Here is a 55,621-nt window from a genome sequence, read left to right as displayed (position 1 = left end):
AGGCGGTGGGGTACCGGCTTGCAGCGTGAAGGTGTACGGCGCGGTGCCGCCGCTGGCGCTGAGCGTCTGCGATACCGCCGTGCCGGCGGTCAGGGTGAGCGCGGCCGGTGCGACCACGATCGTGGAGTTGGCCGGGGTGATGGTGACCGTGACGCGGACGGTGTCGCCATCGGTGTCGGAGAATTCGAAGACATCACTGGTGGCGGTGTCGCCGCCGTGACCATAATCGACGAACCAGTTGCCGCCGGTGATGCGCAGGTTGGCGGTGCCGTGCTGCGGCAACTGCGGACCGTCCACGGGGCCCTCGCCGGCCAGGGCGACCGGATTGGCGCAGGCAGAGACGTTGATCGCCACCGTGCCGCCATTGCCGACGGTCGCCGACTGGGCCGGACAGATCAGCGAGGTGTGCGCGGCCCACGCGGCGGTGGACCACAGCGCGGCGCAGAACAGGACGAACAGGGTCGAGAAAACACGCGCGGTACGCGCGTATCGGGTACGGAATGCCATGACCTTTCCCCCTTGGAAAGAATCCACCTGGATGCAGAACACCATCGAGGTGCGCGTCCCGTGCCGGCTGCCCCGGGAGCATGATGCTCCCGTCGTTCCCTGACGTCGCCAGCGGCAGGCATTCCACGCCTCCCCCCTTTGGCGCCATTGGAACAGAGTCCCCGTGGCGAGGAAAGGGGCGCGGCGGCGGGACTTGTGAACAGCCTGAATGGCGTTCAGAGTAGTTGCGCGCCAGTCCGGCGCCGCGCTCAGCATCCAAGGGGGATCAGATGAGCGAATTCTTCGTCGGCCAGATCATGATGGCCGGGTTCAATTTTGCACCCAGGTATTTCGCGCAATGCAACGGGCAATTGCTGCCCATCAACCAGAACCAGGCCTTGTTTTCGCTGTTGGGCACGCAGTACGGCGGCGATGGCGTCACCAACTTCGCCCTGCCCGACCTGCGCGGGCGCACACCCGTCGCGTATGCGCCCTCGGTCGATGCGACATGGCAGCCACCGACCCTGCAGATCGGCCAGCGGGCCGGGACCGAGAACGTGACCCTGTTGCCCACGCAGTTGCCCGCGCATGGCCACCAGGTGGTGGGCGTTGCCGCCGCGGGCGACAACCGCAACCCCACCGGGCGCACGTTCGCCGGCGGCGGCACGGCCAAGCTGTACGCAGCCCAGGGCGGCGCCCTGGTTGCACAGGCACCGTCGTCGGTCGCCCCGGCAGGCAGCACCCAGGCCCATCCGAACATGCAGCCCTACACCACGCTCAACTTCTGCATCGCGCTGCAGGGAATCTTCCCCTCCCGCGGTTGATCACGGGGCCGGCCGTGGCCGGCCATGCGTTACTCACAAGGAGCATGATCAGATGAGCGTACCTTTCATCGGCGAAATCCGGATGTTCGGATTCAACCGCGTTCCCAGTGGATGGCTTGCCTGCAACGGCGCAGTGGTATCGATCGCAGACTACGACGTGCTCTTCATGTTGCTCGGCACGACCTACGGCGGTGACGGCCAAAGCACCTTCGGCGTGCCGGACCTGCGCGGCCGCGTGCCGCTGCACATGGGCCAGGGCCCGGGGCTGAGCAATCGCCTGCCCGGCATGATGTCCGGGTCCGAGACGGTCACGCTGACCCTGCCACAGATGCCGGCCCACACCCATGCACTGTCGGTCAGCACCGCGGCAGCCACCCTGGAGACGCCTGCCGCCACCGCATTGCCGGGCGCCGTCAGTGGCGAGACCTTCTATGTCACCGACACCAACGGGGCGACCCCACTGGCGATGGAGGCGTTGGCCGTGACCAGCAGTGGTGGCAACCAGGCGCACGAGAACTGCATGCCCACCCTGACGGTGCAGTACTGCATCGCCTGGGCCGGCGTCTTCCCCTCGCAGTCCTGACCCTTCCTTCGTTACGCGCAGAGAACCGACATGACCGAACCTTACATCGGACAGATCCAGCCGTTCGGCTTCAACTTCGCCCCGAACGGGTGGGCGTTCTGCAACGGCGCTACGCTGGCGATCCAGCAGAATACCACCCTGTTTTCGCTGCTCGGCATCCAGTACGGCGGCAACGGTACCAGCACCTTCCAGCTGCCCAATTTCAGCGCCCGCGCTGCCGGAGGGACGGGCACCGGCAACGGCCTGACCCCCCGCTTGATCGGCGGCACGTTCGGCGTCTCCCAGGTGGCGTTGAGCACATTGGAAATGCCCGCCCATCAGCACACGCTGACCGCGTTCGCCCAGACCGACACCAGCAAGCGCAGCGGCGTGCCGGTGGCCGGTGGCGGTCTTTCCCAGCCCGGGTCCAACGCCGTCAAGCCCTTCAGCAATGCGACGCCGGATACGCCGCTGTCCCCGTCCATGCTGCTCCCCAGCAGCGGTGGCAACCAGCCACACGACAACCAGCAGCCCTACCTGGCGGTGAACTTCTGCATTGCCCTGCAGGGCGATTACCCTGCGTTCGACTGATGTTGCCCGCGACGCTGGCGCCGTTCCCTCCGGAGCGGCGCCCGGCGCTGGCCGGGGTCGCCGACGGCACCGGATGGCAATGGCGCGCGCTGCGCGACGATGACCTGCCCTGGCTGGTGCCGCTGTATGCGAGCACGCGCGAGGAGGAACTCCGGTCGGTGCCCTGGCCGGACGCTGCCAAGCGGCAGTTCCTGTCGCAGCAGTTAGTGGCCCAGCACCAGCACTATCTGGCCCACCACCCGCGCGCGCATTACCTGGCGATCCTGCGCGAGGGCCAGCCGGTGGGGCGCTTCTATGTCGATGAAGACGGCGAGGAGGATCTCATCGTGGACATCAGCCTGTTGCCGTCTTCGCGCGGCACCGGTACCGGCACGGCGGTGATCGGTTGCCAGCAACAGGCCTGTGCGGCGCGAGGTCGCGCGCTGCGGCTGCACGTGATGCAGCACAACCACGCTGCGTTGCGCTTGTACCAGCGGATGGGGTTTGTCGCCAGCGCGGCGGCGACGACCGGCGAGCTTTACCTGCCCATGCGCTGGGAGCCCACGCACCGTCCCCTCAGTTGAACACGGCCTGGTAGAGGAACCCGGCACGTTCCTGCGCGATGGGCACCAGGAAGATGCCAACCTCACCCATCCTCGCGTGGCGCATCGGGTAGATCTGCTGCGGGAACACGATCGCCGCGGCATTGCGGAACAACAGCGAGAACGGCGCGCGCGCTGTATTCGCATGCGTCTGCTGCAGCGGCCGCGCCTCGACCAGCACGAACTCCATCTGCATGCCATCGAACTCGGCGGCGAACGTCTCGTTCACGCAGCCGACAAAGTGTTCCAGCGTCAACAACTCCATGTCCCCTTCCCCGGGTGCGCACCGCAGGCATAGCGGCGTGCGTCATCCTCGCCGCATCGCGTGGCGCGCACAAGCGCCACGCGATGCACGGCGCCTGGATCAGGCCGCCAGCGCCGCGTCGATCGCCGCCACCAGCCGCGCGTCGTCCGCCGGCACGTCCGGGGCGAAGCGCGCGATGACCTGGCCGTCGCGGCCGATCAGGAACTTCTCGAAGTTCCACAACACGCCCGGCGCCGGGTTGACCACCAGCTCGGGGTACTTGGCCACCGCGCCCTGCAGCTTTTCGCGCATCGGGCCTTCGCCGGTGGCGGCCGGCTGGGCGGCGGTCAGCTGCTGGTACAGCGGGTGCACGTCATCGCCGGCCACGCTGATCTTGGCAAACAGCGGGAAGCTGACGTTGTATTCCAGCTGGCAGAACTGCTGGATGTCCGCTTCGCTGCCCGGCTCCTGGGCCAGGAAGTTGTTGGCCGGGAAGCCCAATACTTCCAGGCCGGCGTCGTGCTTGTCGGCGTACAGCTTCTGCAGGCCTTCGTACTGCGGGGTCAGGCCGCACTTGGAGGCGACGTTGACCACCAGCAGCACCTTGCCGCGATAGTCGGCCAGCGAGGACGGCTGGCCTTCGATGGTGGTGACGGGGATCTCGTAAACGGTCTGGCTCACTGCAGCTTCCTTGGGTTGGGACGTAGGTGCCACGGGCGGACCCGTGGCTGGAAAGAATCAATCGACGCAGATCGTGCCCAGGGCCACGCCGCCATCGATGCGCTGGCGGCAGCCGAAGTTCTGGCGGATGTCGGCCTGGCAGGTGCCACGCGCCTTGGCACCCGGGGCGATCTCGCCCTGGGCCAGGCACTGGCCGGTGCAGTCGGCCTTGGCGCTGCACGCCTTGCCGGCATCGGCGTAGGGCACCACGCACTGCACGCGCTGCAGGCGGCCCAGCGGCGCGAGTTCACCGCCGGCCTGCCGGCAGGCGGCCGCGTCGGTGGGCGCGGTCACGGCGCCATCGGCAGGCACGGGGGCAACCGGCGGGGTGGTGCTGGCGCAGCCGGCCACGGCCAGCAGCAGGGACAACAACAGGGTCAGGCGCATGCGGTACTTCCTCGAACGATCGACAGGGGCACAGCATGCGCGATCACGTGCATGCGTTGCATGTACGCCAGGTGTCAGTCCTGTGCGGCGCTGCCCTCGTCCATGCCGCCGTCCTCGTCCTCGCCCGTGGCGTCTTCCAGCAGGTCCTGGGTCTGTTCGGCGGTCAGCGACTCCACGCCGCGCAGGCGGCGCTCGATCGTGCGCGTCTTGCGGCTGGCTTCGCCCAGGCTGCGGCCGACCGTGCTGATCTGTTTCTCGGCTTTTTCCAGGATGCCGGCAAACTTGCCGAACTCGCTCTTGACCGCGCCCAGCAGGCTCCACACTTCACTGGAGCGCTGTTCGATGGCCAGCGTGCGGAAGCCCATCTGCAGGCTGTTGAGCAACGCGGTGACGGTGGTCGGCCCGGCCACCACCACGCGATGTTCGCGCTGCAGCAGGTCGACCAGGCCGGGGCGGCGGATCACTTCGGCGTACAGGCCTTCGGTGGGCAGGAACATCACCGCGAAGTCGGTGGTGTGCGGCGGCACGATGTACTTGTCGCAGATCGACTTGGCCTGGATGCGGATCGCGCGTTCCAGCTGCGCGCCCTGCACGCGCACGCCATCGGCGTCGCCCTGCTCCTGGGCATCGAGCAGGCGTTCGTAGTCTTCGCGCGGGAACTTGGAGTCGATCGGCAGCCACACCGGCGTGTCGTCGTGGCCGCGCCCGGGCAGGCGCACGGCGATGTCGACCATCTCCCCGCTGTCCGGGCGCACTTTCACCCCGCGCGCGTACTGTTCCTGAGTGAGGGTCTGCTCGAGGATGTTGTCCAGCTGCACTTCGCCCCAGCTGCCGCGGTTCTTGACGTTGGTCAGCACGCGCTTGAGGTCGCCCACCCCGGTGGCCAGCTGCTGCATCTCGCCGAGCCCGCGCTGCACCTGCTCCAGGCGATCGGAGACCAGTTGGAACGAAGCGCCGAGGCGTGCTTCCAGCGTGGTCTGCAGCTTTTCGTCCACAGTGACCCGCATCTGGTCGAGCTTCTCGGCGTTGTCGGTCTGCAGGCTCTTGAGCTGCTGCTCCAGCGTGGCGCGCATCTCGCCGATGCGGGCCTCGTTGCGCTGGGTCAGCTCCTGCAGGCGCAGGCCGAGCGATTCGGCCAGGCGCTGCTGCGACTGCGCGGTTTCCTCGCGGCCCTTGCGTGCGTCGTCGGCCAGGGCCTGGCGCAGCGCGGCCATATGGCCATCGGTGCGGGTGGTGAGCTCCACCAGCTGCTGGCCAAACGCCTCGATGCGCGCCTGCTGCTGCTGGCCGAACACTTCAAGCTGCGCGCGCATGTCGTGCAGGCGCTGGGCCAGCAGTTCGCCGGTGCGCTGCTGGGCCTGCGCGCTTTCTTCGCGCGCCTTGCGCGCATCATCGCCGAGCGCGTCGCGCAGCAGGTCCAGGCGCTGGTCGGTGCGGGTGGACAGGTCGGTCAGCGCGCGCGCGAAGCTCTCCAAGCGCGCGTCCTGCTGCCGGCCCAGGCCTTCGAGCTGCTCGCGCAGTTCACCGCGCCCCACCCGCGCTTCATCGCGCAGGGCCTGCTCCAGGCCACCTTGCTGGGAACGCCGCAGCAGGACCACCAGCTGCAGGACGAGGACGGCACAGACAAGGCCGCCAAGGATCAGGAATTCGGTTTGCATGTGCACAAGTGTAGGCTGAGCCGGTCTCATTGGCTGCGCCGGACGGGTACATGCTGGAGTTGTACGGAAAGCCCACCTCGATCAACGTGCGCAAGGTTCTGTGGGTGCTTGCCGAGCTGGGGCTGGAGTATCGGCACGACGCGGCCGGGGCATCGGCCGACGCGGCCGCCGATGCCCGCCTGCGCAGGCTCAACCCCAACGCGCAGGTGCCGGTGCTGTGCGATGGCGACTTCGTGCTGTGGGAGTCCAACAGCATCTGCCGCTACCTGGCGGCCCGCGCGGAGCGGGCCGACCTCCTGCCGCAGGCGCCGCGGGAACGCGCGCGGGTGGAACAGTGGATGGACTGGCAGGCCACCGATCTCAACAGCGCCTGGCGCTATGCGTTCATGGCCGGCGTGCGCCGGCACCCGGACTACCAGGATGATGCGGCGGCCGCGGCCAGCCAGGCGCACTGGAACCGCTTGATGGGCGTGCTGGACCGGCAGTTGGCGCAGACCGGCGCCCACGTGGCCGGCGAACGCTTCAGCCTGGCCGACATCGTGCTCGGCCTGTCCACCCAGCGCTGGCGCATGACGCCGGGCGACAAGCCGGTGCTGCCCTGCGTGGATGCGTGGTTCGCGCGCCTGCGTCCCCGTGCGGGCTTCGCCCTGCACGTGGACAACGGCGTGCCCTGAGCGCCTTCAGAGCCGGGTGAACACCTGGTCGCGCGGCAGCCGCGACTTGGGCAGGCCCGCATTGAAATTGGCCGCGCTGCCGTAGCCCAGCGCCACCAGCACCACGCTGGTCAGGCCGCGCTCGCCCAGGCCCAGTTCGGCATCCAGTGCCTGCGCATCGAAGCCTTCCATCGGCGTGGCGTCCACCCCATGCACGCCGGCGGCCAGCAGCAGCGTGCCCAGCGCCAGGTAGGTCTGCTTCTGCATCCAGTGCTGCACATCGCCCAGCGTGTGCCGGTGCAGGTCCACGTAATGGTGCAGCGCGCCGCGCTGGCCTTCGCGGGCCTCCGGGGTGGGGTAGCGGCCATCGGCGCTTTCCTGGTCGATCACCTGGGCCAGGTACGCGTCATCGATGGCGGTGCGGGTGGCGAATACGATCACGTGCGAGGCATCGGTGATCTTGGCGGTGTTGTAGGGCTGGCCGGGCTGGGTGGCGCGGGCGATGCGCGCGCGTGCCTCGGCGCTGCCGGCCACCAGGAAATGCCACGGCTGCGCGTTCACCGACGAGGGCGCGTGGTGCAGCACGTCCAGCAGGTCATCCAGCACCGCCGGCGGCAGCGTGCGGGTGGGGTCGAAGGCCTTGGTGGTATGGCGGCGGCGGGCCACCGGTGCGAGGGTCATGTGCGGGTCGTCCATCGGATGGGGGTCAGAAGCCTTCGAGGACCAGCTTGCCGCGCGCGCGGTGGCTCTCGATCAGGGTGTGCGCCTGGCGCAGGTTGGCGGCGTTGATGCGGCCGTAGTGTTCGCCCAGCGTGGTGCGCAGGACGCCGGCATCGACCAGCGCGGCCACGCGTTCGAGCAGGTCGTGCTGGCGCTGCAGGTCCGGGGTGCTGAAGCTGGAGCGGGTGAACATCGACTCCCAGTGCAGCGACAGGCTCTTGCGCTTGAGCGCCATCACGTCGAGCTGGCCGGGGTCGTCGATCAGCGCCAGCTGTCCCTGCGGGGCCAGCGCGGCCACGATCTGGTCGTAGTGCTGGTCGGTGTGGGTGAGGCTGGCCACGTGGCTGACCTCGGCGATGCCCAGCCGCTGCAGGCCGTCGGTGAGCGGCTGCGAATGGTCGATCACATGGTGCGCACCCAGGCCGTAGACCCAGTCCTGGGTATCCGGGCGCGAGGCGGTGCCGATCACGGTCAGGCGGGTCAGCTGGCGGGCCAGCTGGACCAGGATCGAGCCCACCCCGCCGGCCGCGCCGATCACCAGCAAGGTCTGGCCCTCGCCGCCGCCTTCGGGGATGCGCAGCCGGTCGAACAGCAGCTCCCAGGCGGTGATCGCGGTCAGGGGCAGCGCCGCGGCCGCGGCATCGTCCAGGCTGGCCGGCTTATGCCCGACGATGCGCTCGTCCACCAGCTGGTACTCGGCATTGCTGCCCGGGCGACCGATCGCGCCGGCATAGAAGACCGCATCGCCGGGCTGGAACAGCTGCACCTCGCTGCCGACCGCATCCACGATCCCGACCGCATCCCACCCCAGCACGCGCGGTTCGTCCACGGCCACGCCGTTGCGCACCTTGGTGTCCACCGGATTGACCGAGATCGCCCGTACTTCCACGCGCAGGTCGCGCGGGCCGGGGCTGGGGATCGGCAGGGTGATGTCCTGCAGCGCGCGCGGGTCGCTGATCGGCAGGCCGTGCTGGGTGTAGGCGATGGCTTTCATCGGGGCGGGTCCGTTCGGGAAGAAACACAGCCTGCGCTTCGCCGCCGCCGTCGGAAAGGCGCAGAATCGGTCAGCACTTTCACTGCAGGAATGAAAATGATCCGGATCGACGATCTCGGCCTGTTCGTCCGCACCGCCGCGCTGGGCAGCTTCTCCAACGCCGCGCGCGAGGCCGACCTGCTGCCCGGCCAGGTCGCCGCGGCCGTGGCCCGGCTGGAACGCGAACTGGACCTGCGCCTGTTCGTGCGCTCCACCCGCAGCCTGCGCCTGACCGCCGAAGGCGCGCTCTACCTGCCCTATGCGCAGGAAGTGCTGGCCACCCTCAGCGAGGGCCAGGCCCGGGTCCGCGGCGAAGATGCCGAACTGCGGGGGGTGTTGCAGGTGGCCGCGCCCTCGGACCTGGGTCGCAACGTGCTGCTGCCGTGGCTTACCGAGTTCCGCACTGCCCACCCGAAGCTGCAGCTGCGGTTGCAGTTGTCCGACCAGGTCGCCGATGTGTTCCGCGACCCGGTCGACGTCGCGTTCCGGCTCGGCCGCTTCGACAACGCCAGCTACGTCGCCCTGCCGCTGCTGCCGGGCAACCGCCGGGTGCTGGCGGCCGCGCCGGCGTACCTGGCCCGGCACGGCACGCCGGATACCCTGGAGGCGCTCAAGGACCACCACTGCCTGCTCTACCAGTTGGCCGGGCGCGCCTACGACCGCTGGAACTTCGAGGTTGATGGCCGCCGCGTGGTGGTGCCGGTGCGCGGCAACATGGTCTGCGACGATGCCGACGTGGTGCGCCGCTGGGCCGTGGCCGGCGAAGGCATCGTGTTCAAGTCCTGGCTGGACGTGTGCGGGGACGTGCGTGCCGGCCGCCTGCAGGTGCTGCTGGGCGGTGCCGGCGACAGCCTGCCGTTGAACCTGGTGTGCCCGCACCGCAAGCAGTTCTCGCCGGCCATCCGGCAGTTGCATGCCCTGTTGGCGCAGCGCCTGCAGCCGTTGCTGGCCGACCTGCCGCGCTTGGACGCCTGACGCTATCGGTACGCCGGGCGGTGCCGGACAATGGCGCTCCCCCCGTAGTCGAGTCGCCGCCATGCCGTGGATGGGCATCCAGGACCTGTGGACCTTCATTGCCGCCGTGCTGGTGTTCCTGGCATTGCCGGGCCCGGGCACCTTCACCCTGCTCACCGCCACCGGCCGTGGCGGCGTGCGCGGCGGCTATACCGCCTTGTTCGGGCTGCTGCTCGGCGACCAGATCCTGATGTGGCTGGCGGTGGCCGGCGTGGCCGCGCTGCTCAAGGCCAACCCGCTGGTGTTCCACGCGGTGCAGTACCTCGGCGCCGCCTACCTGGTATGGATCGGCATCGGGCTGCTGCGCGCGCCGCGCAGCAGCGGCGAGGAGGGCGGCATCCGCCTGCAGCCGGGGCATTACTTCCGCCAGGCGGTGCTGATCAACCTGCTCAACCCGAAGGCGATCATCTTCTACATGGCCTTCCTGCCGTTGTTCATCGACCCGGCCCGCCACCAGGGCATGGCCACGTTCGCGACCATGGCGGTGATCATCTTCGTCATGGGCCTGGCGTACTGCTCGGTGCTGATCGGGGTCGGCAACCTGCTCCGCCGCCGGATTCTCCAGCATCCGCGTGTAGGGCTTTTCCTGCGACGGATCGCGGGTGTCTTCCTGATCGGGTTCGGCGTCCGCCTCGGCGTCAGCGGCTGACACCCCTGCCCTGCATGCGTCTGCGGCGATGCAGCCAGGCTCTCGTGCCGCTGCGCGAATAGACCGTGCCATGCAAGCGCGGCACCTCAATCAATAATTTCAGATTCCGCAGCGCGTGTCCGACGTGTCCAATCGGCCCATCGCCGACGGGCGCCCCGCGTCCGCGCGCTACACGGAGATTGGAGCGATGCCCCCTGTGTATTTCGTCCAGCACCTGATCGGCCATGACGAACGACTGCTGTGCATGGCCACCGGCCGCACCGACCTGGCCAGTCCTGCGGTGGGCCGCATCCTCGCCAGCCTGCAGCCACTGGACCGCATCGACCTGAGCACCTGGCGCTTCGACTGCGATGCCAGCCTGGAACGGGCGCTGTGCCGGCACATCGGCGAGGCCGAGCGTGCCGGCCAGGGCTGGCGGGTGTTCGATGCGCACGGCACGCTGCGCTGCAAGCGCTTTCCCGAGGATGCCCACGCGGTGTTCCCGCAGGGCCCCTCGAGCCTGGATGAGCGGCTGCACGCGCTGGTCAGGGGCGCCTCGTGCGCCCACCCGGCCTGAGCACGCGGCTCAGCGGTTGCGCAGGGCTTGGCGCAGGTAGTCGATGAACACCCGCAGCTTCGGTGCCATCTGCTCGCGCGCCGGGTAGTACAGGTGGAAACCGGCGAACGGCGCCTGCCAGTCCTGCAATACGCACTGCAGCCGCCCGGCCGCGATGTCGGCCGCCATCAGCGCCTCGAAACCCTGGGCCATGCCCAGGCCGGCGCGCACGGCGGCGTGGATCAGCCCCGCATCGTTGAACACCAGCCGGCCGGCCACTTCCACGTCGAAGTCGCGGCCGTCGCGGGTGAACTCCCAGGGCATCGGCCTGCCGTTGCTGAGGCGGTGCACGATGCACTCGTGCCCGACCAGCGCGGCCGGGGTGGCAGGCACGCCGTGCCGGGCCAGATAGGCGGGGGTGGCCACCACGACCTGGCGCTCGAGTGGGCCGATCGGCACTGCGATCATGTCGCGGGCGAGGCTCTCGCCCAGCCGGATCCCGGCATCGAAGCCGCCGGCGACCAGGTCGGTCAGCGCCGTCTCCACGAACAGCTCCACCTCCACCTGCGGGTACCGCGCCAGGAAGCCCGGCAGGTGCGGCAACACCAGCAGTTCGGCGGCAATCCGGGGCACGTTGATGCGCAGCTTGCCGGCCGGGACATCGCGCACGCTGTCCAGGTCCTCGAACGCGGCGTCGATCTGGGCCAGGCCCGCGCGCACGCGGTCAAGGAAGCGGGCGCCGTGTTCGGTCAGGCCCACCCGGCGCGTGGTCCGATGCAGCAGGCGCACGCCCATCCCGGCTTCCAGCGCGCGCACCGTCTGCGACAGCGCCGATGGCGATACACCCAGCTCGTCGGCCGCCCGGGTGAAGCTGGCATGGTGGGCCACGCGGGCGAAGGCGACCACGGCGGACAACGGGCGTTGGGCGCTCATTATGAAGACCAGCTTCATGGCAGATGAAGGAACGGGCAGTTTATCCACATAGTCCACGGGAGGATGCTGGACCTCCGCGCCGCCCTGCCCCCGGCATGGCGGCCACCCGCGTCATCCTGTCCCCCGCTTCCCTGGAGATTCCCCCATGCAGACCCGCACCCTCGGCCGCCACGGCCCCACCGTTTCCGCGCTCGGCCTGGGCTGCATGGGCATGAGCGCCTTCTACGGCGGGCGCGGCAGCGATGCCGACGCCACGGCGGTCATCCACCGCGCGCTGGAGCTCGGCGTCACCCTGCTCGACACCGCCGACATGTACGGCCCGCACACCAACGAAGTGCTGGTCGGCAAGGCGATCGCCGGGCGCCGCGACCAGGTCTTCCTGGCCACCAAGTTCGGCATCCGGCTGGAGCCGAGCGACAGCGCCGCACGCAGCGTGGATGGCCGCCCGGACTACGTGATCGCTGCCTGCGAGGCCAGCCTGCAGCGGCTGGGCGTGGATCACATCGACCTGTACTACCAGCACCGGGTGGATGCGAGCGTCCCGATCGAGGACACGATCGGTGCGATGGCGCGCCTGGTCGAACAGGGCAAGGTGCGCTTCCTCGGCATGTCCGAGGCCTCGGCGGCCACCATCCGCCGCGCGCATGCGGTGCACCCGATCACCGCGGTGCAGACCGAGTTCTCCCTGTGGTCGCGCGAGCCACAGGACAACGGCGTGCTGGACACCGTGCGCGAGTTGGGGATCGGCTTCGTGCCTTACTCGCCGCTGGGCCGTGGCTTCCTCACCGGCGCCATCCGCAGCCCGGACGACTTCGACACCGACGACTACCGCCGGCAGTCGCCGCGCTTCCAGGGGGACAACTTCGGCCGCAACCTGGCGCTGGTGGACGCGGTCACCGCGATGGCGCGCGCCAAGGGCATCACCCCCGGCCAACTGGCGCTGGCCTGGGTGCTGGCCCAGGGCGAGGACCTGGTGCCGATCCCGGGCACCAAGCGGATCGCCTACCTGGAAGAGAACCTCGGCGCACTGCAGGTGCAGCTGAGCGCGGACGAACGGGCGAAGATCGACGCGATCTTCCCGGCCAACGCCGCCGCGGGCATGCGCTACGCCCCTGCGGCGATGGCCACGCTGGACCGCTGAGTTCCGGTGGCCCGCGGGCAGCGAGGGGTGATGGGCGACAATGGCGCGCCCATCGCCTGCGAGTAACCGGATGTCCGACCACGATGACCTGCTGAGCCGCGCCTGGAAACAGCGCGAGGAAACCCTCTACCCGTCATTGCTGGGCGCGTTGGGGCCCGGCATCCATCCGCTCGACCCCGCGGTGTTCTCCGCGGTGTTCGGCCAGGACGATATCGACCCGCGCTGGCTGCACATCGGGGTGTTCGAGTGCCCGCCCAGCCCCACGCGTGCGGGCTGGGCGTATGTCAGCTCCGGGCTGTCCAATCCCTGGGAGGCGACCGAAGCCGACCCCGATGACGTCTCCGGGCTGGGCATGGAGTTCCTGCTGCAGACCCGCGAGCGTGCGCCGTGGGCAATGACCCTGGTGCAGCGCTTCTGCGCCTACCAGCTGCTGCTGGCCGCCGGCCGCATGGGCGACCACGCGCCCTTGGACCTGTGGGACCGGATGCGCATCGGCAGCCCGATCGACCACGCCGACAGCGTGCTGCAGGCATTGGTGTTCGCCCCGGCCCATCACCTGGGCGACGTGCAGCGCCTGCACAGCGGTCAGTTCCGGTTCCTGCAGCTCATTCCCCTGACCCTGGACGAACATGCGTTCGGCCAGCAGCACGACTTCGCGTGCGTGGTCGACCAGCTCCAGGCGGCCAACGCGGCGCCGGTCATCGATGCCGGTCGCCGCGGCATCGTGCTGCAGCCGCCCGGTTGATCGGCTACCGTGCCCCCCGCCTGCCCTGCCTGCCGGATACGCCCACATGCGCCTGCCCGCCCTGCTCCCGCTGCTGCTGACCATCGCCCCGGCCCACGCCGATGAAGTCCGCTGCCTGACCGGCGGCGACGGCGACCGCATCCACCTGGCCTGGAAGCTGCCCGAGGCCGGCGCGGGCAACGAACGCGTCAGCTACGTGCGCTACGCCGGCAAGACCCAATGGCTGCGCCTGACCCTGCTGTCGCAGGACAGCACCGAGATGGCCGAGGGCCGCCCCTGGCAGTTCGATTCGGTGTGGCTGGAACACCTGGACGGCACAGTGAACGGCCGTTACCTGATCAGCACCCAGGGCGCGCGGATCTACGGCTTCGACTACGTCCATGCGCGCAGTGGCCGGCAGACCGCGTTCCACGAGGACATCGGCGCCACCACCGACAACGGGTGCCAGTGGCCATGATCGGCGGGTTGTGCCGATTTCGTCACCCCTGCCCCAGTCAGATGCGCCATGCGGCTTGCCGGGACGCTTGGCAGTAGTAATGCTGCACCGCGTTCGGTAAAACTCGCTGACTTGTCTTTAACAGTCATTCCCGCGAGGCCCCATGTCATTGCTCCGGCGCAAGTCCATCGACCAGGTCACCGTCCACGAAGCCGGCAGGCAGCTGGTCCCGACCCTGAGCTGGCCGCATCTGATCGCGTTGGGCATCGGCGCCATCGTCGGCACGGGCATCTACACCCTGATCGGGGTGGGCGCCAACCTGGCCGGCCCGGCCGTGCTGATCTCCTTTGCGATCGCCGGCGCGGTCTGCGCCTGCGCGGCACTGTCCTACGCCGAACTGGCGACCATGATGCCGGCCGCCGGCAGCGCCTACACCTACAGTTACGCCGCGCTCGGTGAGACCGTGGCCTGGGTGGTGGGCTGGAGCCTGATCCTGGAATACTCGCTGGTGGTCAGCACGGTCGCAGTCGGCTGGTCCGGCTACGCGGTCGGCTTCCTGCACGGCTGGGGCATCGACCTGCCGTTGACGTTGACCGCCGGCCCCCATGTCGAGGGCGGCTTCATCAACCTGCCAGCGGTGCTGATCACCTTCGTGGTGGCCGGCATGCTGATGGCCGGCACCAAGGAGAGCGCCACCCTCAACGCGATCCTGGTGGTGGTCAAGATCATCGCGCTGACCGTGTTCGTGGCCATTGCGCTGCCGCACTTCGACACCGGCCACATGGAGCCGTTCATGCCGTTCGGCTTCGCCAAGTCGGTGGGTGCCGATGGCGTCGAGCACGGTGTGATGGCGGCCGCGGCGATCATCTTCTTCGCCTTCTACGGCTTCGATGCGATCTCCACCGCGGCGGAAGAGACCAAGAAGCCCGACCGTGACCTGGCCATCGGCATCATCGGCTCGATGGTCGGCTGCACCATCATCTACGTGCTGGTGGCGCTGGCCGCCGTCGGCGCGATGAGCTACACCATCTTCGGCCAGAGCGCCGAGCCGCTGGCGCTGATCCTGCGCGAGCTGGGCAGCCCGGGCGCGGCCAAGTGGATCGGCGCGGCGGCGGTGATCGCCCTGCCGACGGTGCTGCTGGCCTTCCTGTACGGGCAGAGCCGCATCTTCTTCGTCATGTCGCGCGATGGCCTGCTGCCGCGTGGCCTGTCCAAGGTCAGCGCGCGCACCGGCACGCCGATCGCGACCACGCTGTTCACCGCGGTGCTGGTCGCCGCGCTCGCCGGCGTGGCCCGCCTGGATGAGATCGCCGCACTGGCCAACGCCGGCACGCTGGCCGCGTTCACCGCGGTGGGCCTGTGCCTGGTGGTGCTGCGCAAGCGCGAGCCGAACCGCGTGCGCAAGTTCCGCACCCCGCTGGCCTACGTGGTCGGCCCGCTGGCGGTGATCGGCTGTCTGTACCTGTTCTTCAGCCTGCCGAGCAAGACCCAGCTGTATTTCCTGGCCTGGAATGTCCTGGGCCTGATCGCCTACTTCGCTTACGGGCGTCGCCATGCGGTGCTGGGCAAGGCCTGATCGGTGCGGGTGGCGCCGAGCCACGCGCGGTTGCGCTTCGTCCGGTCGTCATGAAGGGCTGGCCGGCGGCGTCGGCCGCTGTCCACTGGATGTCCCGGCACCGCATGTGCGCGTGCCGGGAGCTTTCACCGCGCGGTTGCGGCGATTGCTGCGGTTGCCGGGCATGGCTCGGCACTGCGCGTGTCAGGGGGTCGCTGCGGTCGCTGCCTTGTCGGCATGCGCCTGCGCCTGCTGCATGACGCGCAGCAGGTTGCCGCCCCAGATGCCGGCGATCTGCTTTTCGCTGTAGCCCTTGCGCAGCAGCCACGCGGTGATCTTCGGCAGCTGGCTCACGTCCTGCAGATCGGCCAGGCCACCGCCGCCATCCCAGTCCAGCCCGATGCCGACATGATCGGGGCCGACCACCTTGAGGATGTGCTCGAGGTGGGCGAAGAAGTCCTCCAGCGTGGCCTTGCGCAGCGGGATGCGCGTGTCGATCTCCTCCAGCCCCTTCTTCAGCGCCACGCCCTGCTGGATGCTCATCCCGTCGTAATCGGTGCCGAGCCGCGCCATCAAGGCCGTCTCGGCCGCCTTGCGCGGCTCGCTCTTGCCGGTGTCGATCAGGTAGCCGCCGTAGGCGTTGACCTGGATCACCCCACCGGCCTGGGCCAGCCGCTTCAGGCGCGTGTCGTCGAGATTGCGCGGGTGGTTGTAGATCGCCTTGGCCGAGCTGTGCGACAGCACGAACGGCACCGGCATGCGCTCGATCAGGTCATCGAACACCGCGTCGGACGCGTGCGACTGGTCGATGACGATGCCCAGCCGCACCGCCTCATCCACCAGCGCCTTGCCGGCCGGGCTCAGGCCCTTCCATTCGGCGCCCTTGGGATCGGTGGCCGAATCGGCGAACTCGTTGTTGGCAAAATGCACCGTGCTGAGCAGGCGCAGGCCGGCCAGGTGGTAGTAACTGAGCAGCGAGGGATCATCGACCAGCGGGCTGGCGTTTTCCATGCTGATGTAGACCACGCGCTTGCCGGCGGCCTTGATCCTGGCCGCATCGGCGGGGGTCAACGCGAGCTGGAAGCTGTCCGGGTGCGCGGCGAGCATCTCGCGGATCTCGGTCAGCCGCAGCAGGCCGGCATCGCGGTCGTGCTGGTGCGCCCGCGCGCTGCGATCGCCCTGGTCGGTGTAGATCGCGAAGAAGCCACCATCCAACGCGCCCTCGACCATGCGCGGGTAATCCACCTGCGACAACGCGTTGCGGTCGTGCCGTTGGCGGATGTCGAAACCGTCGCGGTGGAAGTTGGCCGGTGTATCCAGGTGGCTGTCCAGCGTCAGCAGCCGCTGCTGCAGCGTGGACGCCCTGGCCAGTTCCTGCGGGGTGAACTCGATGGCGTGGGCGGCCAGCGGCGTGCACAACGCCAGCGATACCAGCAACGACAGACTGCGCAGCGTCATGGATGCCTCACCTTGGATGGGAAGCGTAGGACGATAGCGCTGTCGGAAGACACGCGGTAGAGCCGCGCCATGCTCGGCTGCTGCGTGGCGCATTGCCGCGCTGCGCGCGGCCAGCCGAGCATGGCTCGGCTCTACCCGTTCCCAACGCCGTGGACCATCGGCAGGCACACCGCCAGGCGTGCCGAACGCCGTGGACCAATCGGCAGGCACACCGTCAGGCGTGCCGAACGCCGTGGACCATCGGCAGGCACACCGCCAGGCGTGCCGAACGCCGTGGACCGTCGGCAGGCACACCGCCAGGCGTGCCGAACGCCGTGGACCAATCGGCAGGCACACCGCCAGGCGTGCCGAACGCCGTGGACCATCGGCAGGCACACCGTCAGGCGTGGCGAACGCCGTGGACCATCGGCAGGCACACCGTCAGGCGCGCCGAACGCCGTGGACCATCGGCAGGCACACCGTCAGGCGTGCCGGTCGTTGGGTCGGTCGGCCGGCAGACAGGCCGGCGTATGCCGACCGCTGGCCGGCATACGCGGTGCCATCAATCAAGCACGCGGCAGAACACGGCCTTGAGGTAGCGCGATTCCTGCACGTGGGCCATGAACGGATGGTCCGGACCGGCGCCGGCGACCTTCAGGATCTGGATGGTGCGGCCGGAATAGAACGCGGCACGGCGCAGCATGTCCAGGAACTGGTCCTCGGCCACCAGGCCGGTGCAGGAGAACGTGGCGAACAGGCCACCGGGCTTGACCACGCCGAGCGCCAGCTTGTTCATGTCCAGGTATTTCTTCAGCGCCGTGATCACCTGGTCGCGGTCGCGGGTCATCTTGGCCGGGTCCAGGATCACCACGTCGAACTGCTCGCCGCGGTTGGCCGCATCGCGCAGCCACGGGAACACGTCGGACTGGATGAACTTGGGGCGCACGTTGTTGAGGCGCGAATTGCCCTTGGCAATCGCGATCACGTCCTCGTCGATGTCGATGCCGACCACTTCCGAGGCACCACGCGCGGCCGCATACACCGCGAAACCACCGGTGTTGCAGCACAGGTCCAGCACGGTCTTGCCGTCCACCTGCTCGCTCAGCCACTGGCGGTTTTCGCGCTGGTCGGCGAAGAAACCGGTCTTGTGCGCACCGGCCGGATCGGCGCGGAACTTCACGCCGTACTCGGTGATCACCGACGCTTCGGTGGTGGTGTTGCCGTGGAAATCGAAGCTTTCCTGCTTCTGCACGTGTTCGTCGGCGAAGCTGTGGAAACGGCAGCCGGGGAACTGCTCGCGCAGCGCCTCATAGATCCATTCGCGGTGGCGGAACATGCCGGCGGCGAAGAACTCCACCACCACCAGGTCGTTGTAACGGTCCACCACCAGGCCGGACAGGCCATCGCCCTCGCTGTGGACCACGCGCCAGGCGTCGGACACCGCATCCAGCTTCAGCACGTCGCGACGCAGCGAAACGGCCTGGGCGATCTTGCGCGAGAACCAGCCCGCGTCCACCGGAACGGGCTGGTCGGTCTCCAGGATGCGCACGGCAATGCGCGAATGCCCGTTGTAGAAGCCGCGGCCGATCCACTCCCCGTCCACGCCGACGACGTCGACGATGGCACCGGGCTTGGGACGGACGGCGGGCTTTTCGACCAGTTTCTGGAAGATCCACGGGTGGCTGGAGCGCCAGGCGTTCTTGAGGCGGACTACGGGCAGGGGGGTATTCATCCGCCTATTGTATCCGGGAAGCCCACACCCCTCGGCACTGCGGGCGATGCCGCCCGCCCCCAGCGCGGGGCGCGGCCGCGCGCCGGTGTGCCCGCGGGCAGGCGGGCACAGGGCCTTCCCATCCAGTTGACGGCGGCCCGGCCACCCCGCAGAATCGGCCCCAGAAGGGGAGTAGCTCCCAGACGTTGTCGCCGTCAATTCGAGCCCGCAGGCTCCGGTGCAACGGCAGTCCCACCCATCGGGACTGCGAGCGAGACCTTCGCCGTATGGCGAAGCTCTGTCTCCCCGGATCCCCCCGATCCTCCGTTGCAGATCCTCGCCGTCCGGCTTGAGGCATTCATTTTTCCAACGGATAAACCCAATGCAGACGATCGGTAATGTGTGGTTGTGGGGCGGCTTCGGCGCGGTGGTGGTCATCGCGCTGCTGGTCGATCTGGTCTTGATGCGACACGGCGGGCCACACAAGGTCACCTTCAAGGAGGCCCTGTGGTGGTCCATCGGCTGGGTCGTGCTGGCCCTGGCCTTCAACGGTGGCCTCTGGTACTACCTGAACGAGACCGCCGGCCAGGTGGTCGCCAACAAGGTGGGCCTGGAATTCCTGACCGGCTATCTGGTCGAGAAGGCCCTGGCGGTGGACAACATCTTCGTGTTCCTGATGATCATGGGCTACTTCGCGGTGCCCGAGGAACAGCGGCAGAAGGTGCTGATCATCGGCATCCTGGGTGCGATCGTGCTGCGTACGATCATGATCTTCGCCGGTAGCGTGCTGCTCACCAAGTTCCACTGGCTGCTCTACGTGTTCGGCGCGTTCCTGCTCTTCACCGGCTGGAAGATGTGGTTCTCCGCCGGCAGCGAGCCGGACCTGGAGACCAATCCCGCGCTGCGCTGGATGCGCAAGCACCTGCGCTTGCTGCCGGACTACGCCGGCAACGCGATGAGCGTCATGCGCGACGGCAAGCGCTGGTTCACCCCGCTGTTCGTGGTGCTGATCCTGATCGCCGTGACCGACGTGATCTTCGCGGTGGACAGCATCCCGGCGATCTTCGCGATCACCACCGACCCGTTCATCGTGCTCACCTCCAACGTGTTCGCGGTGCTGGGCCTGCGCGCGATGTTCTTCCTGCTGGCCGGCATGGCCGATCGCTTCCACCTGCTGCCGTACGGCCTGGCCCTGGTACTGGCCTTCATCGGCATCAAGATGATGCTGATCGACATCTTCAAGATCCCCACCCCGATCTCGCTGGGCGTGGTGGCCGTGATCATCGCCGCCACCGTGGTGTTGAGCCTGAAGAACCCGCCGAAGGAAGGCGGCCACGCCTGACCGATCGTGCCGCCTGCGGGATTGTCCCGCAGGCGGCACCTCTCTCTCCCACTGCGTTGCCCTTGTGTTCAGCCCGGGCGACGCAATCCCTAAGGCTATGAACGCCAACCTGCCCCTGCCCGCCGGCGACACGCCGGACCCGCCCCGCAACGACCGAGGTCGCGTGATGCGGGCGTTCAACCTGAGCCTGGCCTTCGTGCTGGTGCTGGTGGCGGTGTTCACTGCCCAGGGCCACTTCGACTGGCGCCCATGGTCGGTCGCCCCGCTGGACAAGGCCGGGCTGCTCGGCATCCTCGGCGCGCCCCTGCTGCATGGCTCGGTCCAGCACCTGGGCGCCAATGCCGTCGCCCTGCTCATCCTCGGCACCCTGGCCGGCAGCGTCTATCCCAAGGCGACCCTGCGCGCGCTGCCCTTGTTGTGGGTCGGCTCGGGGCTGGGTGCGTGGTTGCTGGGCGACCTGGGCAGCCACCACCTGGGCGCCAGCGGCATCACCCACGGGCTGATGTTCCTCGTGTTCGTGCTGGGCCTGCTGCGCCGTGATCGCCCGGCCATCGCCGCCGGCCTGATCGCCTTCCTGTTCTACGGCAGCATGCTGATCACCATCCTCCCGCACGAGCCGGGCGTGTCCTGGCAGTCGCACATGGGCGGCGCCCTGGCCGGCATCGTCAGCGCACTGCTGTTCCGCCTGTCCGACCCGATGGCCCCGCGCAAGCGCTACAGCTGGGAGGAAGAAGACGAGGACGAGCTGGACATGCAGCGCGATGGCGACCTGGAGCCGCCCTCGCCGCAGCGCGTACCGGTGCTGTGGCAACCGCGCGAGGGCCAGGACTTCGTGGTGCTGCCGTTCCGGCCGCGCGATCCGGCCGGGCCGCGCGAGTAGCGCTCACCTGGCGGATCCGAGCCGGCCGAACAGCGCCAGGCGCAGGCAGCCGATGGCGAACATGCCGACCAGCCCCACCATCGCCACCCCGAACAGCACGTTGAACGCATAGGCGAGCGGCTGCTCGCTCCAATAGTAGGTGTGCGCGCTGACGCGATAGCCGCCCACCCGGATCCGCGCCGTGGCCAGGGCGGTGAGCAGCGAGAGCAGCTGCGTGAGTTCAAGCACTGCCAGGAACGCCCCCAGCAGGCCGAAAAAAAGGCGGACGCCAGCGCCGGCCTTGTCCGCCGATGCTGGCGCAGGGGCCACCGTGTCCGTGTCCTCTTCCGCCGCCCTCGCCGGCGCGGCGCGCGCTGCCTCCAGCACCGCCACGGGCACGGGCAGCTGCAGGTAATCGGCCAGCACGCCCAGCCAGCGGTCGGTGCGCCGGGTGCCGGGCAGCACGGCGACGTTGCCGGGCGTCAACAGGGTCTCGCTGCCGTCGTGGTGCACGAGCCACAGCTGGGTGGTCCCGCGGTGCAGGGTGCCGTGCCAGCGCAGTTGGAGTCCGGACAGCCCGTGCAGGGCGAAGGCGGCATTCACCGGCGTGCGGCGCCCGGACAGCGTGCGGGTATGGCGCTGGCCAACGCCATCGCGGCGCGACAGGGTCAGCGTTTCGCTGGTCTCGGTGTACACCAGCAGGACCACCGCCAGCGCGACCAGCAGCAGGAACGCCAGCACCACCAGCAGCCAGGACAGCGGGGCCAGGCGGGCCAGCGGTGAGCGATCGTCGACCAGCGCCCCGACCACGAAGGCGCCGGGAACCGCCAACGCGACGATGGCCACGAACAGCACCAGGCCTGCCTGCACGCGATTGTGCGAATGGATGTGCAGGTCGCCGCCTGGCGTGCGTTCGTAGCGATGTCCGATCAGCATGCAGACCTCCTTGTCCAGCGACCACGGTAGCCGCGGCCGTCTGTCGCAACAAGGTCACGCGCGGCGGATCCGCGCAGCGCAGCGCCCTGCGTGGCCGCGGATCACGCGCGATCGCGGCCGGTCAGTTTCCGGCGGTCGCGGCGCCGTCCCCATCCACCGCACGCCGGCCCAGCGCGGGGTCGTCGGTGAAGAACGCATCGATGCCGGTGGCCAGGTAGGCGCGCATTTCGGCCACCGAACCGGCGGCATTGCGTGCGTTGGCCTCGCCCTTGCGGAACTCGGCCGCCTGGAAATAGTTCTCCGGGCGGAAGGTGTACGGGATCACCATCAGGCCGGCGGCGTGCGCGTCGCGGACCAGGGGGGTCGGCGCGCCCAGCTTGCCGGCCGCATCCAGCGGAATGACCTGGCGCAGGCTGGGGCCGATGCCGTCGGCATAGGCCGCCACCTGCTCCAATCCGGCCGGGGTGAGCATGTCGGCATAGCGCTGGCTGCCCTTGGCGGCCAGCACGTCGCCCGGCTGCTGCTTCGGATCGCCCAGCAACTGCAGCAGGCGGATGTTGGACTCACGGCCCAGCGTGCTGCGCAGGTAGCGCAGGTTGCCGACCTCGAACGACTGGATCGTCACCGGTGCCACGCGCGTGTACGCGTTGCCCTGCAGCGCGGCCAGCAGCTTGTCTTCCATCGGCAGGCCGATGCCCTTGAAGTAGGTGCCGTGCTTGATCTCCGGCACCAGCCCGATGCCGCGGTTGGCGCGGCCGGCCTGCTGCACCAGGAAAGCAAGGATCTCCTCCAGCGTGGCGATGCGGAACTGGCCGTCATAGGCGGTGCTGCGCAGCTGCGGCAGGCGCTCGCGGGCGTACAGCGTCTTCAGCTCGGCCAGGGTGAAGTCTTCGGTGAACCAGCCCTCCACGCGCTCGCCGTCGATGGTCTTGACCGTCCTGCGGCTGGCGAACTCGGGGTGCGCGGCCACATCGGTGGTGCCGCCGATCTCGTTCTCGTGGCGCGACACCAGCACGCCGTCCCTGGTCATCACCAGGTCCGGTTCGATGTAGTCGGCGCCGTCGGCGATGGCCTGCGCGTAGCTGGCCAGGGTGTGCTCGGGCAGCAGCGCACTGGCGCCACGGTGGCCGTAGACGGCCGCCTTGCGCGATGGGGAGGTGGATTCGGCACTCATGGCCACCGATGGTGCCACGGCCAGCGACAACAGCAACGCACAACTCCACAACGACTTCGACACTGCAAACCCCTGTTTGATGCGGCCCGCGCCGACGCGGCGGGGGCGTGGAAAGGACCGGCGCATTGTGGTGGTGCGGTGTGACAGCGGGAAGTAACGCCCCCTACTTCCCGATGCAGAAGCTGGAGAATATCCGCCCCAGCAGGTCATCGGCGCTCATCCGCCCGGTGATCTCGCCCAGCGCCTCATGGGCCAGGCGCAGTTCCTCGGCGGCCAGCTCCAGGTGTTCGTGGACCAGCTCGGCATCGGCACGCTCGACGTGGCCGATGGCCAGCACGATCGCCTCCACGTGGCGGGCACGCGCGGAGAACTCGCCCTCCACGCTGTCGCCGGCGCTGCCGCTGGCCAGTTCACGCAGGCGGGCATGCAGGTGCTCCAGACCCTGGCCGGTGGCGGCGGAGACGTGGACGACGTTCGCATCGCTATCGGCGGGACACTGCGCCAGCAGGTCGCTTTTGTTGTGGATCCACAGCTGCTGCGGCACGCCGGCCAGGGCGTCGGCCACCGCGGCACGCCCGGCCTGCGGGTCGCGCGCGTCCAGCACGATGATGGCCAGGTCGGTGCGCTGCATCTCCAGGTGGGCCCGGCGCATGCCCTCGCGTTCGATCGCATCGCCGCCGTCGCGCAGCCCGGCGGTGTCCACCAGGGTCAGCTCCAGCCCGTCGATGCGGATGGTCTCGCGCAGGGTGTCGCGGGTGGTGCCGGCGATGTCGGTGACGATGGCACGCTCGCTGCCGGCCAGCGCATTGAGCAGCGAACTCTTGCCCGCGTTGGGGGGCCCCACCAGCACCGCGTGCAGGCCATCGCGCAGGCGCCGACCGCGCTCGGCATCGTCGCGCAGCTGCACCAGCGCGCGCAGCGCCCGGCCCAGGCCGGCGCGGACCTGGTCACCGCCGAGGGTGTCCAACGGTTCGTCGGCGAAGTCGATCGCCGCCTCGACGTGGATGCGCAGCAGCACCAGCTGTTCGCCGGTTGCCTCCACCCGCTGCGAGAACACCCCGTCCAGCGAGCGCCGGGCCGCGCGCGCCGCGCGGGTGTCGCTGGCCGCGATCAGGTCGGCGATGGCCTCGGCCTGGGCCAGGTCGAGCTTGCCGTTGAGGAAGGCACGCTCGCTGAATTCACCGGGCCGCGCCTGGCGCGCGCCGAGCGCGATGCAGCGCGCGACCAGCTGCTGCAACACCACCGGGCTGCCATGCCCCTGCAGCTCCACCACCTCCTCGCCGGTGAAGCTGTTGGGCGCCGGGAACCACAGGGCGATGCCGTCATCGATCACTTCGCCATCCGCATCGCGGAAGCGCGCGTAGTGCGCGTGCCGCGGGCGCATCGTGCGCACCCCGATCCGCTGGGCGATGTCGCGCGCACGCGGACCGGACAGGCGCAGCAGACCGACGCCGCCGGCGCCGGGCGCGCTGGCGATGGCCACGATGGTGTCGATGTTGGCGGAGGCGTGCATGGCTTACAGCTTCTCCAGCTGGGCGCGCGCCTGGGCGGCACCGCTGCCCTGCGGCTGCAGGGCCAGGTAGGTGGTGTAGGCCTGCTTGGCCTTGGCCGTGTCGCCCACATGCAGGTAGGCATCGCCCAGGTTGAGGTGGGCCACCGCGCGCGAGGGGTCGATCTTCAAGGTGTTCTCCAGCCAACGCGCCGCTTCGACGTAGCGCTGCTGGCGGTAATAGACGAAGCCCAGGTTGTTGGCGGCCTGGGCGAAGTCCGGGCGCAGCTTGAGCGCCTCGGTGAACTGCGCGGCCGCCGCGTCGTAGCGCTTCTCGCGGTACAGCTGCAGGCCGCGGTCGTTGGCCTGTTGCGCGCGCTGGCGGTCGGAGGTGGGCTGCGCGGACGGCACGACGAGCGTGCTCTTGCCGCCCTGCAGATCGGCCACGGTCACCGGCGCCTCGCCTTCGGCCTTGCCCCCCTGGGCTGCATCGACCCGGGTATTGAGCGCGATGGCGTCGGCCGACAGCTGGCGGGTATCGGCGGTCAGGTATTCCTGGCTGTCCGGCACCTGGAACACGAACTCGCCGCCCTGCGACCCGGGCAGGCTGCCGAACGCCGGCGTCTGCCGCGACACCGCCGACACCGCCGGGGCCACGTAGGCGGCCAGCTCGGTGCCGGTGATCAGCCCGTCGCCGTTGAGATCACCCTTGCCGGCCAGCGCCTGCAGCAGCACCCAGGTGAACACCGAATGGCCATTCGGGCCGCTGTCGGCCACCTGCTGGTCGGCGCCACCGGCGGTGAGCATCTGGCGCGCGCTGCGGCGCGCGTTTTCGCGCAGGAACGCCGACGACGATCCACCGCCGCGGGTCAGTCCGAGGCCGCTGTAGCAGGCATCCATCACGAACATCACGTGCTTGGCCTGCAGGCTCTCGGCGATGTTCTGGATGTCGGTCATGGCGATGGCATCACTGGCGAACTCGTTGGGGTCCGAATCCACCGGGATGATGTAGCCCAGGTCTCGCCCCGAGGCCAGCCGCCGGGTGGCGCCGTGCCCGGCGAAGAACACGAACACGCGGTCGTTCTTGCCGGTGCGCTCGTCGGCCAAGCGGTCGTGGAAGGCGGCCAGGATGTTGTTGCGGGTGGCCTGCTGGTTCTTCAGCGTCATCACCTGCGATGCCGGGAAGCCGAATTGTCCGGTCAGGGTGTCGGCGATCGCCTGGGCGTCATGGCTGGCGTATTCCAGCTTGGGCCACTTGGCGTAGTCGTCGATGCCGATCACGATCGCCCACGACTTCTCGTAGCCGCTGGTGACGGTGGCATCGGTGGCGGCGCCCTTGCGCGGCCGCGCCACGCTGAAGTCGCGCCCGTTCCAGCCGGCGAACTGGTACCCGTCGGCGATCAACCGGTCCAGGATCTGCGGCAGCGCCTTCACCGCGCGGTCGTGGATATCGTGGAACAGGATGATGCCGCGCTGTTCCTTCTGCACCTGGTCCACCACGCGCTGCACGATCGACTCGGGTACCGGGTCGGCCCAGTCCATCGAATCGATGTTCCACATGATCGACTTCAGCCCGGCTTCGTTGAGCAGCTGCAGGCCTTCGGCGTTGCGGGCGCCATACGGGAAGCGGAACAGCGGCGCGCGTTTGTCGTCCACGTCCTTGAGCAGCGTATCGGTGGAGAGCACCTGTTCGCGGAGTGCATCGCCGGTGGTGCGCGAAAGCTGGGCGTGGGTGAGGCTGTGGTTGCCCACCGCGTAGCCCTGCTCCATCAGGTTGCGGCTGATCCCCGCCATCGGGCCCAGCTTCACCGTGCCATCGGCCTGCACCTCGCCGAGGTTGCGGCCCACTTCGAAGAACACCCCGGGCACGTCGTAGCGCTTGAGGATGGCCACCACTTCATCGGTATAGGCCTTGTGCGGGCCGTCGTCGAAGGTGAGCACCACGGTCTTGGGCGGCAGGTCGCGGCCGAAGATCTCGCGCTCGCTATCCTGCATCGACATCGGGTACGGCTCGATCACGCCGTAGTCGCGCAGGATCGCCTCGCGGCGGTACTGCGCATGCAGGTGGGCCAGGTAGTCGTCCCACTTTTCGCGCTTGAGCGCGATCGCGCGGGTGCGGTCGAAGCGGCTGAAGATGCGGGTGATTTCCTGGTTGTAGTTGCGCTCGATCTCGTCCAGCGCCTCCAGGTCCTCGCCGATGCGCTGGTGCAGCTTCACCGCTGGCAGCGACGAATCCTTGCCCACCCGCTCCTGCAGGTCGCGCAGCACCTCGCGGAAGGCCAGGCGGTCGGCATCGAACAGCTCCGGCGCCGATTCGATGTAGTCCAGCACCGTGCCCAGGCTGGCGAAGCGCTGCGGACGGGTGTCGCGCAGCAGCGTGTCGAACTGCGCGGCGATCGCGCGGCGTTGTTCCAGGCCATCGTGGAACAGCTGCTGGCCGATGCGGCTGGAGGTGGCGCGGTCGGCCGGCGACTGCCCGGCCTCGTCCGCCAGCAGCACGATGATGCGGCGGTGGCCGTCGAGCTGTTTCTGCAGCGCGGCCAGCAGTGGCGCGGCGGCCGGGTCTGCCGCGGCGGCGGCCTGCGCGCTGGGCTGGGTCATCGCGCCGCTGTCGGTCGCCTCCTTGTCGCCACAGCCGGCCAACGCCAGGGTGAGCAGCAGCAGGGGCACGGGCAGGCGGAGCAGCGACGACGCAGGGGGCATGGGGTGGCTCGGGGCAACGGGGCAACGGTGGCGGCGATTGTATCGCCGCCAAAGAAAAACCCGCCGGATGGCGGGTTTTTCAGGGCGGCCGACCAACGGTCGGCGCTACGTCCTGGTGCAGCCGACCAACGGTCGGCTCTACGTCCTGGTGCAGCCGACCAACGGTCGGCTCTACGTCTTGGTGCAGCCGACCAACGGTCGGCTCTACTTCTTTTTGATGGGGGCGGTGGTGGCCGGCACCGGGTCGCTGCCGTGGCGCTTGGTCATCCACCACTGCTGCAGCAGGCCCAGGCCACCGTTGACCACCCAGTACAGCACCAGGCCGGACGGCATGAAGGCCATCATGACGCCGAACACCAGCGGCATCATCTGCATCATCTTGGCCTGCATCGGGTCCATGCCCGGGGCCGGGGTCAGCTTCTGCGTGGCCCACATCACCGCCACGTTGATCACCGGCAGGATGAAGTACGGGTCACGCGCGGTCAGGTCCTGGATCCAGCCCAGCCACGGCGCTTGGCGCAGTTCCACCGACTCCACCAGCACCCAGTACAGCGCGAAGAAGATCGGCATCTGGATGAGGATCGGCAGGCAGCCGCCCATTGGATTGATCTTTTCCTTCTTGTACAGCTCCATCATCGCGGTCTGGAACTTCTGGCGGTCATCGCCGTAGCGTTCCTTCAACTGCGCGATGCGCGGCTGGAAGCGACGCATCTTGGCGCCGCTCTTGTACTGCACCGCCGACAGCGGATACAGCACCAGCTTCAGCAGCACCACCAGGCCGACGATCGCCCAGCCCCAGTTGTTGACCACCTTGTGGACCTGGTTCAACACCCAGAACAGGCCCTGGCCGATCACCGCCATCAGCGAGAAGCGGCTGTAGTCGACCACGCGGTCCAGGCCCTTCACGTCTTCCTTGGCAATCAGGTTGACCAGCTTCGGGCCCACCCACAGGCGGGCCTCGGTGCTGGCCTGCTGGCCCGGCGCGACGGTGAAGGCCGGGCCGGTGGCCTGGATCTGGTCGCGACCGTCATGCTGGGACAGCGCGTAGTTCGCGGCCTGGTCGGCCTGCGGGATCCACGCGGTGAAGAAGTGGTGCTGCAGCATCGCCAGCCAGCCGCCGGTGATGGTGCGGTTGAGGTTGCCGTCGTCCAGGTAATCCTTGAACGCACGACGCTCGTAGCCGTCCTGCGGGCTGAACCAGGTCGCGCCGTTGAAGCTGAACGAGTCCGGGTTGGTCATGCTGCGCGACAGGATGGTCGGGGTGCGGTCGAGGGTGCGGAACACATAGCCGTTCCACGGCGCGGTGCTGCCGTTGATGACCTCATCCTTCACCTTGATCGCGTATTCGTTGCGACCCAGCGTATAGGTGCGACGGATGCTGATGCCGTTCGGGCCATTCCACACGAACGGGATCTGCAGTTCCTTCTGGCCCTTGGCGAGCACGAAGTCGCGGCTGTCGCCCACCAGCGTGAAGCCATTGGCTTCCGGCACCGGCATGCTCTTGTCCTGGCTGGTCCAGCCGCTCACCGCGCGATACGGGTGGGTGGCCTCTTCAGTGAGCAGGCGCACCGGCGGGCTGCCGTCGTCCTTGGTCTGCGGGAACTGCAGCAGCTCGGCATCCAGCACCGTGCCGCCATCCAGCACCAGGCGCAGCACGTCGGTGGTGACGGTCACACGGGCGGCACCGGCCTGGTCCTGGGCGGCCGGCTGGGTCGCCGGCGTGCTGCCCGGGGCCTGCGGCACGGTCGCGCCCGGGATCGCGCCCGCCGCGCCCGGCACGGTTGCCTGGGTCTGCGCGGCAACCGGCGGCGGGGTCGGTGCGGCCTTGTCGCGGCCCCACTCCATCCACAGCAACACGGCCACCATCAGCCAGGCAAAAATCAGGAAAACGCGGGTCTGGTTCATCAGCGGGCAGGCTCGACGGGGCCGGCAGGTGATGCCGGCTCGGACTGGGAAAGGGATGCAACGCCCAGGGGCGGCGGCATTGTGCCGTCCGCGCCCGGCATGGGCAATGCGCCAAGGCGGCGCAGCAGGCGTTCGAAGGCCTGGCGGATCTCGACATTGCTGGCGGTACGGGCTGCGCTACGGGCCACGACGACAAAATCGCCGGCACTCATCCACGGCCGTAGGTGGCGTGTGGCATCGCGCAGCACACGCTTCACTCGGTTGCGACCCACGGCTCGGGGATCGACTTTGCGCGACACCGCAAGACCCAACCTGGCTGGCGTATCGCTCTTCAGCCAGTGCAGGGTCATCAGCGGATCGGACACACGGCGGGCGCCGTTGAAGACCGTTGTATATTCGGCACGCGTACGAACCCGCGCAGAGCGAGGAAATCGCTTGCGCGGGTCGGAACTGCTCACAGTCAGGATTGCGTCTGCCGCAGGAAGCGGCATTGCAATCAAGCGCTCAGGACTTTACGGCCCTTGGCGCGGCGACGCGACAGGATCTTGCGGCCGTCAGCGGTCTTCATACGGGCACGGAAGCCATGGTCGCGCTTACGCTTGAGGTTGCTGGGTTGGAAAGTGCGCTTGGTGGCCATGCGGGCCTCTATATGAAGGGGACGGAAAGAACCGGAAATTCTATAGACCCTCCCGAGGTGCCGTCAAGTGCTTGGCACTACGGGAATTCATCGGGCTGTGCAATAGCTGTGGATCATTTTGTGAATAACTTCGGGACAACCATTCCCGGCCCCTCTCGTCGGTGGTAGTCTGCGCCATCCATTCTTCCCCCTTCCGGCCTGCGGTGCGGCGGTTTTTGACGCCTGCGCACTGGCCCCAGACGATTATTGCCGATGGATGCCTGGTCCCGTTGTCTCGAACGCCTTGAAGCGGAGTTCCCGCCCGAGGATGTTCACACCTGGTTGAAGCCGCTGCAGGCCGATCTGCGCGTGGACAGCCTGGTGCTTTATGCGCCGAATGCCTTCATCGTCGACCAGGTGCGCGAGCTGTACCTGCCGCGCATCAAGGAACTGCTGGCGCACTTCGCCGGCTTCGGCGACGTTTTTCTTGAAATCGGCTCGCGTCCGCGGGCCGTCGAGGCGCAGATTGCGCCGAATCCGGGCGTTGCTGCGCCGGTGGTGGCGGCCGAGCCGCTGGTGCCGTTCGCCGGCAACCTCGATTCGCACTACACCTTCGCCAACTTCGTGGAAGGCCGCAGCAACCAGCTGGGCCTGGCCGCGGCGTTCCAGGCGGCGCAGAAACCGGGCGACCGGGCGCACAACCCGTTGCTGCTGTACGGCGGCACCGGCCTGGGCAAGACCCACCTGATGTTCGCGGCCGGCAATGCGATGCGCCAGGCCAACCCGGGCGCCAAGGTGCTGTACCTGCGCTCGGAACAGTTCTTCAGCGCGATGATCCGTGCGTTGCAGGAAAAAACCATGGATCAGTTCAAGCGCCAGTTCCAGCAGGTGGACGCGCTGCTGATCGATGACATCCAGTTCTTCGCCGGCAAGGACCGTACCCAGGAAGAATTCTTCCATACGTTCAATGCCCTGTTCGACGGCAAGCAGCAGATCATCCTGACCTGCGACCGGTACCCGCGCGAAGTCGAAGGCCTGGAAGCACGGCTGAAGTCGCGCCTGGCCTGGGGCCTGTCGGTGGCCATCGAGCCGCCGGACTTCGAGACCCGCGCAGCGATCGTCCTGGCCAAGGCGCGCGAGCGTGGCACCGAGATCCCCGACGATGTGGCGTTTCTGATTGCCAAGAAAATGCGCTCCAATGTCCGCGACCTCGAGGGTGCGCTGAATACCCTGGCCGCACGCGCCAACTTCACCGGCCGTGCGATCACCACTGATTTTGCGCAGGAAACCCTGCGCGACCTGCTGCGCGCCCAGCAGCAGGCGATCAGCATTCCCAACATCCAGAAAACCGTGGCCGACTACTACGGGCTGCAGATCAAGGATCTGTTGTCCAAGCGCCGGACCCGGTCGTTGGCCCGTCCGCGCCAGGTCGCCATGGCGCTGACCAAGGAACTGACCGAGCACAGCCTGCCGGAAATCGGCGACGCCTTTGCCGGCCGGGACCACACCACGGTGCTGCACGCCTGCCGGCAGATCCGGACGTTGATGGAAGCGGACGGCAAGTTGCGGGAAGACTGGGACAAGCTGATCCGGAAGTTGAGCGAATGATGCATGTACGCCGCTAAGGCGTCATCGCATAAAACGGTGCAGAATCCGGTAGCAAGCAGGGGACAGGGTGTGGATAAAAACGCTGTTCGATTCGAACGCAGATTTATCCACAGGTTTGCCCTCCCCCTTGGGGCTAGTAATGCAGAGGGTTTCGAGGTCTGAAACCTGTTTGTTTACAAAGACTTAGCTGTGTTTTCCCGCGATTCTGGCGCTACCAGCACCACCAAGCTTTTGATTTATTCCACATTTTTTTAAAGCATAGGGGCACGGAACCACATGCGTTTCACACTGCAGCGCGAAGCCTTTCTCAAGCCGTTGGCACAAGTCGTCAACGTGGTCGAACGCCGCCAGACCCTGCCGGTTCTGGCTAATTTCCTGGTCCAGGTGCAGAACGGGCAGCTGTCGCTGACCGGTACGGACCTGGAAGTGGAAATGGTGTCGCGGATCGCGGTGGAAGATGCCCAGGACGGCGAGACCACCATCCCCGCCCGCAAGCTGTTCGAGATCATCCGCGCCCTGCCCGATGGCAGCCGGATCACCGTCTCGCAGACCGGTGACAAGATCACCGTGCAGGCCGGCCGTAGCCGCTTCACCCTGGCAACCCTGCCGGCCAACGACTTCCCGTCGGTGGACGAAGTGGAAGCCACCGAGCGTGTCGCCATCGGCGAAGCCACCCTGAAGGAACTGATCGAACGCACCGCGTTCGCGATGGCCCAGCAGGACGTGCGCTACTACCTCAACGGCCTGCTGTTCGACCTGCGTGGCGATGCCCTGCGCACCGTCGCAACCGACGGCCACCGCCTGGCGCTGTGCGAGACCGAGCTGGAAAAGGCCAGCGGCGCCAAGCGTCAGATCATCGTGCCGCGCAAGGGCGTGACCGAACTGCAGCGCCTGCTGGAAAGCGGCGATCGTGAGATCGAGCTGGAAGTCGGTCGCAGCCACGTGCGGGTCAAGCGCGACGATGTGACTTTCACCTCCAAGCTGATCGATGGTCGCTTCCCGGATTACGAAGCCGTCATCCCGATCGGTGCCGATCGCGAAGTGAAGGTGGACCGCGAAGCCCTGCGTGCCTCGCTGCAGCGCGCCGCGATCCTGTCCAACGAGAAGTACCGCGGCATCCGCGTGGAAGTTTCGCCGGGCAACCTCAAGATCAGCGCGCACAACCCGGAGCAGGAAGAAGCCCAGGAAGAGATCGAGGCCGACACCACGGTCAGCGACCTGGCCATCGGCTTCAACGTGAACTACCTGCTGGATGCGCTGTCTGCCCTGCGCGATGAGCACGTGGTCATCCAACTGCGCGATTCGAACTCGTCCGCCCTGGTTCGCGAGGCCAGCAGCGAGAAGTCGCGTCACGTGGTGATGCCGCTGCGTCTGTGACCTGAAAGACTTGGTTCCACGTGGAACCGACGTCTGAAGAAACCCGGTCCTGCGCCGGGTTTCTTTTTGCCTGGTGATCTGCGGTGTTCCACGTGGAGCATGTCGGGAAAACTCGGTGCGTATCCCGCAGATGGGTTCGTTCGCGAGTTCCGATGCTTCGTCGCCGGTACCCGCATGGATGTGCGTTTCTGAAGTCTGTCCAGTACACCGGCCATCGCCTTCCAGATCGACGCGGCTGCACGCTATCGAGCCATCGTGTGTCTGGATTTCTTCGCCGCCGGTTGGTTCGTCGGGGACCACGTCTTCGAGTGCCTTCGTTGCCCGCTGGATCACAGCTCTATGCTTTAAAAACTGTATATAAATCTAAAGCTAGGTGGTGGTGGTAGGGCCAGATTTGGTTGAAAAGTACCTTATCTCGTTGAATATAAAGGGTTATTTGACCTCGAAACCCCCTGTAAAACAGGCCCTGGGGCTGGGGGTTAGCCTGTGGATATCTTTCAGGCGTGTGCGAGGGGCTGTTTTTATCCACAGGTCGTACATGGGTTGTGCATACGTCATACATGCCCTGTGTGGACAGTCACTTCCACGCCCGCTCGTGGCTTGAGATCTGAATACGAGTGGCTTGCCAGGGCATGCAGATTTCAAGGAAAGCACGCGGCCATCCGCAACGCGGGTCCGCTCGGCCATTGAGAGTGGCGGGAATTTCTTGAAATCTGCACGGCTCCAGCCCTGCCCGCTGTACAGATTTCAAGGAATTCACGGGTCGAAATGGGGTGACCGGCAGCACCGGAAGGTGGCCGTCCGCAGATCCAGTGCGGTAGCGTCGCTTCCGGCATGGCGGTATCGAGTCCACGTGGAACCAGTGCAATGCAGTAAGCTGATCGATTCCCCCTACCCGACTGCCGCCTCGCGCGGCCTTGATCGACCGCATGCATATCCGTCGCTTGTCCCTGCACCAGGTTCGCCGTTTCGACAGCGTGGAAATGGCGCCCCAGCCGGGCATCAACCTGATCACCGGCGACAACGGGGCTGGCAAGACCAGCGTGCTGGAGGCATTGCACGTCATGGCCTATGGGCGCAGCTTCCGGGGCCGGGTGCGGGATGGCCTGGTACGGCAAGGACGCGAGGCGCTGGAAGTGTTCGTGGAATGGGATGAACAACGCGAAGGCGCGGCGAGTTCCACGCGGCGCAAGGCCGGGCTCCGTCATAGCGGCCAGGAGTGGAAGGGCCGGCTGGACGGCGAAGACGTCGCCCAGCTTGGGAATCTCTGCGCGGCCTTGGCCGTGGTGACCTTCGAGCCGGGCAGCCATGCCTTGGTGAGTGGTGGCGGCGAGCCGCGTCGGCGCTTCCTCGATTGGGGCTTGTTCCACGTGGAACCAGATTTCCTGGCCTTGTGGCGCCGCTACTCGCGGGCGCTGAAGCAGCGCAATGCGCTGCTCAAACAGGGGGGCCATCCGCATGCCCTGGATGCCTGGGACCACGAGCTGGCGGAAGCCGGTGAGCCGCTGACCACCCGCCGCCAGCACTACCTGGAGCGGCTGCAGACGCGGACCATCGCGTTGGCCCAGGTACTCGCGCCGAATCTGGACATCCAGTCACTGACCCTCAGTCCCGGTTGGCGCAAGCAGGAGGTGTCCCTGTCCGATGCGCTGCTGCTGGCGCGGGAGCGCGACCGCCTGGCCGGGTATACCTCGGTCGGACCGCACCGGGCGGACTGGAGCGTGGGTTACGCCAGCATCCCGGGCCGGGATGCGCTTTCGCGTGGCCAGGCCAAGCTCACCGCCCTCACCTGCCTGCTGGCACAGGCGGAAGACTATGCCGAGCAGCGCGGGGAATGGCCGGTCATCGCACTGGACGACCTCGCCTCGGAGCTGGACCGCAATCACCAGGCACGCGTGCTGGAGCGGTTGAAGGCTGGCCCGGCACAGGTCTTCATCACCGCTACTGAACCACCTGCCGCGTTGCAGGGCGTTGCCGATGTCACTCGGTTCCACGTGGAACATGGGCAGGTCCTGCCTGTGCCATAGTGGGGTCCCAAGGGCCGGCAGCGCCCGGCTGGTATAATTTCTGTTGCAACCCCTTATCCCTCGGCGCCCTGCCCCACGGCGGTGGCCCGACCTGCGGAGCCTATGGCAAGCGCAATGACTGAAGAACAGAACACCCCGGCAAACAACGGCAACTACGACGCCAACAGCATCACCGCCCTGGAAGGCCTGGAGGCGGTGCGCAAGCGTCCTGGTATGTACATCGGTGACGTCCATGACGGCACCGGTCTGCACCACATGGTGTTCGAGGTCGTCGACAACTCCATCGACGAAGCCTTGGCCGGCCATGCCGACCATGTGTCCGTCACCATCCACGCCGATGGTTCGGTGTCTGTGTCCGACAACGGGCGTGGTATTCCCACCGGCAAGCACGAGCAGATGAGCAAGAAGCTCGATCGCGAGGTCTCCGCTGCCGAAGTGGTGATGACCGTTCTGCACGCCGGCGGCAAGTTCGACGACAACAGCTACAAGGTCTCTGGTGGCCTGCATGGCGTAGGCGTCAGCGTGGTCAATGCGCTGTCGCAGAAGCTGCTGCTGGATATCTTCCAGGGCGGCTTCCACTACCAGCAGGAATTTGCCGATGGCGCGGCGGTCAATCCGTTGAAGCAGCTGGAAGCCAGCACCAAGCGCGGCACCACGCTGCGCTTCTGGCCGTCGGTGAAGGCGTTCCACGACAACGTCGAGTTCCACTACGACATCCTGGCCCGTCGCCTGCGCGAGCTGTCCTTCCTCAATTCCGGCGTCAAGATCGTCCTGGCCGATGAGCGCGGTGACGGGCGTCGCGACGACTTCCACTACGAAGGCGGCATCCGCAGCTTCGTGGAGCATCTGGCGCAGCTGAAGACCCCGCTGCACCCCAACGTGATCTCGGTGACCGGCGAGTCCAACGGCATCACCGTGGACGTGGCGCTGCAGTGGACCGATTCCTACCAGGAAACGATGTACTGCTTCACCAACAACATTCCGCAGAAGGACGGTGGTACCCACCTGGCCGGCTTCCGCGGCGCGCTGACCCGTGTGCTCAACAACTACATCGAGCAGAACGGTATCGCCAAGCAGGCCAAGATCAACCTGACCGGCGATGACATGCGCGAAGGCATGATCGCCGTGTTGTCGGTGAAGGTGCCCGATCCCAGCTTCTCCAGCCAGACCAAGGAAAAGCTGGTCAGCTCGGATGTGCGCCCGGCCGTGGAAAGCGCATTCGGCCAGCGTCTGGAAGAGTTCCTGCAGGAGAACCCGAACGAAGCCAAGGCGATCGCCGGCAAGATCGTGGACGCCGCGCGCGCGCGCGAAGCCGCGCGCAAGGCCCGCGACCTGACGCGTCGCAAGGGCGCGCTGGACATCGCCGGCCTGCCCGGCAAGCTGGCCGACTGCCAGGAAAAGGATCCGGCGCTGTCCGAGCTGTTCATCGTCGAGGGTGACTCGGCGGGTGGCTCGGCCAAGCAGGGCCGCAACCGCAAGAACCAGGCGGTGCTGCCGCTGCGCGGCAAGATCCTCAACGTGGAACGTGCACGCTTCGACCGCATGCTCGCCTCCGACCAGGTCGGTACGCTGATCACCGCACTGGGCACCGGCATCGGCCGCGACGAGTACAACCCGGACAAGCTGCGCTACCACCGCATCATCATCATGACCGACGCCGACGTCGACGGCGCGCACATCCGGACGCTGCTGTTGACCTTCTTCTACCGGCAGATGCCGGAGCTGATCGAGCGTGGCCACGTCTATATCGGCCTGCCGCCGCTGTACAAGATCAAGCAGGGCAAGCAGGAGCTGTACCTGAAGGATGACCCGGCGCTGGACGCCTACCTGGCCAGCAGCGCGGTCGAAAACGCCTCGCTGATCCCGGCGGAAAGCGAACCGGGCATCGAAGGCGTGGCGTTGGAAAAGCTGCTGCTCGCCTTCGCCTCCGCGCAGGAAGCGATCAGTCGCAACACGCACCGCTACGATCGCCAGGTGCTTGAGGCGTTGATCGATTTCACCCCGATGGACTTGGAGCACCTGCGCAAGGCCGGCGCGGATGAAGGGCTGGCCGCACTGGCCGCGCGCCTCAACCGCAGCAGCCTGGGCTCGCCGCGCTTCACCCTGGAACTGCAGGAACCGACCGACGAACGTCCGGCCGCCCTGCTGGTGACGCGTCGCCACATGGGCGAACAGTTGATCCAGGTCCTGCCGCTGGCCGCGTTCGAAACCGGCGAGCTGCGTGCGCTGCACCAGTCCTCGCTGTTGCTGCACGGCCTGGTCCGGCCCGGTGCGAAGATCAGTCGCGGCGCCAAGTCGGCCGAGATCGAAAGCTTCGCCGAGGCACGCAACTGGCTGCTGGACGAAGCCAAGAAGGGTCGCCAGATCCAGCGCTTCAAGGGCCTGGGTGAAATGAACCCGGAACAGCTGTGGGATACCACGGTCAATCCGGACACCCGCCGCCTGCTGCAGGTGCGCATCGAGGACGCGGTCGCCGCCGACCAGATCTTCAGCACGCTGATGGGTGACGTGGTCGAACCGCGGCGCGACTTCATCGAAGACAACGCGTTGAAGGTCGCCAACCTGGATATCTGACACAATCGGGGCAAGGCCGGCCCGTTGCGACCTGCAACCGGGCCGGCCATCGCCTTTCGATGCCAGGAATCCGATGTCCGTTACGTCCCCGGCGTCCAGCACGCCCCCTGTTTCCCCCACCGCCTCGGGCGGCACGTCCGGCCGGCCGGTTGCCGGGTTCTTCCTCGACCTGATCATCGCCATCGTGGCGCTGCTCGGCCTGAGCATGCTTGGTGGGCTGGCCTGGGGCCTGTATCGCGGCGCCGTGGTCGGGGCCGAAGCCACCCGCCAGGGCGGCACGCTCGACGCGGGTGCGCTGGCGCAGCAACTGGGTCAACCCGGCCCACTCGCGCAGATCCTGATGGCCCTGTTCGCCACCGGCGGCGCGGCCCTGTTGTTGTATGTCCTGCGCCGTCGCGCCGATGCGGCCGAACGGCGTGCCTCGTGGGCGGCCGCGCGGCGCCCGTCCACCTGGGGCTGGACGCTGCTGATCGCCACCGGCGTCGTGGTCATCAGCAACCTCATCGCCTACCTCAGCAAACAGGCCGGCATCGAACCGGTCCCGACCAACCTGCTGCTCATGGAGCAGTCGCTGGCGCAGTTCCCGTGGTTCCTGGCGGTGTTCGCGATCCTGCTCGCACCGGCCTATGAAGAGTTGCTGTTCCGCCGCGTCCTGTTCGGCCGCCTCTGGCAGGCCGGCCGGATCGGCCTGGGCATGCTGCTGAGCAGCCTGGCGTTCGCGTTGATCCATGAAGTCCCGGGTGCCAGCGGCAATGGCCCATGGGAGATCGCGCAGCTGTGGCTGGTCTACGGCGGCATGGGCGCGGCCTTCGCCTGGTTGTACCAGCGGACCGGCACCCTGTGGGCCCCGATCGCCGCGCACGCGCTGAACAATGCCATCGCATTGGCTGCGCTGGTGTTCCTGGGCCTTCACTGACCCGTGCGCCCGCTTGACGAAAATTTACGTCGGCGCGATACACACTGGGCACATGAACACGGGGGACCTGCGATGAAACCAGTACTGTTCGGCGTCGCGCTTGCGCTGTTGGTCAGTGCCTGCGCCACCACCACCTCGCCCACCGGGCGGCGGCAGATGGTGGGCGGCGTCTCCCAGGCCGAGCTGGATCAGCTTGGCGCGCAGGCCTTCAACGAGACCAAGCAGAAAGAAAAGATCAGCAGCGATGGTCGCCAGAACGGCTATGTGCAGTGCGTGGTCAATGCGCTGGTCGCGCAGCTGCCGCCACAGTACCGTGGCGTACGGTGGGAAACGGCGGTGTTTGTCGACAACGAACCCAATGCGTTTGCCCTGCCCGGCGGCAAGGTCGGGGTCAACACCGGCATCTTCACCGTGGCCAGGAACCAGGACCAGCTGGCGGCGGTGATCGGCCATGAGATCGGCCACGTCATCTCGCGCCACCATGATGAGCGCATGACCCGCCAGATCAACGCGCAGACCGGGCTGGCCGTGGCGGGCCTGCTGGCCGGCGCGGCCGGCGGCGAAGGCGCGGCCAACACGGTCAACCAGTTCGGCGGCGCCACCGCGCAGGCGGTATTCCTGTTGCCGGGCTCGCGCGTCCAGGAAAACGAGGCCGACGTGGTCGGCCAACGGCTGATGGCCGAGGCCGGGTTCGACCCCGGCCAGGCGGTCAACCTGTGGCAGAACATGATGGCCGCCAGCGGCGGTCGCTCACCGCAATGGTTGTCCACGCACCCCGATCCCGCCAACCGTATCCGTGAACTGCAGCGCGACGCCCCGGCCCTGGCCGGCGTGTACCAGCAGGCGCAGGCGGCCGGTCGGCGACCGAAGTGCGGCTGATTCGACGAAAGGATGCTGTATTGCAGCATCGGAAACGATTTCTCACGCCATCAGTTTCTGATACGTTTGGCGGCTCAGATTTTTCTGACAGTCCGTTTTGATGCCGCTGCGGCGGTTCGATCGAGGTGAAAGATGATTTTCAGCAATCACAAGCAAGCCGTGCTTTCCGTCCTCATCGCGACCGCCATTGGTGGCGCCGTGGTCACCGATGCTTTTGCCCAGTCCTCGCGCTCGTCCGAGCGCGGTGCCCGCAGTGGCAAGCAGGCCAAGGCCGAGGTGCTGTTCCCGAACGCTACCCGTCAGGAGCCGAACGCCAAGGCGTCGGCCAAGCTCGGCAGCAAGCTGCAGAAGCTGATTGACACCTACAACGACCAGAAGTTCCCGGAGACCCGGACGCTGGCCGACGAGATCCTGGCCAACAGCGCCGCCAACGACTACGACAAGTCGCTGGCCGCCCAGCTGGCCTCGCAGGCGGCCTACAACCTGGACGACTCGGCTGCAGCGAAGAAGTACCTGCAGCAGGTGCTCCAGCTCAACAGCCTGGAAAACAACGGGTACTTCCAGTCCATGCTGATGCTGGCCCAGCTGCAGCTGCAGGACAACGAGACCGTGCCCGGCCTGGCCACCCTCGACAAGTACTTCGCCGAGAGCAAGTCGGCCAAGCCGGAAGAGCTGGTCATCAAGGGCCAGGCGCTGTACCAGGCCGAACGCTACGCCGAGGCCATCCCGGTGCTGCAGCAGGCCATCGCCGGCGCCACCGAGCCCAAGGACAACTGGAACCAGCTGCTGATGGCCGCCATGGCCGAAGCCGGCCAGACCGGTGAAGCCGTGAAGCAGGCCGAAGCGCTGGCCGCCAAGAACCCGAACGACAAGAAGGCCCAGATCAACCTGGCCAGCATGTACATGCAGGCTGACCAGATGGACAAGGCCGGCGCGGTGATCGGCAAGCTGTACGCCGCCGGTCAGCTGACCGACGAACGCGAGTACAAGCAGCTGTATTCGATCTATGCCAACACCGAGGGCAAAGAAAAGGACGTTATTGCCGTTATCAATGATGGGTTGCAGAAGGGCATCCTGAAGCCGGACTACCAGGTTTACCTGGCCCTGGCCCAGGCGTACTACTACTCCGACCCCCAGCAGACGGACAAGGCGATCGAAGCGTGGCAGAACGCCGCCCCGCTTTCCAAGGACGGTGAAACCTACCTGAACCTGGCCAAGGTGCTGTACCAGGAAGGGCGTGTCCCGCAGGCCAAGGAAGCGGCGCGCCAGGCGAAAGCCAAGGGCGTGAAGAACCCCAAGGATGCTGACAAAATCATCAACCTGAAGTAAGTAGGAATAACGCCTGAACGCCTGCCACATTGATGCGCAGGCGCTCAGGATTGGTATAAGCTTGGAGGTTCCTGCGGTGTCATGCACCGCTGATCATGGGCTACCTGTCCCCGGGTATCCCGGCCCCACTAATGAGCTCTTGGCGCATGACGGAACAACTAGTCGTTCACAGGTACGAACAACGCGATGACACCGGCTTCAGCTGGCCGCGTATCGTGGGTATCGCTTTTGTAATCGCACTGCATCTCGCCGCCTTCATGATGCTTCTGATCCCGGCCGTGGCTCCCAAGGCCGCTGCGGAGAAGGAACGCAACATCATGGTGACCCTGGTCGACGCTCCGCCGCCGCCCCCACCGCCGCCGCCGCCGCCGCCGCCGACTGAAACGCCGCCGCCGCCGGTCAAGAACCTATCGCCGCCGAAGCCGTCGCCCGTTCCGCCGCCGCCGCAAGCGCCGGTGATCGACGTGCCGGAGCCGCGTCCGAACGACATCGTTACGCCGCCGAGCCCGCCGTCGCCGCCCGCGCCGCCGAGCCAGATCGAGGCAAGCGTCGATATCTCCTCGAAGAACATGAACCCCCCGCGTTACCCGCCGGCCGCATTCCGTGCAGGTATCCAGGGTGAAGTCATCCTGATCATTGATGTCGATGCCAATGGCAACGTCACCAATGTGTCGGTCGAACGGTCCAGCCGTAACCGTGACCTCGACCGCGCCGCGATGGAAGCCGCTCGCAAGTGGAGCTTCCGTTCTGCGGAGTCGGGCGGGAAGAAGGTCGCAGGTCGCGTTCGCGTCCCGGTCAACTTTGCGCTGAACTGATGGTTGCAGGTGGCCCGCCGGCCACCGCCTCCATCGGTTATTTGTAGCTACACCATTCATCACCACACACAACAAAGGTAAGCGTCATGCTGCAGGAACTCTTCATCGCCGCTGCTGCCGGGGGCAACTCCAACGCCCTGTCGCAGATGGGCTTCGAGCACTTGATCCACGAAATGACCACCCAGCCGGGTGACTTCGCCGTCTCCTGGGTCGTGCTGCTGACCCTGATCATCATGTCGGCCATGTCCTGGTACTGGACCGTCATCAACATCTTCCGTGCTACCCGCCTGAAGAGCGCTGCCGACAAGGTCGTGAGCCTGTTCTGGGATACCCCGAACGCCCAGGACGCCATCCGCGCGATGGAAGAACAGCCGGCTTCGGAACCCTTCTCGAAGATCGCCCTGGACGCTGCCCAGGCAGCTGCCCACCACCAGCGTGCCGAAGGTGGCGCCACCGGTGGCCTGGGTGAGAACCTGAGCCGTTCGGAATTCGTCGATCGCGCCCTGCGTCAGGCCGTGACCCGCGAAAGCAACAACCTGCAGTCGGGCATGACCCTGCTGGCCACCGTCGGTGCAACCGCTCCGTTCGTCGGTCTGCTCGGTACCGTGTGGGGCATCTACGGCGCGCTGATCAAGATCGGTGCCACCGGTTCCGCCTCGATCGACGCCGTTGCCGGCCCGGTGGGTGAAGCGCTGATCATGACCGCCATCGGTCTGTTCGTCGCTATCCCGGCCGTGTTCGCCTTCAACTTCTTCAGCAAGATCAACAGCGCCACGATCAGCAAGTTCGATACGTTCGCTCACGACCTGCACGACTTCTTCGCCACCGGTTCGCGCGTTCGCTAATTGCGACGCGCTTCACCTGGCGAGAACGTAGTCAACACGATCTAGACGGAGCCCGTTATGGCTTTCAGTAGTGGTAACAGCGGCGGCCCCATGGCCGACATCAACGTTACGCCCCTCGTGGACGTGATGCTGGTGCTGCTGATCATCTTCATCATCACGGCGCCCCTGATGTCCCACAAGGTCAAGGTGGATCTGCCGGAGGCCAACCTGGTGCAGAACCCGGAAGACGCTGAAAAGCGTTCGGGCCCGATCACCCTGGCAGTCAAGGAAGACGGCTCGATCTACTGGAACGACGAGGAAATCAACAAGCAGACTCTCGAGTCGCGCTTGGCGACCGCCGCCCAGCAGACCCCGCAGCCGCCGCTCAACCTGCGTGGTGACCGCACCACCAAGATGCGCGTCATCAATGAGATGACGAAGATCGCGCAGGAACAGGGCATGCTCGACGTTGGCTTCGTTGCCACCAAAGAGAAGGGGCAGTAAGCCATGGCGTTCAGTACTGGTGGTAACAAGGGCCCTATGGCCGACATCAACGTCACGCCCCTCGTGGACGTGATGCTGGTGCTGCTGATCATCTTCATCGTCACCGCGCCGATCATGACCTATCCGATCGCCGTGGACCTGCCGCAGCGCGTGCTCAACCCACCGCCGCAGCTGGTCGAGCCGCCGCCGCCGATCGAACTCAAGATCGACGCAAGCAACCAGGTCTCGTGGAACAACAGCCCGGTCGCTACCGGTGAGTTGCAGCAGCGGATGGAACAGGAGGTCCAGAAGGACCCGACGAACCAGCCGGAACTGCGCATCGACGCCAGCCCGGACTCGGAGTACGACGTGATGGCCAAGGTGTTGGCTGCCGCGAAGAATGCTCAGATGAAAAAGATCGGCTTCGTACAGCAGTAAATCGCACGACGCAGTCATGACGCGACTGGAAAGCGCCCCTGGAAACGGGGGCGCTTTTTTTTTGTGTGGGCCCATGCGCTTCGCGCACGCGCCGGATGCCCGCGGCCCGCTATCATCCGCCCATGCTCGCCACCTACCCTGCCCTTGCGGCCTGGCTCGACGCCGTCCCGCATCTCCGTCCCCTGCTCGTGGCGGCCTACATCCTCTACCTGCTGTGGCTGACCGGCTGGATCATGCTGCAGAAGCGCGAACCGGTCGCCACGCTGAGCTGGATCCTGTCGCTGGCCGCCCTGCCCTACCTCGGGCTCTTCATCTACTACCTGCTGGGCCCGCAGAAGGTGAAGCGCCAGCGCCTGCGCCGCGGCCGCGCGCGGTCCGGCATGGAGCACTACAGCAGCGTCTGCCCGCCGGATGCCGATTGCACGGAGTTGGCCAAGATCGCCCAGGCCACGACCGGGCTGGCGCCCACCTCGGCCACCGAGGTGGAGTGGCTGGTCGATGGCGCCGCTACCTACCGGGCCCTGCTCGCTGCCGTGGCCACCGCGCAGGACCACCTGCACGTGGAGTACTACATCTTCAACCCCGACCACGCCGGCACCGCCCTGCGCGATGCGCTGGTCGAGCGCGCCCGCGCCGGCGTGCGCGTGCGCCTGTTGCTGGATGCGGTGGGCTCGTCGGCGATCCGCAAACGCTTCCTGCAGCCGCTGCTCGAGGCCGGCGGTGAAGTGGCCTGGTTCCACCCGCGCCAGCTGCTCAAGCCGTTCAAGCGCCCGTGGATGAACATGCGCACCCACCGCAAGCTGGTGGTCATCGATGGCCGCGTCGCGTTCACCGGCGGCATCAACATCACCGACGAGGAAGACGAGAGCCGCCGCGCCGATGCCTATCGCGACCTGCACATGCGCCTGGCCGGACACGTGGTGCGCAGCCTGCAGCTGGTCTTCATCGAGGACTGGATCTATGCGACCGGCCAGCCGCCGGAGCGCTTCGCCATCGCGCAGCTGTGGCCGCACGACATGCCCAGCCGCAAGGACGGCCGCATCGACGCACAGGTGCTGGTGTCCGGCCCGGACTCGGCCTGGGAAACCATCCACCGCCTGCAGGTGGCCGCCATCCACGAAGCCCGTGAACGGGTCTGGCTGGTGACGCCCTACTTCGTCCCGGGCGAGGCGGCGCGCATGGCACTGACCTCGGCCGCGCTCGGCGGCCTGGACGTGCGCCTGCTGGTACCGAAGATGAGCGACTCGTGGTTCGTCACCCAGGCCGCCCGTTCGTACTTCGACGAGCTGCTGCTGGCCGGGGTGCAGATCTACGAGTACGGCCCGCGCATGCTGCATACCAAGGCGTTCATCGCCGACCGCGACGTGTGCATCGTCGGCAGTGCGAATTTCGACCACCGCAGTTTCCGGCTCAACTTCGAGTTGTCGATGATGCTGGTGGACGCCGACCGCGTGGCCGCGCTGGAGGCGATCCTCGCCGCCGAGTTCGATGCCGCCGTCCAGGTCCGCAATGACCGCAAACGGTCGCTGTGGCTGCACCGGGTCCCGGAGGCGTTCGCGCGGCTGGCCTCGCCGCTGTTGTGACCGGCCACGTGGAACCCCGCGTGCCGGCGGCGCTACACTTGCCGGCACCACGGGGAGAACGATGATGCATTGGCTGTTCCTGCTGCTGGCGCTGGGCTGCTTCGGCCTCGCGCTCAAAACGCCCCAATGGGGGCTGATGCTGCTGGCGTTGCTGGGCGCGCTGGTGTTCCTGCTGATCTGGGTGCGCGGCATGTACGTGGCCCGCTTCGGCACCCTGCAACGCGACATCTCCAGCGTCATCGACCCCGCCGAACTGCGCCGGCTGCGCGAGCAGGCCCAGGCCCGCCGCCAGACCGGCGCCGACGATACCGATACCCCGTAGTGCCATGACCCAGCTCAGCGTCAACGTCAACAAGATCGCCGTGCTGCGCAACTCGCGCGGCGGCACCGACCCGGATGTGCTGCAGGCTGCGACGGCCTGCCTGGACGCGGGCGCGCATGGCATCACCGTGCATCCGCGTCCGGACCGCCGCCATATCCATGCCGAGGACGTGCTGGCACTGTCGGCGCTGACGGCGCAGCGCGGGGTGGAGTTCAACATCGAGGGCAACCCGTTCGCGCCCCCGCGGGAGGGCTACCCTGGCCTGCTGCCGCTGTGCGCGCAGACCCGCCCTGCCCAGGCCACCCTGGTGCCCGATGACGATGGCCAGCTCACCTCCGACCACGGGTTCGACTTCAGCCGTGACGGCGAGCGCCTGCGCCCGCTGATCGCCGCGCTCAAGTCGCATGGCTGCCGGGTGAGCCTGTTCGTCGACGCCGGCAACCCCGACATCGCCCAGGCCGCGGCGATCGGCGCCGACCGCGTCGAGCTCTACACCGGCCCGTATGCCGAAGCACATGCGGGTGGCGATGCCAGCGCGATGCTGGCCCTGTTCGCCGATGCCGCCCGGCGCGCCCAGGCCGCCGGGCTCGGGGTGAACGCCGGCCATGACCTGTCGCAGGACAACCTGCGCGACTTCCTGCAGGCCGTGCCGGACGTGCTGGAAGTCTCGATCGGCCATGCGCTGATCAGCGAGGCCCTGTACGCCGGGCTGGACGCGACGGTGAAGGGATACCTGGCGCTGCTGTAGGGCGTCCACCGACCGTTGACTGGCGCCATGACCCACGATGTCCTGTCCGCCTGGCCTGTGGACAAGTTTGGGGACGAAATCGCGCCTGTACCGCCAGAGGCCTGCCGCAGCAGGACTTTCGGGATATAGTGGGGCTGTGGTTAGTAATACTGCTAACCAAAGATTAACCTCTGCAGCCGCCTGCCATGAACACCCGCCTCCGCGCGCTCCAAACCGGCTATTCCCGAAGCACCGACCGTACGTCTCAGTCCCTGAGATGCCGCGGCGATAGGCTTTGACCATGGGTATCGCGATCAAAGGCCGAGGTTCCACCACGCATCTGGCGGGCCGTTTCGAGGCTACCGTCAGCGAAGTCGTGCATGACGGCTGGGACGCCGACGAGGGCGAGGAATTCGCCGCGCCACGGCTGCGCACCGAAGTGCGCGCCGAAACCGCGCGCAGCATCATCAGCCGCAACAAGTCGCCGGACGTGGGCTTCAGCCAATCGGTCAATCCGTACCGCGGCTGCGAACATGGGTGCTCCTACTGCTTCGCCCGCCCCTCGCACGCCTACCTCAACCTGTCGCCCGGCCTGGACTTCGAGACCAAGCTGTTTGCCAAGACCAATGCGCCGCAGCTGCTGCGCAAGGAGTTCTCGCGGCCGGGCTACGTGCCGCAACCGATCGCGCTGGGCATCAACACCGATGCCTACCAGCCGATCGAGCGCAAGCTCAAACTGACCCGGCAGTTGATCGAGGTGATGCTGGAAACGCGGCATCCGTTCTCGCTGATCACCAAGAACGCGCTGGTCGAGCGTGACATCGACCTGCTCGCGCCCCTGGCCGAGCAGAACCTGGTCAGCGTGCACTTCTCGGTGACTTCGCTGGACCCGCACCTGTCGGCCAAGCTGGAGCCGCGCGCCTCGGCACCGCACGCACGCCTGCGCGCGATGCGTCGCCTGCATGAGGCTGGCATCCCGGTCGGGGTGATGGTGGCGCCGGTGATCCCGTGGATCAACGATGCCGAACTCGAGGCGGTGCTCGAAGCCGCGCGTGATGCCGGTGCCTCCACCGCCGGCTACGTGCTGCTGCGCCTGCCGCTGGAAGTGGCGCCGCTGTTCCGGGATTGGCTGGACACCCACCATCCGGACCGCGCCACGCACGTGATGAGCACGATCAACCAGCTGCGTGGTGGCAAGGACTACAACAGCGAATTCGGCAGCCGCATGCGCGGCGAAGGCGTCTACGCCGACCTGCTGTCGAGCCGGTTCAAGCTGGCGCGCAAGCGGCTCGGATTCGATGCCCAGCACAGTCACTGGCCGAAGCTGGACTGCGCGCGGTTTGTAAAGCCGTTGCCGCCGCGGGCAGACTCACCGCAGGGCAGTTTGTTCTGATGTCGAGCAGTGGGCCGCGGGATTGACGGGGCCAATCACTTCATCCCGATCTTGAGGCTGCGCGTGGGAAGCCCGGCCTGAGCCCACAGATCGCGGCGATTCCCTTGTCCGTGCATTCAAGCATCATCAGCGGCAGACAGTAGTCACAGATGGCAGCAATGTGTTGTGGGGCCGCTGTCATGCGATGCGACTTGGAAACAGATGCGCCACTCCGGCAAGCTCAGCCTGTCCGGGCAGTGGCTGCGTCTGCTGTCGCCGCAGGGACCGCTGTTCTGAGGCCAGGCGGCGGCAATTCTCTGGTGCTCGCCATCGCCATGAACCGCTGCGGCTGAGGTTGGATGGAGCTTCCGTTGCAGGCGGTGACGCGTGCGCTCCACCGCGAAGCGGGCGGGATCCTTGTTGCCTTGGTGCAGACACGCTGGAACTCAGCGCTTGCTGATCGATATGTAGCTCAAGCGCCTCTGATCCGGGCCGAGCCCGAGAATCACGGCGGCGCCCTGGATCTCGAACGACCAGTAGGCATTGGCGTCGGGTGCGTCAGGATGAGGCGGATACAGGACCGCAGCAGGCCATGGCGCACCTTCCATCAACAGATCGGGTGCTCCCAGCTTGAGCAACAACCTTGCGTGCTCGGGATTGTCCCCGGCGCTATGAAGCTCAACCTCCTGCAGAGCCACCCCTGCAATGGCTCCGCCGTGCGCCTTGCGCACATTCGCCCGGCCGTCGGAACCGGGTGGGCCCAGTTGCGTGCCAAGTTGCTGCTCCAGGGCGTCAATGTCATCGAACCGGATGCTGATCAGTCGATCCACATCGCGCTTGAGGCGCTGCACCGAATGCCCACCGTCGGCGGGTACAGGCGGATCGGACTGCGCAGGCGTTGATCCACGCTGGGATGACGTGCCCGCGCAGGACGTCAGGATTGAAACGGCGATGACAACGATGAGCCACCGCTGCAGCCTGGTGCCGCCCCTACGGCAATGATGAGCATCCAGAGACTCCGCTCGCTCTCTAACCGTCCTGGTCATGATGCTCTCCGGATCGCTTTGGTGCGAATTTAACATGCGTCGAACAGCCGGATGTTCCGGGGGGCGATGGACAGGGTCGCGGTCAACGGCCAACAAGCGAACCCGCTCACCCGGGTAGTCCAGGAGAAAGTGCATGAATGTTGGAGCGGTCACCACGGCAGTCAATGCGACGATCGTGGCGGTGATGCAGGAGCAGCGCCGCAAGGTGCTGGCCCACTTCACCGCGCACGGCGCGACTTCGCCGGTGAGCGCGATCGCGCGTGACGGGCTGGAGCCGGCGGCGCAGTCCACGCTTGATCAACTGCGCGCGCAGGGCATCATCAAGGACAGCGGCGGTGAGCTCAGCTATCTGGATGCCGCCGCGCTGGCCATCCACGAGAAAAAGATGGCCAGGAGCGCCCGCGTCGCCTTGGCGGTGTTCGTGCCGGTAATGGTGGCAGTGGCGGGCGCCGTGGTGGTGGCGATCGCCTTCTCGCGCTGAGCGCGTTTGGTGGTGCAGCAGGCGTCGGCTGGTGGCCGGCTCCCTCTGGTGGCGCCGGGCTCAGTTCCCGCCGAACAGCTTCTGCGCGTTCTGGAACAGCACCCAGCTGGTGGCGATGAACTTGTCGCCGCCGTGCGGTCGATTGCCCCGATGGGTGTGGGTGAACGCGGTCGGTGCGATCAGCAGGCTGCCGGTGCGCGGAGCGATCTTGCGATCCTGGAACAGGAACTCGGTTTCGCCCTGTTCGAAATCATCGTTGAGGTAGAGCGTCCATAGCAGGTGGCGATGCAGGGTCTCGCCGGCCGGATCGCGCGGGTACAGCTCGCAATGCCAATAGGGATAGCCCCCCTCGCCTGCGGCATACCATTGCAGATTGATGGCACCGGGGCGCAGGCACGTGCGCGCCAGATCGGACAGCGTGGCATCGTCCATGCCGGGGAAATCCTCGGCGGCCAATCGACGCGGCTTACCGTCGCTGTCCTGGATCTGCAACATCAACGGCGAGATCAGTGCCTGTGGATAACGTCGTAGATAACTCAATACGCCGCGGAAAACCGCCTGTTGCAGCTGGATGTCGACATCGCGCCACGCGGCATCGCCACTGATGCGCAGATCCTTGCTGTGCTTGAGTTCCGGGAACACACCACTGCCTACTTCCCCCGGTCGCAACTGTGCACTGGATCGCATCCGTGCCTGGATGGCTGCGCACATCTCGACGGGGATGGCGTTGTGGATTACTTCGATGAAGTCGTGTTCCGTGTCGGCCGTCATGGTGTCATCCCTGGGCATCTGGGGCGATGGTGACCGCTGTGCTCGCCGATGTCACGCCGTTGCCATGTGCGGGGCGCGGAGGCATCGACGGGGCCGATATCGCATCGGCCCCGTCGATGGCGATCAGGCCTGCGCGCTGTCGTGCTCGCGGTGATAGCGGGTGGCTTCGGCCACTTCATGCCGCGAACCGAGGAACACCGGCACGCGCTGGTGCAACTGGTCGGGCTGGATATCCAGGATGCGCTCGCGCCCGGTGGTGGCGGCGCCGCCGGCCTGCTCCACCAGCAGGCCCATCGGGTTGGCTTCGTACATCAGGCGCAGCTTGCCGGCCTTGGACGGATCCTTTTTGTCCCACGGGTAGATGAAGATGCCGCCGCGGGTCAGGATGCGATGCACGTCGGCGACCATGCTGGCGATCCAGCGCATGTTGAAGTTCTTGCCGCGCGCGCCTTCCTTGCCGGCCAGCAGGTCCTGCACGTAGCCCTGCATCGGGGCTTCCCAATGGCGCTGATTGGACATGTTGATGGCGAATTCCTGGGTGTCCGCCGGGATCTGCATGTCCGGGGTGGTCAGCACGAACTCGCCCTTCTCGCGGTCCAGGGTGAAGGCGTGCGTACCGTGGCCGACGGTGAGCACCATCTGCGTGCTCGGGCCGTAGATGCAGTAGCCGGCCGCGACCTGCGCGGTGCCTGGCTGCAGGAAGCTGGCATCGTTGGGCTGCTCGGTGCCCGGCGGGCAGCGCAGCACGGAGAAGATGGTGCCGACCGAGACGTTGACGTCGATGTTGGAGCTGCCGTCGAGGGGATCGAACAGGAGCAGGAAGTCGCCGCGCGGGTAAGTGTCCGGGACGGGCTGGCAGTGGTCCATTTCTTCCGACGCGCAGGCGGCGAGGTGGCCGCCCCAGGCATTGGCCTCGAGCAGGATCTCGTTGCTGATCACGTCGAGCTTCTTCTGCGCTTCGCCCTGTACGTTGCCGGTGCCGGCCTCGCCAAGCACGCCGCCCAGGGCGCCCTTGCTGACCGCGATGGAGATGCTGGTGCAGGCGCGGGCGACGACGGCGATCAGCTGGCGCAGGTCGGCGTTGATGCGGCCGGCATGCTGCTCTTCGATCAGGTACCGGGTAAGCGACGTACGGGACATGGACTGTGGCTGCCAAAGACGTTTGGGGGCCATATTGTCGCCGGTCGTCCGCGGCATTACGAGGCAGGCGGAGATACAGCACAACGCCAGGTAGAGCCGAGCCATGCTCGGCTGCCTTTCGCGCGGAGCAGGAGCAGCCGAGCATGGCTCGGCTCTACCTGGGATGCGCGCCGCCGCGACCGGACCCGATCCGCCGCATCGCGCCGCGACCCGACCCGCCGCGAACAAGAGAACGGCCGCACGCGGCGGTCGGTCTTCATTATTGGCGCCGGCCATACACGACATTACGAGGCAGGCGGGGATACGGCAAAAAGCCAGGTAGAGCCGAGCCATGCTCGGCTGCCTTTCGCGCGGAGCAAGAGCAGCCGAGCATGGCTCGGCTCTACCTGGGCCGCGCGCCGCCGCGACCGGACCCGATCCGCCGCATCGCGCCGCGACCCGATCCGCCGCGAACAAGAGAATGGCCGCACGAGGCGGCCGCTCTTCATTACTGGCGCCGGCCATCCACGGCATTACGAGGCAGGCGGAGATACGGCACAACGCCAGGTAGAGCCGAGCCATGCTCGGCTGCCTTTCGCGCGGAGCAAGAGCAGCCGAGCATGGCTCGGCTCTACCAGGGATGCGCCCCGTCCAGTCCAGTCCCGCCGCGCCGCGCCGCGCCGCGTCCTGTCCCATCCCGTCCCGTCCCTCCCCGTCCCTCCGCGCGTCGAACAGCAGAACGGCCGCACAAGGCGGCCGTTCTTCATTGCACTACCGAACGCATCAGCCCCTGGCGACGGTCGCCACGGCCTGGGCCACGTACGCCAGGTTGCCCTGGTTGAGCGCGGCTACGCAGATGCGGCCGGTGCCGACGGCGTAGATGCCGAACTCGTCGCGCAGGCGGTCCACCTGCGGGCGGGTCAGGCCCGAGTACGAGAACATGCCGGCCTGGTCGTTGATGAAGGCGAACTGCGGTGCACCGGCGGCGACGAGGTTCTCCACCAGGCCGTGGCGCAGGGCGTGGATACGCTCGCGCATCTCGGTCAGTTCCGCTTCCCACACCTGGCGCAGCTCGGTGCTGTTGAGCACGCCGGCCACCAGCGCCGCGCCGTGGTTGGACGGGCTGGAGTAGATGGTGCGGATGATGCGCTTGACCTGCGACTGCACGGCCTTGGCCGCGGTCGCGTCCGGGGCCACCACCGACAGCGCGCCAATGCGTTCGCCGTACAGCGAGAACGACTTGGAGTACGAGTTGGCGACCACGAAGCTGTCGATACCGGCTTCGGCGATGATGCGCACCGCGGCGCCGTCTTCGCTGATGCCCTTGTCGAAGCCCTGGTAGGCCATGTCGATGAACGGGAACAGCTGGCGGTCCTTCACCAGCTCGGCCACCTGCTTCCACTGGGCCAGGGTGAGGTCGGCACCGGTGGGGTTGTGGCAGCAGGCGTGCAGCAGCACTACCGTGCCCGGCTGCAGCTTGCCGAGGTCGGCCAGCATGGCGTCGAAGTCCACGCCGTGGGTGGCCGGATCGAAGTAGCTGTATTCGACGACCTCGAAGCCGGCGGCGCCGAACACGGCGCGGTGGTTTTCCCAGCTCGGGTTGCTGATGGCGATGGTGGCGTGCGGCAGCAGCTTGTGCAGCAGGTCCGCGCCGACGCGCAGCGCACCGCTGCCGCCGATGGTCTGCGAGGTGGCCACGCGGCCGGCGGCCAGCAGCGGCGAATCCTTGCCGAAGACCAGTTCGCGGGTGGCCTGGTTGTAGGCCGGCAGGCCGTCGATCGGCAGGTAGCCGCGCGGTTTGGCGTCATTGGCCAGCTGCTGCTCGATCTGCTTGACGGCGCGAAGCAGCGGAATGCGGCCGCTCTCGTCGTAGTAGATGCCCACACCCAGGTTGACCTTGGTCGGGCGGCTGTCGGCGTTGTATGCCTCGGTCAGGCCCAGGATCGGGTCGCCTGGGACCAGTTCCACATTTGCAAAGAAGGACACGGCGGTACTCATTCGGATGACGGAAGGGGGAGGATGTCGCGACGCAGGTTGCGGCAGAATCAGCCAAAACCGACCCATCGTAACAAAGCCACGCCGAGGGCGCGGCGGCCGCCGTCACAACCGCTTCCCGTACCATGGCGTGCGGCCCCCACCCCGCCGAGGACCTCGTACCGTATGCGCCGTTTGCCCCCGTTCGTTCCCTCCTGCGCGCTGCTTTCGGCGGTGTTTCTGCCGAACCTGGCACAGGCCGCACCGCCCGCCGACGGTGCCCCGCCCGTGGAGCGACTGCCCACCGTTCAGGTGCAGGCCGCGCGGGTACAGCAGGTGGAGGATGTGGACCTGCCGGCGTCGCTCACCACGGTGTGGCTGGATGACGAGGCCAACGGCAGGCTGGCCCAGCTGTCCGAGGCGCTGGGAGGCATTCCCGGGGTGGTCGCGCGTGATCGCCAGAACTATGCGCAGGACACCCAGCTGTCGATCCGCGGCTTCGGTGCGCGCTCCACCTTCGGCGTGCGCGGCGTGCGCGTGCTGGTCGACGGGGTGCCGGCGACCATGCCCGATGGCCAGGGCCAGCTCTCCCACGCCAGCCTGCTCTCGGCGCAGCGGGTGGAGGTGCTGCGGGGCCCGTTCTCCGCGCTGTATGGCAACTCCTCCGGCGGCGTGGTGCAGGTCTGGAGCGCCGAGGGCGCGGCGGATGACCCGTGGCGGTTGCGCCTGGACACCGGCAGCGACAACACCGTCAGCGCCGGCGCGCAGCTGCGCGGCCAGCAGGGGCCGATCCGCTACAACGTGGCGGCCAACCATTTCCGCACCGATGGCTGGCGCGAGCACAGCGCCGCGCGGCGCGAATCGCTCAATGCACGGCTGGGGGCCGACGTGGGCGGCGGCCAGTTGGACCTGGTCCTGAACTACTTCGATTCGCCCGACGCGCAGGACCCGCTGGGGCTGAGCCGGGCCCAGGTCAACGCCGACCCGCGCCAGGCCACGTCGGTGGCCACGCAGTACAACACCCGCAAATCGGTGCGCCAGGCCCAGGCCGGGCTGGTCTTCACCCGTACCGACGGCGCCCACACCTGGCGCGCGATGGGCTACGCCGGGCAGCGCAGCGTCGAGCAGTTCCTGGCGATCCCGCCGGCGCCGCAGGCCAACCCGCTGCATGCCGGCGGGGTGATCGACCTGGACGGGGACTACGGCGGCGTGGATGCGCGCTGGAGCTGGCATGGCGACTGGGCCGGGCGGCCGTTGGATCTGGTGATCGGCGCCAATGCCGACCGACAGGCGCAGGATCGCCGGGGTTACGAGAACTTCGTCGGGGATCAGGTGGGCATCAAGGGACGCCTGCGCCGCGACCAGGCCGACCGCGTCGAGAACGTCGACCAGTTCGCCCAGGCCTGGTGGCAGTGGGCGCCGCGCTGGTCGCTGCTGCTCGGCGTGCGGCATAGCACGGTGCGGTTCCGCTCCAACGATCACTACGTCACCGCCGGCAACCCCGACGACAGCGGTTCGCGGCGTTACGACGCCACCACCCCGGTCGCCGGGGTGGTGTTCCGTGCAAGCGACGCCTGGCGGCTGTACGCCTCGGCCGGGCGGGGCTTCGAGACGCCGACCTTCAACGAGCTGGGCTATCGCGCCGACGGCCAGGCCGGGCTGGCGCTGGACCTGTCCGCCGCGCGCAGCCGCAACCTGGAGGTGGGCAGCAAGTGGCATGCGCAGAGCGGCGCGCAGGTCGAGGCGGCGCTGTTCCGCGCCGATACCGATGACGAGCTGGCGGTGGCCAGCAACAGCGGCGGCCGCAGCACCTACCGCAACATCGGCCGCACCCGCCGTGAGGGTGCCGAGGCCCGCTATGCGCAACCGCTGGGCACGCAGGCCGACCTGTCGCTGGCCTACACCTGGATCGAGGCCACGGTGCGTGATCCGTATCCGCTGTGCGGCAGCTCCGGCTGCACGACCGTCGCCGCCGGCGCGCGCCTGCCCGGGGTACCCCAGCAGCAGTGGAACGCGCGCCTGCAGTATCGGCCCGGGCCCTGGCAGTGGGCCGCCGAGGTGGTGGCCTCCAGCGACACCGTGGTCAACGACCTGGCCACCGAGAAAGCCGCCGGATACGCGTTGCTGAACCTGGAAGTGGCGCGCCGCTGGAGCACCGCCCAAGGCACGTTGCGCGCCTTCGCCGGGATCGACAACGTGCTGGACCAGCGCTATATCGGCTCGGTCATCGTCAACGATGGCAACCAGCGCTATTTCGAGCCGGGCCCGGACCGCCGTTACAGCGTCGGCCTGCAGTGGCAGTGGGCGCCGTAACCGGCGCCTGAGCCGGCGCCGGCGGGTGGGTCAGCGCGGCACCTTGGCCGGCACGAACGGCGAGGTGGGGTCGCTCGCCGGGAAGGTCTCGTCCAGTGCCTCGTCCTGGTTGTCGCTGGCGTGGTCCTTGCGGGCCTGGCGCTGCTCGGGGTGTTCGCGGCCGCCGGGGTGCGGGGTGCCGGTGGGGTCCTTGCGGTCGCGATAGCCATGGCTGGGGCCGGCGACCACCGGCAGGTGGTCCGGGTCGGCAGGCGCGGGCATGCCGGCGCCGCGGTCCTCGGCGTCCTGGTTGTCGTGCTTGGCGCGCTGTTCGCCTGGAACGGGCGTGGTGGCTTCGCGCAGTGGATCGCGTTGCATGGGGGTATCTCCAGGACGGGGGCAACCACTACAGCGCTTGCCAGGTGAAGTCCCTGCGAATCGCCCGCTTTGAACGGATCTGTCACGGCTGGCTAACGGCGGCGGGGCTATTCCTGCCTGCCCCACGCACTGCCGGAGTCGTGCCATGCCCCGCCTCGACCGCCGCGCCGCCCCCGCGCTGTTCCACGCCTACCTGGAGCCGGCCCGGAGCGCGCGTCGCGTGCGCCGCGACCGCACCGAGGAAGCCCAGGCGGTGGCCCAGGACTACCTGCAGTACATGCGCAACGATTACGAGCAGCGGCGCGGCCACGGCCACCGCAGTTGGCGCGACCTCTACCCCGCGTATGCCTTCGCGCTTACCACCCATTACGCGGACTGGCCGCGCGGCAGCGATGACACCGATGGGGAGCTGGCCGAGCACTGGGAACAGATGCGCGGGCAGTCGCGGCTGGGCTGGGCGCAGGCGCGCGGCATCGTCGAGGACGCCTGGCTGGCGCTGGACCACATGCCGGCCACGGCGGTGCATGGCCTGCTGCAGTAGCGCGTAAAGGGCACCTGCACGGTGCGGACACGGGCGTTTCACGTGGGCCGGGGTACAGCTGCGTTCTCTACCACGCTGGAGTAGCACCGCCATGGCCCGACCGATC

55 protein-coding genes (2 of these 55 running past the window's edge) are annotated in these 55,621 nt (G+C 67.5%); 33 read left to right on the top strand and 22 right to left on the bottom strand.

What is annotated here, in order from left to right; translation table 11 throughout:
• Positions 1-507 carry the 5' end (the start) of a putative Ig domain-containing protein gene (locus M2421_RS14970; RefSeq protein ID WP_259208112.1) on the bottom strand. 4,773 nt of this gene lie to the left of the window's left edge, so 507 of the gene's 5,280 nt are visible here — the first part of the coding sequence; the start codon lies at positions 505-507; its stop codon lies beyond the left edge, outside the window.
• A 269-nt stretch (positions 508-776) separates the two neighbouring features.
• On the opposite strand from M2421_RS14970, the gene M2421_RS14965 reads away from it, so the two are divergent.
• From M2421_RS14965 to M2421_RS14950, 4 genes are read left to right on the top strand one after another with little or no spacing between them, the layout of a single operon-like run.
• Positions 777-1,310, top strand: coding sequence for a tail fiber protein (locus tag M2421_RS14965; protein ID WP_259208110.1), 534 nt, complete (start codon positions 777-779; stop codon positions 1,308-1,310).
• Between the two features lie 52 nt (positions 1,311-1,362).
• Complete coding sequence (locus M2421_RS14960) at positions 1,363-1,893, top strand: tail fiber protein (protein WP_259208108.1); 531 nt, start codon at positions 1,363-1,365, stop codon at positions 1,891-1,893.
• 30 nt (positions 1,894-1,923) lie between these two features.
• Entirely contained in the window at positions 1,924-2,463 is a 540-nt protein-coding gene (locus M2421_RS14955; protein WP_259208107.1) for a tail fiber protein, read from the top strand.
• Entirely contained in the window at positions 2,463-3,026 is a 564-nt protein-coding gene (locus M2421_RS14950; protein ID WP_259208105.1) for a GNAT family N-acetyltransferase, read from the top strand. The genes M2421_RS14955 and M2421_RS14950 overlap by 1 nt, the downstream gene beginning before the upstream one ends.
• Here M2421_RS14950 and M2421_RS14945 read toward each other — a convergent pair.
• From M2421_RS14945 to rmuC, 4 genes are all read right to left on the bottom strand, one after another.
• A complete protein-coding gene (locus M2421_RS14945; protein ID WP_259208104.1) occupies positions 3,019-3,309 on the bottom strand; it encodes a hypothetical protein in 291 nt (96 codons plus the stop codon). The two genes, M2421_RS14950 and M2421_RS14945, sit on opposite strands and share 8 nt — an antisense overlap.
• A gap of 99 nt (positions 3,310-3,408) precedes the next feature.
• The gene (locus tag M2421_RS14940) at positions 3,409-3,969 is read right to left on the bottom strand and encodes a glutathione peroxidase (RefSeq protein ID WP_259208102.1); all 561 of its coding nucleotides are present in this window, start codon (positions 3,967-3,969) and stop codon (positions 3,409-3,411) included.
• A 57-nt stretch (positions 3,970-4,026) separates the two neighbouring features.
• Positions 4,027-4,395, bottom strand: coding sequence for a hypothetical protein (locus tag M2421_RS14935; protein ID WP_259208100.1), 369 nt, complete (start codon positions 4,393-4,395; stop codon positions 4,027-4,029).
• A 74-nt stretch (positions 4,396-4,469) separates the two neighbouring features.
• The gene (gene rmuC / locus M2421_RS14930; RefSeq protein WP_259208098.1) at positions 4,470-6,053 is read right to left on the bottom strand and encodes a DNA recombination protein RmuC; all 1,584 of its coding nucleotides are present in this window, start codon (positions 6,051-6,053) and stop codon (positions 4,470-4,472) included.
• A 50-nt stretch (positions 6,054-6,103) separates the two neighbouring features.
• Between rmuC and M2421_RS14925 the strand changes: the two genes are divergently transcribed.
• Positions 6,104-6,727, top strand: coding sequence for a glutathione S-transferase N-terminal domain-containing protein (locus M2421_RS14925; RefSeq protein ID WP_259208097.1), 624 nt, complete (start codon positions 6,104-6,106; stop codon positions 6,725-6,727).
• A gap of 6 nt (positions 6,728-6,733) precedes the next feature.
• Here the strand turns inward: M2421_RS14925 and nfsB are convergent, their stop codons facing one another.
• Together nfsB and M2421_RS14915 are read right to left on the bottom strand one after the other, a co-directional pair.
• On the bottom strand, positions 6,734-7,387 hold the full coding sequence (gene nfsB, locus M2421_RS14920; RefSeq protein ID WP_259208095.1) for an oxygen-insensitive NAD(P)H nitroreductase: 654 nt from the start codon (positions 7,385-7,387) through the stop codon (positions 6,734-6,736).
• Positions 7,388-7,412: 25 nt separating this feature from the next.
• Entirely contained in the window at positions 7,413-8,420 is a 1,008-nt protein-coding gene (locus M2421_RS14915) for a zinc-binding alcohol dehydrogenase family protein (RefSeq protein WP_259208093.1), read from the bottom strand.
• 90 nt (positions 8,421-8,510) lie between these two features.
• On the opposite strand from M2421_RS14915, the gene M2421_RS14910 reads away from it, so the two are divergent.
• From M2421_RS14910 to M2421_RS14900, 3 genes are all read left to right on the top strand, one after another.
• Entirely contained in the window at positions 8,511-9,434 is a 924-nt protein-coding gene (locus tag M2421_RS14910) for a LysR family transcriptional regulator (protein ID WP_259208091.1), read from the top strand.
• A 61-nt stretch (positions 9,435-9,495) separates the two neighbouring features.
• Positions 9,496-10,122, top strand: a complete 627-nt coding sequence (leuE, locus tag M2421_RS14905) for a leucine efflux protein LeuE (protein ID WP_259208089.1) — start codon at positions 9,496-9,498, stop codon at positions 10,120-10,122.
• A 187-nt stretch (positions 10,123-10,309) separates the two neighbouring features.
• On the top strand, positions 10,310-10,678 hold the full coding sequence (locus M2421_RS14900) for a hypothetical protein (protein WP_259208087.1): 369 nt from the start codon (positions 10,310-10,312) through the stop codon (positions 10,676-10,678).
• 9 nt (positions 10,679-10,687) lie between these two features.
• Here M2421_RS14900 and M2421_RS14895 read toward each other — a convergent pair whose 3' ends face one another.
• Entirely contained in the window at positions 10,688-11,590 is a 903-nt protein-coding gene (locus tag M2421_RS14895; protein ID WP_259208085.1) for a LysR family transcriptional regulator, read from the bottom strand.
• Between the two features lie 145 nt (positions 11,591-11,735).
• Between M2421_RS14895 and M2421_RS14890 the strand changes: the two genes are divergently transcribed.
• The 4 genes from M2421_RS14890 to M2421_RS14875 all read left to right on the top strand — a co-directional run bounded on the left by M2421_RS14890 (position 11,736) and on the right by M2421_RS14875 (position 15,488).
• Complete coding sequence (locus M2421_RS14890) at positions 11,736-12,731, top strand: aldo/keto reductase (protein WP_259208084.1); 996 nt, start codon at positions 11,736-11,738, stop codon at positions 12,729-12,731.
• 70 nt (positions 12,732-12,801) lie between these two features.
• Positions 12,802-13,476 carry a suppressor of fused domain protein gene (locus M2421_RS14885; RefSeq protein ID WP_259208082.1) on the top strand — a complete coding sequence of 225 codons (675 nt, stop codon included), beginning with the start codon at positions 12,802-12,804 and terminating at the stop codon, positions 13,474-13,476.
• 46 nt (positions 13,477-13,522) lie between these two features.
• The gene (locus M2421_RS14880; protein WP_259208080.1) at positions 13,523-13,933 is read left to right on the top strand and encodes a hypothetical protein; all 411 of its coding nucleotides are present in this window, start codon (positions 13,523-13,525) and stop codon (positions 13,931-13,933) included.
• A 142-nt stretch (positions 13,934-14,075) separates the two neighbouring features.
• Positions 14,076-15,488 carry an amino acid permease gene (locus M2421_RS14875; RefSeq protein ID WP_259208078.1) on the top strand — a complete coding sequence of 471 codons (1,413 nt, stop codon included), beginning with the start codon at positions 14,076-14,078 and terminating at the stop codon, positions 15,486-15,488.
• Between the two features lie 183 nt (positions 15,489-15,671).
• On the opposite strand, the gene M2421_RS14870 is transcribed toward M2421_RS14875, so the two are convergent.
• Positions 15,672-16,925, bottom strand: coding sequence for a dipeptidase (locus M2421_RS14870; protein ID WP_259208077.1), 1,254 nt, complete (start codon positions 16,923-16,925; stop codon positions 15,672-15,674).
• 541 nt (positions 16,926-17,466) lie between these two features.
• Positions 17,467-18,636: a class I SAM-dependent rRNA methyltransferase gene (locus M2421_RS14865; RefSeq protein ID WP_259208075.1), complete on the bottom strand. Its 1,170-nt coding sequence runs from the start codon at positions 18,634-18,636 to the stop codon at positions 17,467-17,469.
• A gap of 361 nt (positions 18,637-18,997) precedes the next feature.
• On the opposite strand from M2421_RS14865, the gene M2421_RS14860 reads away from it, so the two are divergent.
• A complete protein-coding gene (locus M2421_RS14860; RefSeq protein ID WP_259208073.1) occupies positions 18,998-19,957 on the top strand; it encodes a TerC family protein in 960 nt (319 codons plus the stop codon).
• A 97-nt stretch (positions 19,958-20,054) separates the two neighbouring features.
• Positions 20,055-20,837, top strand: a complete 783-nt coding sequence (locus M2421_RS14855) for a rhomboid family intramembrane serine protease (protein WP_259208071.1) — start codon at positions 20,055-20,057, stop codon at positions 20,835-20,837.
• A 3-nt stretch (positions 20,838-20,840) separates the two neighbouring features.
• Here M2421_RS14855 and M2421_RS14850 read toward each other — a convergent pair whose 3' ends face one another.
• From M2421_RS14850 to rpmH, 7 genes are all read right to left on the bottom strand, one after another.
• Positions 20,841-21,752, bottom strand: coding sequence for a hypothetical protein (locus M2421_RS14850; RefSeq protein ID WP_259208065.1), 912 nt, complete (start codon positions 21,750-21,752; stop codon positions 20,841-20,843).
• 121 nt (positions 21,753-21,873) lie between these two features.
• Positions 21,874-22,926: a glycerophosphodiester phosphodiesterase gene (locus tag M2421_RS14845; protein ID WP_259208242.1), complete on the bottom strand. Its 1,053-nt coding sequence runs from the start codon at positions 22,924-22,926 to the stop codon at positions 21,874-21,876.
• A 163-nt stretch (positions 22,927-23,089) separates the two neighbouring features.
• Entirely contained in the window at positions 23,090-24,439 is a 1,350-nt protein-coding gene (gene mnmE, locus M2421_RS14840; protein WP_259208063.1) for a tRNA uridine-5-carboxymethylaminomethyl(34) synthesis GTPase MnmE, read from the bottom strand.
• Between the two features lie 3 nt (positions 24,440-24,442).
• Positions 24,443-27,118, bottom strand: a complete 2,676-nt coding sequence (locus M2421_RS14835; protein WP_259208060.1) for a polysaccharide deacetylase family protein — start codon at positions 27,116-27,118, stop codon at positions 24,443-24,445.
• 204 nt (positions 27,119-27,322) lie between these two features.
• Positions 27,323-29,023: a membrane protein insertase YidC gene (gene yidC / locus M2421_RS14830; protein ID WP_259208058.1), complete on the bottom strand. Its 1,701-nt coding sequence runs from the start codon at positions 29,021-29,023 to the stop codon at positions 27,323-27,325.
• The gene (gene rnpA, locus M2421_RS14825; RefSeq protein ID WP_259208055.1) at positions 29,023-29,514 is read right to left on the bottom strand and encodes a ribonuclease P protein component; all 492 of its coding nucleotides are present in this window, start codon (positions 29,512-29,514) and stop codon (positions 29,023-29,025) included. Before rnpA ends, yidC begins: the two co-directional genes overlap by 1 nt.
• 5 nt (positions 29,515-29,519) lie before the next feature.
• On the bottom strand, positions 29,520-29,660 hold the full coding sequence (rpmH, locus tag M2421_RS14820) for a 50S ribosomal protein L34 (protein ID WP_006404565.1): 141 nt from the start codon (positions 29,658-29,660) through the stop codon (positions 29,520-29,522).
• 252 nt (positions 29,661-29,912) lie between these two features.
• On the opposite strand from rpmH, the gene dnaA reads away from it, so the two are divergent.
• The 15 genes from dnaA to M2421_RS14745 all read left to right on the top strand — a co-directional run bounded on the left by dnaA (position 29,913) and on the right by M2421_RS14745 (position 46,934).
• On the top strand, positions 29,913-31,247 hold the full coding sequence (gene dnaA / locus M2421_RS14815) for a chromosomal replication initiator protein DnaA (protein WP_259208052.1): 1,335 nt from the start codon (positions 29,913-29,915) through the stop codon (positions 31,245-31,247).
• Between the two features lie 276 nt (positions 31,248-31,523).
• Complete coding sequence (dnaN, locus tag M2421_RS14810) at positions 31,524-32,624, top strand: DNA polymerase III subunit beta (RefSeq protein ID WP_019184048.1); 1,101 nt, start codon at positions 31,524-31,526, stop codon at positions 32,622-32,624.
• A 929-nt stretch (positions 32,625-33,553) separates the two neighbouring features.
• Complete coding sequence (recF, locus tag M2421_RS14805; protein ID WP_259208041.1) at positions 33,554-34,651, top strand: DNA replication/repair protein RecF; 1,098 nt, start codon at positions 33,554-33,556, stop codon at positions 34,649-34,651.
• A 114-nt stretch (positions 34,652-34,765) separates the two neighbouring features.
• On the top strand, positions 34,766-37,225 hold the full coding sequence (gene gyrB / locus M2421_RS14800) for a DNA topoisomerase (ATP-hydrolyzing) subunit B (RefSeq protein WP_259208039.1): 2,460 nt from the start codon (positions 34,766-34,768) through the stop codon (positions 37,223-37,225).
• A gap of 73 nt (positions 37,226-37,298) precedes the next feature.
• The gene (locus M2421_RS14795) at positions 37,299-38,141 is read left to right on the top strand and encodes a type II CAAX endopeptidase family protein (protein ID WP_259208037.1); all 843 of its coding nucleotides are present in this window, start codon (positions 37,299-37,301) and stop codon (positions 38,139-38,141) included.
• A 72-nt stretch (positions 38,142-38,213) separates the two neighbouring features.
• A complete protein-coding gene (locus M2421_RS14790) occupies positions 38,214-39,020 on the top strand; it encodes a M48 family metallopeptidase (protein ID WP_259208035.1) in 807 nt (268 codons plus the stop codon).
• Between the two features lie 132 nt (positions 39,021-39,152).
• On the top strand, positions 39,153-40,349 hold the full coding sequence (locus M2421_RS14785; RefSeq protein WP_259208033.1) for a tetratricopeptide repeat protein: 1,197 nt from the start codon (positions 39,153-39,155) through the stop codon (positions 40,347-40,349).
• 257 nt (positions 40,350-40,606) lie between these two features.
• The gene (locus M2421_RS14780) at positions 40,607-41,164 is read left to right on the top strand and encodes an energy transducer TonB (RefSeq protein ID WP_259208240.1); all 558 of its coding nucleotides are present in this window, start codon (positions 40,607-40,609) and stop codon (positions 41,162-41,164) included.
• An 86-nt stretch (positions 41,165-41,250) separates the two neighbouring features.
• On the top strand, positions 41,251-42,009 hold the full coding sequence (exbB, locus tag M2421_RS14775) for a TonB-system energizer ExbB (RefSeq protein ID WP_259208031.1): 759 nt from the start codon (positions 41,251-41,253) through the stop codon (positions 42,007-42,009).
• Between the two features lie 57 nt (positions 42,010-42,066).
• Positions 42,067-42,492 (top strand): biopolymer transporter ExbD, encoded by a 426-nt coding sequence (locus tag M2421_RS14770; protein WP_259208030.1) that lies wholly within the window; start codon positions 42,067-42,069, stop codon positions 42,490-42,492.
• 3 nt (positions 42,493-42,495) lie between these two features.
• Positions 42,496-42,909, top strand: a complete 414-nt coding sequence (locus M2421_RS14765) for a biopolymer transporter ExbD (protein WP_038691524.1) — start codon at positions 42,496-42,498, stop codon at positions 42,907-42,909.
• A 122-nt stretch (positions 42,910-43,031) separates the two neighbouring features.
• Positions 43,032-44,492 (top strand): cardiolipin synthase, encoded by a 1,461-nt coding sequence (gene cls, locus M2421_RS14760; RefSeq protein ID WP_259208025.1) that lies wholly within the window; start codon positions 43,032-43,034, stop codon positions 44,490-44,492.
• A 64-nt stretch (positions 44,493-44,556) separates the two neighbouring features.
• Positions 44,557-44,814 carry a hypothetical protein gene (locus M2421_RS14755; RefSeq protein WP_259208023.1) on the top strand — a complete coding sequence of 86 codons (258 nt, stop codon included), beginning with the start codon at positions 44,557-44,559 and terminating at the stop codon, positions 44,812-44,814.
• Positions 44,815-44,818: 4 nt separating this feature from the next.
• On the top strand, positions 44,819-45,562 hold the full coding sequence (locus tag M2421_RS14750; RefSeq protein ID WP_259208021.1) for a pyridoxine 5'-phosphate synthase: 744 nt from the start codon (positions 44,819-44,821) through the stop codon (positions 45,560-45,562).
• Between the two features lie 280 nt (positions 45,563-45,842).
• Positions 45,843-46,934 carry a PA0069 family radical SAM protein gene (locus tag M2421_RS14745; RefSeq protein ID WP_259208019.1) on the top strand — a complete coding sequence of 364 codons (1,092 nt, stop codon included), beginning with the start codon at positions 45,843-45,845 and terminating at the stop codon, positions 46,932-46,934.
• Between the two features lie 425 nt (positions 46,935-47,359).
• On the opposite strand, the gene M2421_RS14740 is transcribed toward M2421_RS14745, so the two are convergent.
• Positions 47,360-47,764, bottom strand: coding sequence for a hypothetical protein (locus M2421_RS14740; protein ID WP_259208017.1), 405 nt, complete (start codon positions 47,762-47,764; stop codon positions 47,360-47,362).
• Positions 47,765-48,092: 328 nt separating this feature from the next.
• On the opposite strand from M2421_RS14740, the gene M2421_RS14735 reads away from it, so the two are divergent.
• Positions 48,093-48,440 carry a hypothetical protein gene (locus M2421_RS14735; protein ID WP_259208015.1) on the top strand — a complete coding sequence of 116 codons (348 nt, stop codon included), beginning with the start codon at positions 48,093-48,095 and terminating at the stop codon, positions 48,438-48,440.
• 60 nt (positions 48,441-48,500) lie between these two features.
• On the opposite strand, the gene M2421_RS14730 is transcribed toward M2421_RS14735, so the two are convergent.
• The 3 genes from M2421_RS14730 to M2421_RS14720 form a co-directional block, all read right to left on the bottom strand.
• Positions 48,501-49,211, bottom strand: coding sequence for a 2OG-Fe(II) oxygenase (locus M2421_RS14730; protein ID WP_259208011.1), 711 nt, complete (start codon positions 49,209-49,211; stop codon positions 48,501-48,503).
• A gap of 123 nt (positions 49,212-49,334) precedes the next feature.
• Positions 49,335-50,351 (bottom strand): class 1 fructose-bisphosphatase, encoded by a 1,017-nt coding sequence (locus M2421_RS14725; protein ID WP_259208009.1) that lies wholly within the window; start codon positions 50,349-50,351, stop codon positions 49,335-49,337.
• A gap of 762 nt (positions 50,352-51,113) precedes the next feature.
• Positions 51,114-52,316: an amino acid aminotransferase gene (locus tag M2421_RS14720; protein WP_259208007.1), complete on the bottom strand. Its 1,203-nt coding sequence runs from the start codon at positions 52,314-52,316 to the stop codon at positions 51,114-51,116.
• A gap of 174 nt (positions 52,317-52,490) precedes the next feature.
• Between M2421_RS14720 and M2421_RS14715 the strand changes: the two genes are divergently transcribed.
• The gene (locus tag M2421_RS14715) at positions 52,491-54,617 is read left to right on the top strand and encodes a TonB-dependent receptor (protein ID WP_259208005.1); all 2,127 of its coding nucleotides are present in this window, start codon (positions 52,491-52,493) and stop codon (positions 54,615-54,617) included.
• A gap of 30 nt (positions 54,618-54,647) precedes the next feature.
• On the opposite strand, the gene M2421_RS14710 is transcribed toward M2421_RS14715, so the two are convergent.
• Positions 54,648-54,974, bottom strand: coding sequence for a hypothetical protein (locus M2421_RS14710; protein ID WP_259208002.1), 327 nt, complete (start codon positions 54,972-54,974; stop codon positions 54,648-54,650).
• Positions 54,975-55,119: 145 nt separating this feature from the next.
• Between M2421_RS14710 and M2421_RS14705 the strand changes: the two genes are divergently transcribed.
• Positions 55,120-55,515, top strand: coding sequence for a hypothetical protein (locus M2421_RS14705; protein WP_259208000.1), 396 nt, complete (start codon positions 55,120-55,122; stop codon positions 55,513-55,515).
• A 91-nt stretch (positions 55,516-55,606) separates the two neighbouring features.
• Positions 55,607-55,621 carry the 5' portion of a Ku protein gene (locus M2421_RS14700; protein ID WP_259207997.1) on the top strand. It continues 918 nt past the right edge of the window, so only the first 15 of its 933 coding nucleotides appear in the window; it begins with the start codon at positions 55,607-55,609; its stop codon lies beyond the right edge, outside the window.

The organism is Stenotrophomonas sp. BIGb0135, assembly GCF_024810105.1.
Taxonomy (GTDB): Bacteria; Pseudomonadota; Gammaproteobacteria; order Xanthomonadales; family Xanthomonadaceae; genus Stenotrophomonas; species Stenotrophomonas maltophilia_AB.
Note: the sequence above shows the minus strand (reverse complement) of the source record. Positions and strands in the feature narration are given on the sequence as shown.

Coding starts and splice junctions, on each gene's coding strand:
- exbB (WP_259208031.1), top strand. CDS start 41,251: ATGCTGCAGGAACTCTTCATCGCCGCTGCTGCCGGGGGCAACTCCAAC.
- M2421_RS14715 (WP_259208005.1), top strand. CDS start 52,491: ATGCGCCGTTTGCCCCCGTTCGTTCCCTCCTGCGCGCTGCTTTCGGCG.
- M2421_RS14910 (WP_259208091.1), top strand. CDS start 8,511: ATGAAAATGATCCGGATCGACGATCTCGGCCTGTTCGTCCGCACCGCC.
- M2421_RS14785 (WP_259208033.1), top strand. CDS start 39,153: ATGATTTTCAGCAATCACAAGCAAGCCGTGCTTTCCGTCCTCATCGCG.
- nfsB (WP_259208095.1), bottom strand. CDS start 7,387: ATGACCCTCGCACCGGTGGCCCGCCGCCGCCATACCACCAAGGCCTTC.
- M2421_RS14745 (WP_259208019.1), top strand. CDS start 45,843: ATGGGTATCGCGATCAAAGGCCGAGGTTCCACCACGCATCTGGCGGGC.
- M2421_RS14780 (WP_259208240.1), top strand. CDS start 40,607: ATGATGCTTCTGATCCCGGCCGTGGCTCCCAAGGCCGCTGCGGAGAAG.
- M2421_RS14895 (WP_259208085.1), bottom strand. CDS start 11,590: ATGAGCGCCCAACGCCCGTTGTCCGCCGTGGTCGCCTTCGCCCGCGTG.
- M2421_RS14735 (WP_259208015.1), top strand. CDS start 48,093: ATGAATGTTGGAGCGGTCACCACGGCAGTCAATGCGACGATCGTGGCG.
- M2421_RS14875 (WP_259208078.1), top strand. CDS start 14,076: ATGTCATTGCTCCGGCGCAAGTCCATCGACCAGGTCACCGTCCACGAA.
- M2421_RS14755 (WP_259208023.1), top strand. CDS start 44,557: ATGCATTGGCTGTTCCTGCTGCTGGCGCTGGGCTGCTTCGGCCTCGCG.
- M2421_RS14845 (WP_259208242.1), bottom strand. CDS start 22,926: ATGAGTGCCGAATCCACCTCCCCATCGCGCAAGGCGGCCGTCTACGGC.
- M2421_RS14835 (WP_259208060.1), bottom strand. CDS start 27,118: ATGCCCCCTGCGTCGTCGCTGCTCCGCCTGCCCGTGCCCCTGCTGCTG.
- M2421_RS14945 (WP_259208104.1), bottom strand. CDS start 3,309: ATGGAGTTGTTGACGCTGGAACACTTTGTCGGCTGCGTGAACGAGACG.
- M2421_RS14880 (WP_259208080.1), top strand. CDS start 13,523: ATGCGCCTGCCCGCCCTGCTCCCGCTGCTGCTGACCATCGCCCCGGCC.
- M2421_RS14900 (WP_259208087.1), top strand. CDS start 10,310: ATGCCCCCTGTGTATTTCGTCCAGCACCTGATCGGCCATGACGAACGA.
- cls (WP_259208025.1), top strand. CDS start 43,032: ATGCTCGCCACCTACCCTGCCCTTGCGGCCTGGCTCGACGCCGTCCCG.
- M2421_RS14725 (WP_259208009.1), bottom strand. CDS start 50,351: ATGTCCCGTACGTCGCTTACCCGGTACCTGATCGAAGAGCAGCATGCC.
- mnmE (WP_259208063.1), bottom strand. CDS start 24,439: ATGCACGCCTCCGCCAACATCGACACCATCGTGGCCATCGCCAGCGCG.
- M2421_RS14770 (WP_259208030.1), top strand. CDS start 42,067: ATGGCTTTCAGTAGTGGTAACAGCGGCGGCCCCATGGCCGACATCAAC.
- M2421_RS14935 (WP_259208100.1), bottom strand. CDS start 4,395: ATGCGCCTGACCCTGTTGTTGTCCCTGCTGCTGGCCGTGGCCGGCTGC.
- M2421_RS14730 (WP_259208011.1), bottom strand. CDS start 49,211: ATGACGGCCGACACGGAACACGACTTCATCGAAGTAATCCACAACGCC.
- rmuC (WP_259208098.1), bottom strand. CDS start 6,053: ATGCAAACCGAATTCCTGATCCTTGGCGGCCTTGTCTGTGCCGTCCTC.
- leuE (WP_259208089.1), top strand. CDS start 9,496: ATGCCGTGGATGGGCATCCAGGACCTGTGGACCTTCATTGCCGCCGTG.
- rnpA (WP_259208055.1), bottom strand. CDS start 29,514: ATGCCGCTTCCTGCGGCAGACGCAATCCTGACTGTGAGCAGTTCCGAC.
- M2421_RS14750 (WP_259208021.1), top strand. CDS start 44,819: ATGACCCAGCTCAGCGTCAACGTCAACAAGATCGCCGTGCTGCGCAAC.
- dnaN (WP_019184048.1), top strand. CDS start 31,524: ATGCGTTTCACACTGCAGCGCGAAGCCTTTCTCAAGCCGTTGGCACAA.
- M2421_RS14960 (WP_259208108.1), top strand. CDS start 1,363: ATGAGCGTACCTTTCATCGGCGAAATCCGGATGTTCGGATTCAACCGC.
- M2421_RS14705 (WP_259208000.1), top strand. CDS start 55,120: ATGCCCCGCCTCGACCGCCGCGCCGCCCCCGCGCTGTTCCACGCCTAC.
- M2421_RS14790 (WP_259208035.1), top strand. CDS start 38,214: ATGAAACCAGTACTGTTCGGCGTCGCGCTTGCGCTGTTGGTCAGTGCC.
- M2421_RS14885 (WP_259208082.1), top strand. CDS start 12,802: ATGTCCGACCACGATGACCTGCTGAGCCGCGCCTGGAAACAGCGCGAG.
- M2421_RS14950 (WP_259208105.1), top strand. CDS start 2,463: ATGTTGCCCGCGACGCTGGCGCCGTTCCCTCCGGAGCGGCGCCCGGCG.
- M2421_RS14915 (WP_259208093.1), bottom strand. CDS start 8,420: ATGAAAGCCATCGCCTACACCCAGCACGGCCTGCCGATCAGCGACCCG.
- M2421_RS14860 (WP_259208073.1), top strand. CDS start 18,998: ATGCAGACGATCGGTAATGTGTGGTTGTGGGGCGGCTTCGGCGCGGTG.
- M2421_RS14955 (WP_259208107.1), top strand. CDS start 1,924: ATGACCGAACCTTACATCGGACAGATCCAGCCGTTCGGCTTCAACTTC.
- M2421_RS14890 (WP_259208084.1), top strand. CDS start 11,736: ATGCAGACCCGCACCCTCGGCCGCCACGGCCCCACCGTTTCCGCGCTC.
- M2421_RS14865 (WP_259208075.1), bottom strand. CDS start 18,636: ATGAATACCCCCCTGCCCGTAGTCCGCCTCAAGAACGCCTGGCGCTCC.
- M2421_RS14765 (WP_038691524.1), top strand. CDS start 42,496: ATGGCGTTCAGTACTGGTGGTAACAAGGGCCCTATGGCCGACATCAAC.
- gyrB (WP_259208039.1), top strand. CDS start 34,766: ATGACTGAAGAACAGAACACCCCGGCAAACAACGGCAACTACGACGCC.
- M2421_RS14710 (WP_259208002.1), bottom strand. CDS start 54,974: ATGCAACGCGATCCACTGCGCGAAGCCACCACGCCCGTTCCAGGCGAA.
- M2421_RS14850 (WP_259208065.1), bottom strand. CDS start 21,752: ATGCTGATCGGACATCGCTACGAACGCACGCCAGGCGGCGACCTGCAC.
- dnaA (WP_259208052.1), top strand. CDS start 29,913: ATGGATGCCTGGTCCCGTTGTCTCGAACGCCTTGAAGCGGAGTTCCCG.
- M2421_RS14965 (WP_259208110.1), top strand. CDS start 777: ATGAGCGAATTCTTCGTCGGCCAGATCATGATGGCCGGGTTCAATTTT.
- M2421_RS14855 (WP_259208071.1), top strand. CDS start 20,055: ATGAACGCCAACCTGCCCCTGCCCGCCGGCGACACGCCGGACCCGCCC.
- M2421_RS14925 (WP_259208097.1), top strand. CDS start 6,104: ATGCTGGAGTTGTACGGAAAGCCCACCTCGATCAACGTGCGCAAGGTT.
- yidC (WP_259208058.1), bottom strand. CDS start 29,023: ATGAACCAGACCCGCGTTTTCCTGATTTTTGCCTGGCTGATGGTGGCC.
- M2421_RS14795 (WP_259208037.1), top strand. CDS start 37,299: ATGTCCGTTACGTCCCCGGCGTCCAGCACGCCCCCTGTTTCCCCCACC.
- recF (WP_259208041.1), top strand. CDS start 33,554: ATGCATATCCGTCGCTTGTCCCTGCACCAGGTTCGCCGTTTCGACAGC.
- M2421_RS14870 (WP_259208077.1), bottom strand. CDS start 16,925: ATGACGCTGCGCAGTCTGTCGTTGCTGGTATCGCTGGCGTTGTGCACG.
- rpmH (WP_006404565.1), bottom strand. CDS start 29,660: ATGGCCACCAAGCGCACTTTCCAACCCAGCAACCTCAAGCGTAAGCGC.